The following is a 57,061-nucleotide window of genomic DNA, read 5'->3' on the forward strand; positions in this document are numbered from 1 at the left end:
CACCGAACCCTCACCCGCGCGGCGCAGCCGGCGTCGGCCGCGCCCCGCCTCACGGCAGGGGGCGGGCCCGGCCGAGGCCGAGCGCGAGCACCGTGAACGGGTCGAAGGCGTCCGGGAGGTGGACGGACCGCCGGTCGGCCCCCGGCGACGGCCGGCCGCCCCCCGCGCCGCCCTCGCCCGGCGCGGCCGCGGCCGCGAGCACCGCGCCGACCGCCTCGACGTGGGCCATCACGTCCTGCTCGGCGGTCACTTCGGGCTCCACGGTGTCCGGGTGCCGGGGGATCGGGACGGCTCCGGGCAACGGCGCGGGACCGCTCCCGGACCCGGACCCAGACCCGGGCGCGGGATCGACCACGGGCGCGGGCTCGGCCACGGGCCCGGCGGCAGGCCCGGGCACGGGGTCGGGGGCCGCGACGGTCCCGATCCTGCCCACCGCCGCCCGCAGCCGCGGGCTCGCCGCCAGCACGATCAGCGGCGCCACCATCGGCGCGGCCAGCACCACGGACGCGGTCAACGGCCCCTGCGCGGCGATGAGGAAGCCGGTGAGGCCGGGGCCCGCCCAGGCGATGCTGATGGCGAGCAGGGTGACCGCGCCGCCGACCCGGCCTTGGAGGTGGGCCGGGGCCTCCACGCTGATCGTCAGGCCCACCAGCGAGCCGACCGACGGCAGCGAGAACACCACCAGCCCGACGGCCACCGCGCTGGTCAACTCGTCTCCGGTGGAGGCGCAGGGCATCATCAGCAGCCACGCGACCGACGCCGCCGCCATGATCGTGGTGGGCCTCAGCCGCTTCAGGATCCACCCCGCGCACAGCCCGCCGGCGATGCCGCCGATCCCCGCCGCGGTGAGCACCAGCCCGGCGGAGACGGGGTGGGCACCGTCGTGGGACACGCCGAAGGCGGCGAGCAGTTCGATGGAGCGGCCGAGCAGGTTGACGTACGCGGCGAAGGCGATCAGCACCACCAGGCCGCTGCGGCGGAACACCCAGCCGAAGCCGAGCGTCAGTTCGGTGGCGGTGTTGCGCAGCGGATGCGCTGGCGCGGCCGCCGCGCCGCTGCCGCCTCCGGTGGAGGCGCCCGCCGGGCTGTCCGCCGAGGTGCCTTCCGAGGTGCCCGCCTCCTGCTCCTTGCCGGCGCCCGCGCGCGGCCGCGGGATGTGCGTGTAGGCGACCCGCGCCACCAGCACCAGCGACAGCAGGTAGGAGCAGGCGTCCGCGACGAACGCCATCGGCGCCCCGGCCGCCAGCAGCATGCCGCCCAGCGGCGGGCCGACCGCGATGGCGATGTTGCTGCGGACGATGTTGCGGGTGATCGCCTCGCGCCGCCGCTCCAACGGCACCGCCTGGCGCAGCACTCCGGACTCCGCGGGGCCGAACACCGAGGAGAACAGCGCGATCGTCGCCGCCGAGCCGACCGCCACGATCGTGGTGAGGTTCCCGGTGGCGAGCGCGCAGGCGAGCAGCAGCGCGACCGCCGCCCGCGCGGCGTCGCACAGCAGCATCAGCCGCTTGCGGTTGTAGGTGTCCGCGATCAGCCCGCTCGGCAGCTTCGCCAGCAACTGGGCGATGCCGACGACGGTGGCCACCAGCGCCGCGTCCACGGCGGAGCGGGTCGCCGCCAGCACGGCCAGCGGCAGTGCGAGCGACGTCATCTCGCTGGCCACGTCGGACAGCGCCTGGCTGACCCAGATCAGGGTGAAACTGCGGTTGATCACGTCATGCCCCCGGGGCGCGAGCAGGAACGAGCGAGCGTCGGACAGCAGGTCGGGCGGGATGGTGCAGGCGGGTCGAACGGCGGTGCGCCGCACGGCCGGGGCGGACCCCGTCCGTGCGGCGAGGGGTTCAGCCGTCCGCGCGGCGCCTGGCGACGTACAGGCCCTTGGTGTGCGCCTGGTCGTCCACGTCGTCGGAGAGCGAGCCGTCCCGCTCCAGGCCGTGGGCGGCCACCAGGTCCAGCCCCGCCGCGTCCAACGCGGCGGCGAACTCCTCGCGGCTGTGGTGCCGTTGGAGGTGCTCGACCCGCTCGCGCCGCCACACGTCGGGCTGCTCGGCGGAGTTGCGGAAGGCGTTCATGACCATCCGGAACCGCTTCGGGTCCCCCTCGCGGGCCAGGAAGCGCCCGCTCATGGTCGCGTACAGACCGTCGTACTCGTAGACGTGCGTGGAGGTCATCAGGCCGTACCCGCGGCCGGTGTTGGCGTCGAAGACCAGCACGCCGCCGGGCCGCATCACGCTGCCGATGCTGGCCAGCGCCTCGGTCAGGTGGGCCGGGTCGGCGAGGTAGTTGACGATGTCGCTCATGCACAGCACCACGTCGTAGGTGCCCTCGGCGGTGAACGGCAGCCGCAGGTCGTGGACGTGGAAGCCGATGCCGGTGTCCGCGTACTTGGTGCGGGCGACGTCGATCATCCCGGCGCTGATGTCCACGCCCACCGGGTCGAACCCGCGCTCGGCGAAGGCGACCGTGCTGCGGCCGGTGCCGCAGCCGGCGTCCAGCAGCCTGGTGCCGGGCGGGTCGGCGCGCTTGATCAGCGTCTCCAGGATGTTGCCGAAGACGGTGTAGTCGTCGCCCTGGGACAGCAGGTCGTAGAAGGGCGCGGTGGCGTCGTAGGCGACGGCGGCGTGGTCGGTGGGGACGGCGGGGACGGTGGCGGTCACGTGCGCTCCTCGGTCCGGCGGGACGGGGCGGGTTGCGGGCTACGGCTCTGAAGCCGCGGCTGGGCGCGGCGACGACGATGACGGGCGGGTACGGCCGCCCGCGCGGGTACGGAAGGGGGCGCGGAGGCGGAAGGGGGCGCGGAGGCGGCTGCGGGCCACGGGATGCGGCGCCCCTCGGCCCGCGCGCGCGGGTCGCACGCGTACGGACCGCCGCGCGGGCCCGACGGTCCGTCGCGCGCGGGGAGTTCGGCGCCGTCCGGGATGGGGTTCAGCGGGCTGCCTCCTCGATCACCTGGGCGGCCGCCGTGGCACTCTTCGCCTGGGCCAGCGCGGCACCGAGGGCCCCCGCGGCCGCGCGCAACCGGGAGTCGTCGATCGCCGGCCCCAACGCGTCGCCGTCCGCGCGGGGTTCGGGCAGTTGTGCCGCGACCCCGGCACGTCGGCAGGCGGCGGCGAGCAGCCGCTGCTCCCCACCGTTGGGCCGCAGCAGCAGCGGCAGACCGTGCACCAGCGCGCCGAGCACCGGCGCGCTGGTGCCGTTGCCGGCCACCGCCTCGGCGCGCGCCAGCAGGTCGCCCATCCGCGGCCGGCGGACGGTGACGACGTCGGAGCCCGGCGCGGGGGCGCGGGCGTCGGTGCGGGCCAGCTCGACCACGGCCTGGTGGCCGCTACCGGTGAAGGCGGCGTCGATCCACGGCCACAGGCTCTCCCCGCCGAAGGTGCGCCCCAGGTGGACGTAGACCAGCGGCTTGCCCACCCGGTCGAGGTGGTCGGCGAGCGCGTCGTCCGTGAGGGGCGCGGCATCCCTCCCGGACGCGTCCCGTACGGACCAGTCGCGGACCGGCTCGTCCTGTTCCGCCCCGCCGGGTGCGGGCGCGTCGAACTCGGCGGACGGCTCCCACCACAGCGGGCCCACGTGCCGTACGCCCCGCGGCAGCACCGCGTCCGGCCGTTCGAGGTCGGGGTGCCCGCGCAGCAGGAACGCCTGGCCGAGCAACTGCCGTGCCGGGTCGGCCGGTTCCGGCAGACCCAGGTCCAACCGCGCGCGCAGGGCCCGGTGGTGGCGCAGCGTCTCCGCGAGCCGCCAACCGCGGTCCTCCGCGTCGGACCCGGCGCCGCCCCCGTCACCGCCCGGCCCCGGATCCGCGTACGGCCACAGGTGGCAGGCCAGGCCGAGCACGACCGCGGGCAGGTCCAGGTACTCCGCGGCCAGCAGCGCCCCGGGGCACAGCGCCGAGGTCACCACGACGTCGGGGCGCAGCGCCCGCGCCGCGTCGCACACGGCGCGGAACTGCGACTCACCGTCGCGGAACCACCGGCTCACGTCGAAGGCGTGCGGTGCGGCCGGGGGGTGCGCGGGCAGGACCGCGATTCCGGCGGCGGCCGCCGCCCGTCCCGCCGCGCCCGCGGCGAACAGCGTCACGTCGTGCCCGCGCCGGTGCAGCTCCAGGGCCGCCGCCGTCGCCGGGTAGAGGAAGCCGCCGCTGCTCTGCGGGCACAGCAGGACCTTCACGAGCCGGTCACCGCCAGCGGTCCGGCCGCGGGCGCCGCCGTCCGGTCCGCCTTCTCGGCCCCCGTCCGCTCGGCCGCCTCCACGGCGGCCAGCCGGCGCCGGCGGGTGCGCAGCATCTCCAGCAGCCCGACGGTCAACGCGTCGTCGAACGCCTGGGACTGCGCGGCGGTCGTCGCGCTCACCGCGAACTCGCCGCAGCTCACCCAGCGGTCGGCGGGGTACTCCTGGTAGCCGTCCTCGACGCTGCCGACCTCGTACCCGGGTTTGCCGATCGTCTCCCAGCAGCTGTAGAGGGTGCCGTCGGCGTTGATCACCGCGCCGGTGCCGCCGTCGCGCTCGCCGCAGAACCCGCACGCGCTGCCACCCGGCCAGCCCACGGAGAAGCCGCTTTCGAGGGCGTCGGCGTAGGCGCGCAGCAGCACGTCCACGTCGTCGGCCGAGCGCTTCATCACCGGGTCGAACATGCCGTCGTAGTTGAGCACCGGGGCGATGTCGAGGTTGCAGCGGGAGGCGTCGAGCCGCTCCGCGAGGTCGGCGACGAGGCCGCCGAGCAGCGGCAGCCCCTCGGCGGTGGTGTTCAGCCGCAGCGACAGCCGCAGGCCGGTGGACTCCTGCACGGCGGCGCAGTTGGCCAGAACCTTGTCGAAGGTGCCGCGGCCGGCGCGCGTGAAGCGGGTGCCGTCGTGCAGTTCCTTCGGCCCGTCGAGGGTGATCTGCACCGAACGCAGTCCGACGGCTTCGAGCTTGCCGGCCACCCGGGGCGTCAGCAGCACCCCGTTGCTGACCATGGACGCGGTCAGCGGGGCCAACTGTGAGAGCCGCTTGAGCAGTTCGACGCAGCCCCAGCGGTTGAGCAGCGGCTCGCCGCCGAACAGCAGCACGAACAGCCGGTCGAGTCCGGTGGCGCGCAGGCGGGGTTCGGTGAAGGCGGCGATCTTGTCGATCATGGCGCCGTCGAGCACTTCGCGCGCGATCCGCGGCGGGTCGAAACGGCCCGGCAGCGCCGCCTCGGTGTTCTGGAAGCAGTACGGGCAACCGAGGTTGCAGGCGGTCGAGGTGACCACGGTCAGGCTGTAGCGACTGGCCGGCTTGGGCTGTTCGACGCCCTGCCGCGCCAGTTCGGCGCGCCCTTCGGCGGTCAGCCGCCCGTCTTCGTGGAACCGCTTCGGCATGAGCACGGTCGAGCCGGGACCGAGGTACCAGACACCGGACTTTCCTTCGAGGACTCTCATCGTTCGCCGTGGGCTTCCTGTCGAGGGGCGTGACGGGCGGGACCTTGGGCGTGTCCGCGGGGCGGCCCCGGAGGACGGCCCCGGGCCGGGTGCGCGGCCTCGCGGCGGCACACCCGGCCCGGGCCTGACGGGACCGGTACGTCAACGGCGGTGCGTCGACGGCGGTACGGGCGCGAAGGCGCCCGCTTCCCCTCGGCTCAGGAGGCGTTCTCCTTGTCGAACACGCCACAGATGACGCCGTCCGACGGCAGCTTCTCGGCCGAGTGCGCCTCGACGTCGTCGCCCGAGAACGCCGGAGCGAAGTCCTTGTCGTACACGCCGCAGATGACCTCGACGCCCTCGAATTTCTCGGCCCCACTAGGCATGAATTCCTCCAGGGAAGTTAAGGTTTTTCGGGGTGCTGAGCGCCCCCGATTTCGAGATTAGGACGACACCCCCGGGGTGTCAATATCCCGTTTCCACTCGCCCGCGCCGCGCTTTGCCGGAGCGTTCCCGGAAAAGGGCATGCCGAAAGAAGACTCCGTACCGGCGCGCGAAAAAGGCGGCGTGAAGCGTGCACAGCAATGCAAAGAGTCAGGTCAGAGCGGCCTCAGGGGCCGGACCTCGGATTTCTCCGCCGTCAGTCGGAGTCTTCGGAATGCCCCTCGCCGTCGTCCCGCGCGGCGGTCTCGACGTCCGCCGAATGCGCCTGGACGTCCAACAGGTCGGTTTCCATGTAAAGCGGGCACAGTGCGGACGACATACTGATGAACTGCTCCGGTTCATCCTGCATGGATTCCTCCTCGTAAATGTGGGGTGCGTGGAGGTGCGGGTGCGTGCGGTACGCGGTGCGGTGCCGTGCGGGTCGACGTGCGGGTTCAGGTCACGGGGCCCGGCCGGCGTCCGGCGCCGGGTCCGGGTCCGGGTCCGGGTCGAGCAGGTCGGCGAGCGCTTCGAGCAGGGCCCGGCCGGCGTCGGCCCGGCGGCCGGTGGCCGTGGCGAGGACCGAGGCGATCCGGTCCAGGGGTCCGGCCGCGGCGGGGGCGGCGGGCGCGCGGGCGGCGCGCCGGTGGTCCCGCAGCAGCGCCAGCGCCGCCGTGCTCTGGCGGGCGAGTTCGGAGAGCAGGTCCATGGCGTCCAGGTCCCCGACCCCGTCGGTCTTCGGGTCGAGCACCTCGAGCACGCCGATGATCTCGCCCGCGTGCTCCATCGGGACCGCCATCAGGACGTCCGGCACCAGGCCCGTTCCGAGCGCGAAGTCGCGGTCGAACCGGACGTCGTCGGCGACGCCCCGGACGATCACGGTCTCGCCGGTGGCCGCGACCCAGCCCGCGATCCCGCGCCCCGCGGGGATCGCCGTGCCCACCAGCCGGTCCTCGCCCACGCCCGAGGACGCCTCGAAGACCAGGGCGCCCCGCTCCTCGTCGTGCAGGCACACCGACGCCGCGGCGGCGGAGAAGGACAGCCGGGCCAGCCGGGCGGTCGACCGCAGGATCTCGTCGGACGGCTGCGCCGCCTCCGGTCGCGGGGCGGCGCTCATCCCTGGCTCCTCCTCAGGTTTCCGGCGGTCGCGGTCAGGACGTGGCGCAACTCGGGCGTGCGGAAACGGGGATGGCGCTCCAGGATGCGCGCGCACAGGCCGGTCACGTGCGGGGCGGCGAAGCTGTTGCCGGACACCACCCGCTTGCCGCCGCCGGGCCAGGGCGCCTCGACGCCCACGCCCCGTGCGAAGAGGTCGACCGGCGGATCCGGGTTGGCCTCCACGTACTCCGGGTCCGGCTCGCCGTGCGCGCCCACGGACAGCACCGACGGGAAGCGCCACGGGTAGCTGTCCACGGGGCTGTTGTGCGCGGCCGACACCAGCGTGACGCCGGCGAAGTACGCGGCGTCCGCGAGGTCGTGCAGCCGCTCCTTGTGCTGCTCGCGCCGGGTGGACAGGCTGACGTTGACGACGGCGAACCGCCGCTCCAGCGCCCACTCCAGCGCCCGCACCAGCGCCTCCCCGCTCCCCCTCAGGCGCGGCCCCAGGATGCGCACACTGGTGAGCTCGCACTCCGGCGCGAGGGAGCGGATGATGCCGGCGCAGGCCGTGCCGTGGCCGGCGAGGTCGCCTTCCGTGTCCGGGACCACGTTCCAGCGCGCCCCCGGCTCGGCCGAGTCGGGCTCGGCGGCGTACGCCTCGGCGCTGCCGCCGATCGCCGGGTGCGCGCCGTCCACGCCGCTGTCGATCACGCACACCCGCACGCCGCGGCCGGTCGTGCCGCCCCACGCCCAGTCGCGCTCCACGGGGTGGGCCGCGGCGACCCGGCCGGGGTCCAGCGAGCCGCCCCGCGAGGCGTGCGCGAAGCGGATCGTCCGCCGGGCCGCCGGTGCTGCGCCGTCCGGCGCCACGCCCTCCGCAGGCTCGTAGGGGGGCTCTGGCAAGGCGTCCGGTGAGGCTTCGGATAACGCTACCCGCCCCGCCTGCGGCGGGCCCGCCTCGCACGGCTGGGATGCCATGGGCCGCCCCTTCCACAGCGCCTCGGTGGTACTCCTGCGAATCCAGTGGACACGTGCGCGTCGTGCGTGCGGTGCGCGTCGTACGGACGGTTCGGACCGTGCGGGCCATGCGGAGACCAAGTCTCGGCGCACCTGGTTGGGCAACGGCTGGTATTCGGTTCACAACCGGTAAATCCGCAGCTCGTAGCGGGTCTCACAGGTGCCGGTCGATGCTGCCGACCACGTCCGCGAGGTTCTTCGCGCACGCGACCGCGATCACGGCCAGCCGCCCCGCGGTCCGCAGCCGCGCCCCGATCCGCCCCCGCCCTCCGGGCTTCGCCCGGCTCTCCGCGCTCGGACCGACGCCCGGATGCCCACCCCGGACCGCATCGGAAACACCATCCGCCACAGAGCCCTCCCTGATCCCACCTCGAACGGAACCCGCCTCCGCGGAAGCCCTGGAGCACTCTCACTCTCAAGCTCACTCTTCGGCTCACATTCCGCGAACTAAGAGCACTCTAGACCCTTTCCGAGCCCGGCCGTCCCCGAATACGCGTAGTCCCCTCCTTCCGACCACCTCCGCCCTGACCCCGTGCAGCCCGGCACCGCCCCGCGAGGGCACTACGCGCAACTCCGCCGTCCGCCCGCGGGGTTCGGCCGCGTGCGCGCGGCGGCGGGGGGCGGTACGGGCGCCGGGCGTGCGCTGCGGGGTGCGCGGGTGCGTCCGAGCGCCGTGGCGGGTCGGGTCGGGGGCCGGGCACCGGGGCGGGGGCCCGGGCAGACTGGTGGGCCGGATCGTGGGGGGAGGGGACCCGATGACCGACCAGTTGCCCGCCGCTCCGGCGCCGACGCCCGCCCGGCACCCCGCCGGGTCAGCACCACAGCCCGGCCCCGTAGCCGCACCCGTGCCCGCACCACCACCCGCGGCCGTGGCCGCACCGGCGACGGCACCCGGACCCGGACCCGGACCCGCGACGGCTACCGCACCCGCACCCGCACCCGCACCCGCACCCGACACGGCATCCCCACCCGGACCCGCGGCCGGAACCGCGCCCGCGCCCGCCTCCGAGCAGATGCGCCTGGAGATCCCCGGGGACCGCCGGCTGGAGGCCGGCCACGCCATCACCCTGCGCGCCATGGCCCGCCGCCTGCCCCAACTCATCGGCCGCGCCCTGCGGATGGCGTGGCAGGTGGACCGCCGGGCGGTGGCCGCGCTGCTGGTCTGCCAGGTGCTCTCCGGTGTCCTGGAGGCCCTCGGCCTGCTCGCGGTGACCGGCACCATCACCGCGGTGATCGCCTCGGGCCACATCGCGGGCCGCCTGCGCGAGGCGGCGCCGTCGATCGCGCTGCTCGCCGCGGCGGCCGGTGTCCGGGCGGTGCTGGGGATCACGATCGGCGCCCTGTCCACGCGCCTGGCGCCGCGGATCTCCCGGGAGGCCGAGCTGCGGCTGCTGGACGCGGCGACCCACGCGGAGCTGACGGCGTACGACCATCCCGGCTACAACGACCGGTGGGACGCGGCCGATCGCGGGGTCGAGGTCTCGCAGGACCTGCTCAACCAGTCCCAGAACATCCTGGCCGCGACCGCGTCGCTGGTCGCCGCGGCCGCCGTGCTGACGGCCGTGCACCCACTGCTGCTGCCCCTGCTGGTGCTCGCGGCCCTGCCCCAGGCCGTCGCCGGGGTGCGGGCCGGCCGGCTGAACTACCTCGCCTCCCTGGACACGATGAGCGACCGGCGGCTGCTCGGGCTGCTGCGCTGGCACCTGGTCGACAAGGACAACGCCGACCAGATCCGTTCCGGCACCATGGCGGACTTCCTGCTCGGCAAGTACCGCGCCGCCGGCGCCCGGGTGGACGCCGCCACCGACCGCGCGGCCTGGCGGGCCGCCAGGACCTCGCTGCTCGGCAGCCTCGCCGGGGGCCTCGCGTCCGGCCTGGTCTGGGCGGCGCTGATCGCGCTGATCGGCACCGGGCGGATCTCCGTCGCCTCGGCCGGCACCGCCACCTTCGCGCTGCGCTCGGTCGCGTCGGGGCTGCACGGCATCGTCGGCTACGGCGCGATCATCTTCCGCACCGGCATGTACCTCGACGACTGGTCCGACTTCCTCGACGAGGCCGGCGGCCACCGCGTCCGGCGCGGCGCCGTCGTGCCCGCCGGCCCCGCGGTGGTGCGCGCCGAGCACCTCGGCTACGCCTACCCCGACGCCGACCGGCCGTCCCTGAGCGACGTGACCCTCGACGTGCGCAAGGGCGAGGTCCTCGCGCTGGTCGGCGAGAACGGCTCCGGGAAGACGACGCTCAGCAAGCTGCTCTGCGCGCTCTACCTGCCCACGACCGGCGCCGTCACCTGGGACGGCACCGACACCGTCGCCCTGGACGCGCAGGCGGCCTGGCAGCGGGTCGCGGTCGTGCCGCAGGACTACGCCCAGTGGCCGCTGACCGCCCGCGAGAACATCACCCTGGGCCAGCCGGTCCGCGGGCCCGGCGGGTCGGACGCCGACGACGCGGTGCGCACCGCCGCCCGCGCCTCGGGCGCCGACGACGTGGTGGCCGCCCTGCGCTCCGGTCTGGACACGCTGCTCGCCCGCGAGTGGTGGGGCGGCCAGGAACTCTCCGGCGGGCAGTGGCAACGCGTCGCCCTGGCCCGCGCGTTCCACCGCGAGGCCGGCCTGCTCGTGCTGGACGAGCCGACCGCGGCCCTCGACCCGCGGGCGGAGCACCGGATCTTCACCGGGTTGCGCGCGCTCGCCGCCGACCGCGCCGTCGTCCTGGTCACCCACCGCCTGACCAACGTCACCGTCGCCGACAAGATCGCCGTGCTCGACCGGGGCCGGCTCGTCCAGTACGGCACCTTCACCGAACTCCGCGACGCCCCGGGCCTGTTCCACGACCTGTGGACGCTCCAGAACGACCGGCCGGCCAGTCGGCCCTGAGACGCCGGTCAGTTGGGCGCGAGCCGGTACAACGCCGCCGCCCCCGAAAGGAGTTGTAGGGCGATCGCGCCCGAGGCGTCCGGCGTGCCGTACGCGGCGTCCGCCGGTGAGAAGGCGGCTGCGGAAGCGACGTGGGCCGGGTCCAGCCGGATCCGGACGGAGGCGGGCGCGTCGGGATCGCGGTTGACCACCAGGAGGTGGCGGGTGCCGTCGTCGTCGGCGGCCCGGAAGAGGCCGAGGATCGCGGCGTCGCCGGTGACCGCGGTGATCTGGTCGCCCGGGGTGAAGGGTGTGGTGCCGGTCGGCGCCGGGGTGTCGTTGGCGTGCTGGACGGATTCGGAGACGAGGGGCTTGAGTTGGCGGCCGACGGGTTGCAGCCAGCCGGTGTTGAGGGTGGTGGCGGCGTCGTAGAGGGGGGTGCGCCTGCCGTCGGTGGTGATGAGGGCCTGGGTGTAGCCCTCGCCGCGGGCGGGGTCGGGGGTCCAGTAGGTGAAGTACTGGATGCCCTTGCAGCCGTACGCCAGGCTCACGTTGACCTGCCAGGCCAACTGCGAGGCGGTGGGCACCCGGTGGCTGTTGTAGCCGGTGGACTGGATGTACGTCCAAGCCGGCACCCCGGCCTTGAGGGCGGCCGCGCGCACGATCGCCCAGGTGTCGAAGTAGTCGGTGTCGATCCCGTCGGTCAGGATCGGGTACCGGTCGAAGGAGATCAGCGCCGGCCCCGCGGTGTCGACGTAGGTCTGCACGAAGTCCGCGTAGGTCGCGCCGTTGCCGCGGTTGATGTTGGCGTACGGCAGCAGGGCCGGGGCGACGGAGCGGACGATGCCGGTCAGCGCGCCGACGGTGGGGAAGCGGACACGGGAGGGCTCGTCGTAGACGCTCACGCCCGCCAGGGAGGGGTGGCTGGTGTAACCGCCCAGCGAGGTGCGCACCCAGGACGTGGCGTCGGCGGTGGTGATCGAGGACGGGACGGTGCGGTCGTCGGTGACGGTCATGTACTGGGCGATCGCCTGGATCCGCGGGTCGCCGGCGACCAGCACCTTCAGCCCCACCTGGTCGGCCAGGCCCAGCGCGTACGCGGCGCTGCGCGCGTCGAACTGGTAGTTGCCGGTGATCAGGAAGGTGAAGCCCGCGTCCGCGATCTCCTGGTAGCGGGCGAGCGTGGTCTCGTACGGGTGCGGCGGCCAGAACAGGCCGACGGGGAAGTCCGGGCCGCCGATCAGCGGCAGCTCCGCGCTCGCGGCGGCCGCCGGCGCGTCGACCGCCACCGCGGCGGGTCCGCTCCGCGGGTCCGCGCCCGCCGGCGTCGCCGCCTGGGCCCGGCCGGCCGCCGCACCGCCGGCCGCGAGCGCTCCGGCGCCCAGCCCGGCCGCCTGGAGCAGTGCCCGGCGGTTCATCCCGCGAGCCGAGCCGTACGACGAGAGCTCCTGATCCGGCATGCGCCACCCACTTCCCTCGCGGCCCGCGGACGACGACGGGCACCCGTCCCGCCATCATGCAGACCGCGGGGCCCGATACCCGCGCCGCCACGCCCCATTCGTCCCCTGTGTCCCCGAGCGGGCGCCCGTCCACGGCGCGGTCCGCACGCGCGCCGCACACGCGCGCGGACCGCGCCCGGGGCGGTGGCCCGGGCGCGGTCCGCGCGATCGGCGCCGCCGCCGGAGGGCGGCGCCGGTGTGTCCGGCACCGCGATCCGGCGGCGGGGTGGTGCTCAGGCGAGGTCGAACCGGTCGAGCTCCGTCACCTTGGTCCACGCCGCGACGAAGTCCGTGACGAACTTCTGCCGCGCGTCGTCGCTCGCGTACACCTCGGCCAGCGCGCGCAGCTCGGAGTTCGAGCCGAAGACGAGGTCGGCGCGGGTGCCGGTCCAGCGCACCGCGCCGGTGGCGTCGTCGCGGGCCTCGAAGGTGCTCGAGTCCTCGGAGGTCGGCGTCCACGTCACGCCCAGGTCGAGCAGGTTGACGAAGAAGTCGTTCGTCAGGGTGCCCGGGGCGTCGGTGAGGACGCCGAGCTTCGAGCCGTCGTAGTTGGCGCCCAGCACCCGCAGGCCGCCGACCAGCACGGTCGTCTCGGGGGCGCTGAGGGTGAGCAGGTTGGCCCGGTCGATCAGCAGGTACTCGGCGCCGAGCCGGTTGCCCTTGCCGACGTAGTTGCGGAAGCCGTCGGCCCCCGGCTCCAGCGCGGCGAACGACTCCGCGTCGGTGTGCTCGTCGGTCGCGTCCACACGGCCGGGGGTGAAGGGCACCTCGACGTCCACCCCGCCGTCCTTGGCGGCCTTCTCGATCGCCGCGGCGCCGCCGAGCACGATCAGGTCGGCCAGCGACACCTTCTTCGCGCCGGCGGAGGCGTTGAACTCCTGCTGGACGCCTTCCAGCGCGGCCAGCACGGTGCCCAGCCGGTCGGGGTTGTTGACCTCCCAGTCGCGCTGCGGCTGGAGGCGGATCCGGGCGCCGTTGGCGCCGCCGCGCTTGTCGCTGCCGCGGTAGGTGGAGGCCGACGCCCACGCGGTGGAGACCAGTTCGGAGACGGTCAGGCCGGTGGCGAGGATCTTCGCCTTGAGGGCGGTGACGTCCGCGGCGTCGATCGCCTCGTGGTCCGCCTCGGGCAGCGGGTCCTGCCACAGCAGCGTCTCGGCGGGCACCTCGGGGCCGAGCAGCAGGGACTTCGGGCCCATGTCGCGGTGGGTCAGCTTGTACCAGGCGCGTGCGAACGCGTCCGCGAACTCCGCCGGGTTCTCGTGGAAGCGGCGCGAGATCGGCTCGTAGATCGGGTCGAAGCGCAGCGCCAGGTCGGTGGTGAGCATGCCGGGCGCGATCTTCCTCGCGGCGTCGTGGGCGTGCGGCACGGTGCCCTCGCCGGCGCCGTCCTTCGGCTTCCACTGGTTGGCGCCGGCCGGGCTCCGGTCGAGCTCCCACTCGTAGCCGAAGAGGTTGTCGAAGAAGCCGTTGCCCCACTGGGTGGGGGTGCTGGTCCAGGTCACCTCCAGGCCGGAGGTGATGGCGTCCGCGCCCTTGCCGGTGCCGTGGCTGCTCTTCCAGCCCAGGCCCTGGGCCTCGATCGGCGCGGCCTCGGGGTCGTCGCCGACCGCGTCGGCCGGGCCGGCGCCGTGGGTCTTGCCGAAGGTGTGGCCGCCGGCGATCAGTGCCACGGTCTCCTCGTCGTTCATCGCCATCCGGCGGAACGTCTCGCGGATGTCGCGGGCCGCGGCGATCGGGTCCGGGTTGCCGTTGGGGCCCTCGGGGTTGACGTAGATCAGGCCCATCTGCACCGCGCCGAGCGGGCTTTCCAGCTCCCGGTCACCGGTGTAGCGGCGGTCGTCGAGCCAGGTGGTCTCCGGGCCCCAGTAGACGTCCTCCTCCGGCTCCCAGACGTCCTCGCGGCCGCCGGCGAACCCGAAGGTCTGAAGGCCCATGGTCTCCAGGGCCACGTTGCCGGTGAGGATCAGCAGGTCGGCCCAGGACAGGCTGCGGCCGTACTTCTTCTTCACCGGCCACAGCAGGCGGCGGGCCTTGTCGAGGTTGCCGTTGTCCGGCCAGCTGTTGAGCGGGGCGAAGCGCTGCTGCCCGGCGCCGGCGCCGCCGCGGCCGTCGCTGATCCGGTAGGTGCCGGCGCTGTGCCAGGCCATCCGGATCATGAACGGGCCGTAGTTGCCGAAGTCGGCCGGCCACCACTCCTGCGAGGTGCCGAGCACCTCGGCGATGTCCTGCTTGACGGCCGCGAGGTCGAGGGTGCCGAACGCCGCCGCGTAGTCGAAGTCGTCGCCGAGCGGGTTGGCCACCGCGGGGTTCTTGGCGAGGATCTTCAGGTTGAGCCGGTCCGGCCACCAGCCGCGGTTCCCGCCGCCCTGGGTCGGGTGCGGGGCGCGCTCGTGGGCGACCGGGCAGCCGCCCGCGCCCTCCGTCTTGGCGTCCACGACGATCGCGTCGTTGTTGGTGTTGTCAGACATGGAAATCCTTCCGGACCGGGCGGATCACGGTGCTCAGGCACTGCGGGTGGTGGAGGTGCCGTGGCGGGCGGGGCAGGGGCGGGGACGCGGCCGGCGAGGCCGGAAGCGGCCCGCGGGGGGCCGCGGTCGCCGGCCGGGAGCGCGGCGAAGGTCCGTGCGGGCTCTCGACGTCCGTGTCTCCTGCTCCTGCTCGCGCCGGGTCGGCGCCTCGTGCCGTACAGGGCTCTTCCTGCCCCTTGGCTGTCGCCGGAACCGATCCTACGATGGACACCGTCCAAGTCAAGAAGCGGGCCAAGCGCATATCCGGTCAAATTCCGGACGCCCCCTGGTAAACTGCGGGCATCCCGCGAACCCGAATAGGTGAACCGACATGAGCGACCTGGTGGAGCGGCTGCGGGGCCGTGGCTGGCGGATGACCTCCCAGCGGCGCGTCGTCGCGCAGGTCCTCGACGGCGACCACGTCCATCTGACCGCCGACGAGGTGCACGCGCGCGCCATCGAGCGGCTGCCCGAGATCTCCCGGGCGACGGTCTACAACACCCTCGGCGAACTGGTCAGCCTGGGCGAGGTGACGGAAGTCACCACCGACGGCCGCGCGAAGCGGTACGACCCGAACGCGCACCACCCGCACCAGCACCTGGTGTGCGCCGGGTGCGGCACCGTCCGCGACGTCCACCCCACCGGCGACCCGCTCGCCGCCCTGCCGGCCGGCGAGCGCTTCGGCTTCACCGTCTCCTCCGCCGAGGTCACCTACCGCGGGCTCTGCCCGGACTGCGCGTAGCGGTCACGCCGCCGCGGGGCGGGGACGGCGATCCGTCCCCGCCCCGCGGCGGCGTGCGTGTGCGGCGGCGGCGCGCCGCACGGTCCGCTCAGAGGGTGTGGGAGGTCAGGGTGTGGTGGCCGGGGCCCACGCCGGAGACGCGGACGGTGGTGCCGTCGGCGGTGACCTTCGCACCGCCCACCGCCCGGGTGCCGTCCCAGACCGTGCGGCCGTCGAGCGAGACGCGGACCTTGTGGCCGCCGGTGGGGACGGCGAGTTCGCCGCGGGTGCCGCGCGGGGCGGTGGCGGTGAGGGTGAAGCCGTGCGCGGAGGACCGCCAGGAGGCGCTGATGGCGCCGTGCGGGGTCGGCACGCTGCCCTGCGCCCAGGTCAGCCCGCCGGGGGTCGGCACGATCGAGTAGCCGGAGAAGCCCGCCGCGGTGGGCTGGACGCCCAGGACCTGGGTGGTCAGCGAGATCGTCGGGCCGGCCGCCCAGCCGTGGGCGAGGCTGGTGAACTGCGCGATGCCGGGGTCGCCGTCGAGGTTCGCCTTCTCCCACAGGGTGCTGCCGGGGTCCTCGCTGAGCTGGTGCCCCCAGAAGGTCCGCATCAACTGGAGCGCCTGCTGCTGCTCGGTGCCGCTCGGGTCGGGCACGGCCAGCCGGGCGCTGGCCTCGAAGCCGCTGGGCAGCGGCTCGTAGAAGGGCTGGATGGAGGCGTTGGGGGTGCTCGGCGAGACGGTCAGGGAGCCGTAGGTGCTCCAGTTGTTCTTCCGCAGGTAGGTCAGCGCCTGCGACGAGCGGTCGCCGTCGGCGACGCCGGTGAGCACGGCGGCGGCGTTGGCGTCCTGCGGGTACGCGTCCGGGATCTCGGTGGACAGCCGGTAGGCACCCGTCGAGGCGTCCCACAGTCGGGAGTTGATCGCGTCCTTCACCGCGGTGGCGCGGGCGGCGTAGGTCCGGGCGCCGGCGGTGTCGCCGCGCGCGCCGGCCAGTTCGGCCATCTCGTCGAGGTTCCGCTTGTACAGCGCGTTGACGTACGTCTCGTGGCCGCAGTCGCTGTAGCCGTAGTGGCCGCAGGAGTTGGCGCCCGCGAAGGAGATCAGCCCGCTGCCGTCCTGGTCGCGGACCGACTCCAGCCAGGCCATCGCCTTGGTCAACTGGGGCCACCACTGGGCGAGGTAGGACCGGTCGCCGGTGTAGAGCCAGTGCTCGTAGTGGTTGTAGACGAACCACGTGACGTACTCGCCGTAGGTGCGGATCTCGTCCTGGTTGTGCGGGCCGACCAGGCTCTCGGCGGGGACGAAGCCGTCGGAGAGCTGTTGGGAGGCCAGCGAGGACAGCGAGTTGTCGACGGCCGGCACGTCGTCGGTGCTGAGGTAGGTGACCGGCGCCTGGATGGCGAGGTCTCCCTCCCAGACCACCCGGTCGCGCTTGGCGCCGTCGAAGATGACCTCCTGGTCCGGGTCGGCCCCGGGCACCTGCGCGTCGGAGTGGTCGGCCTCGCCGGTCTGGTAGGGCCAGCTCTTGGCGGTGTCGGACATCCAGGTGTCAAGCTGGACGGTGTAGGCGCCGCTGTACCAGATCTTGTTCAGCTCGTTGTCGCTGGACAGGAACCAGCCCTGGTAGTCCGCCGGGTCGGACTGCCGCGGCGCCGCCGTGTAGTCGAGGGAGACCGCGCCGAGGTCCACCCAGCCGGGCCCGTCGAGGAAGACGGTGGCGTAGCGGAAGCCGCCGCGCAGTTGGCTGTCGGTGAGGGTCGCCGGGAGCTTCGCGGTGTCGAGGGTGAAGGTGTGGCTGTCCGCGTCGTAGGTGTACGGCTGGCCGGGGTAGCCGTTCCAGATGTTGGCGGTGTCGCAGCCGGGGGCGACCGCGTCCTCGCCGTTGTTGGTCTGGGTGGCGGAGGCGGCGTACTGCTGCGACTCGCTGAAGCACACGTGCAGTTGCGGCGGTGTCTTCGACGCGCCCGCCACCCGTATCCGGATCTTGCCGCCGACGTCCTTGCCGAAGTCCAGCGTCACCAGCGGCGATTGGGTGCGGTCACCCGAACTGGTGAGCCGCAGGGGCTTCTTGGCCGTGCCCAGCAGTGCCTTCGGGTCGCCCTGGACCGCGCCGCCGCGGGCGGCGACCGAGGACACCGCGACCGGGTCGACGCTGTGGCCCGGCGGAGCCAGGACGTAGGGCCGCCAGTCCCCCTGGCGGGGCTGGTAGCCGGCGTCGGTCCACGGGTCGCCCGCCGCGTGGCCGGCACCGGTCGCGGACTGCGCCACCGCCGCGTTCACCGTGAGCATGCTCATCAGGGTGACGCCCGCGGACAGCGCCGCCAGCGTTCCCCTGCCCCTCGACAGATGGATCATGACCCCTCTTCCCGTTCCACACGCGTGAGGGGGCCGCGGCGCCCGATCGTACGGCCCCGCCACCCGCGACTTCGGACTGAGACGATTCAATTCGCCAGCGCACGCTAGCCTCGGCGCCGTGTTCAATCAACAGTTCAACCAGGATTGATCTGCGGTGACGGGGCGTGACGGGCACATCCGGGAGTGTCGGCCCCGGTTGAAAGCTTCAAGCGCGTACGCGCCGGGACCGGGTGGACGGGCCGTGCAGGGGCGGTCGGCGGAGCGCCCTGGGGCAGGCGCGCCGCCGGGGATCAGGCACCCTGGGGGGCGGTGCCGCGGGGGTCGGTGCCCGCGGCGGCCGCACCCGGGGGAGTCAGGCGTGCCGGCCCCACCGGCCGCGGTGGACGACCTCCGCCGGGTCGCGCCGGCGCCCGCTGGTGCGGGGGTTCTGCGGGGGCGCGTCCTTCGCCCGGTAGCCGACCGTGATCCCGCCGATCGGGGCGTACTCCTCGGGCACCCCGAACTCCTCGCGGAACGGCCGCAGATGCTCGGGCATGATGCCGAAGAAGCAGGCGTCCAGGCCCTCGTCGACCGCGGTCAGCAGCATCAGCAGCGCGGCCATGCCGGTGTCGATGAACCAGTACGGCGCGGGCCAGCGCGCCTCCGCGCGGTCCTCCCACCCCTTGTCCGGCTCGGCGTACCGCGCCAGGTAGGCGGCCTTGTGGGCGAGGGGCACCACGACCAGCGGCGCGTCCTGCATGGTCGGCGTCTGCTCCACCCGGGTCGGCACGAACGGCCAGAAGCGGGCCCGGTCCGCCGGGTCGGTCAGGGCGAGGAACGCCCACCCTTGCGAGAACCCCGCCGACGGCGCCCGCAGCGCGGACGCGAGCACCCGCTCGACCACGTCCGGGGCCAGCGGGCGGTCGGAGTAGTGCCGGATCATCCGTCGCCGTCGAACCACCTCGGAGAATTCCATGGCGCCAGATCCTCCCACTCCCCCGGGCCCGCCCACACCCCCTCGCGCCCCTCGCGCCTCCCGCGTTCCCGTCAGGCGTGCTCGCGGGGCGGGGAGGCGGGTGCGGCGGGGTGCGCCGGAGGAGTCGCGGAACGGCCGGACAGCGAACGGATACTGAGGGCGTGGACGACCTCGGCCACGCCGAGGACGAGCAGCCAGATGCCGGACACGATCGTGAGCGCGGCGAGCGAGCCGAAGGGGGAGACGATCAGGACGATGCCCGCGATGAGGGTGATCGCGCCGAAGAACACCTGCCAGCCCCGGGCCGGCAGGCCCTCGGTGGACACCGCGACCGACAGCATCATGACCCCGCGCAGCAGCCACCCGAAGCCGATCCACAGCGCCAGCAGCAGCAACGACTCCGCGGCGCCGCGGAAGCAGATCAGCCCGAGCAGCACGCACAGCGCGCCGGTGACGAAGGACAGTGCCCGCATGGCGCCGGGGACGTGCGGCCCGAAGGCGCCGGCGAGTTGGAGGACGCCGCTGGCCACCAGGTAGACACCGAACAGGATCCCCACGACGAGCAGCGTCTCGCCGGGCCAGGCGAGCACGATGACGCCCAGCACGGTCGCCGCGATCCCCGCGACGAGCAACACCTGCCAGGCGGCCCGGGCGAGCGCGGCGAGCGCGCCTCCTGGAACCGGGGCCCCTGGTACATCTCCGGAGAGGTGGGTCATCGCACTCCGCCTTTCGCGCGCCGGCCCCGACCTGCGGGCCGAGGCCGTTTCCACCGTCGCACGACCGCGGCGGGTCCGCAGTCCGAGCGGCGGTGTGCGCGACCGTCCGACCGGACTGCGCGGCGGTGTGCGCAGCCGCCGCGCTCAGACGGCGAAGAGCAGGCCCGCGGCGACGAGCAGCAGCACCGCCGTGGCGAAGTGGACGCCGAACGCGACCGCCCGGGTGCCGCCGTGCCGCAGCACTATGAGCGTGTCGCCGAACGGCATCACCGCCGCCACCAGCAGGAACCACGCCTCGGCATGGGCGCCGACCAGAATCAGCAGCACCAGCCCGAGCACCCCGTAGGTGCCGTCCCGCAGGCCCTTGATCGTGAGGTAGGCCGGGTCGCCGTCGGGCCTGGCGGGCACTCCGTACCCCGCTGCGGCGGCCTGGGGCTGGAGCAGGAAACGGCCTCCGATGAAGAGCACGAAGACGTCGATGACGACGGCGAGCGTGTACGCGGTGACGGTCATGCCGGGACTCCTTTTCTAGCAACGCTAGGGTCGGGAGCGAAGCTAACAGATCGCCGACATGTTTTCTAGCGATGCTAGAATCCGGCTATGTCGATCCAGACGCGCCGGGAGCGCGAACGAGCCGAACGCGAGCAGTTGATCGTCACCACCGCACGGGAACTCGCGGAGGCGGAGGGCTGGGACGCCGTCACCACCCGGCGGCTCGCCGCCGAGATCGAGTACAGCCAGCCCGTCCTGTACGGCCACTTCAAGGGCAAGAACGCGATCATGACCGCCGTCGCGGTGCAGGGCTGCGCCGAACTGGCCGTCGCCCTGCGGGCGGCGCGCACCCGGGCCGGGTCCGGGTCCAAGTCAGGGGCCGGGTCCAAGTCAGGGTCCGGGTCCGGAGACGCCCGTGCCGCCCTCGCCGCGGTGGCGGCGGCGTACACCGCCTTCTCCCGGGACCACCCGGCGCTCTACGACGCGATGTTCACCCACGCCGTCGAACTGCCCTTCGCCACCCCCGAGGCCCCGGCCCCCCTCCAGGACGCCTTCGCCGAGATCCTGGCGGCCGTCGCGCCGCTGGCCGCGCCCGACGACGTGCCGGGCATCCTCACCGAGACCTTCTGGGCCGCCCTGCACGGCCTGGTCACCCTCATGCGCAGCGGCCGCCTGCCCGCGCCCGGGCACGAGTACCGGCTGGCCCTGCTGATCGCCCGATTCGCCCCGGACGCCGGACCCGCGGCGCGCCCCGCGACGGCCGGCTGAGTCCCCGCGGCGGCCCGAAGATCCCCACGAACGGCCCTGGGGCCTGCCCGCCGGACAGGCCCTCAGCCCTCGCGCGGGCCCTTCGACTTCCTGTCGGACCTGGCCGCCTTGGCCGCCTTGGTCGCCCCGGTCGCCTTGGCGGCCGCCTTCTTCGCCTTCGACGCACCCGACTTCGCGGACTTGGCCGTCCCGGCCGTCTTCGCCGCCTTGGCCGTCTTCGCCGCCGCGGGCTTCCCGGCGGCGTCCTGGGCGTGGGGCGCCTGCCACTGGGCGCTGCGGGTGAGGAGGCCGTCGACGCGGTCGCGCAGGTCGTCCCGCTCGTCGTCGTCGAGGCCGACCGGAGCCTGGCGCAGCAGCGGCTCCAGCATCAGCCAGCGCTCCTCGACCCGCGCCGGGTTGCCCGAGGCGCGGCGCGCGGCATCGACGTCGCGGCGCTCCTTCTCCTCCTTGGCGACCTCGGCCGCGATCGTCCGGAGCAGTTGCGCGGCGTCGGCGCGGCCCGCGGTCGTCAACTGCTCGGCGGTCACGCCCAACGCGTGGGCGTACCGGGCCACTCCCCGGGCGCTGGGACGGGCCGGCACCTTCTTCCGGCCCACCCACTGGTAACCGCCCGCGACGCTGCGCCAGTACGACTCGCTCAGCGTCGACTTCCGCGGGGAGGAGCCCAGTTTCCGCAGGATCGCCGCGCTGAGCGCCGTGCGCTGCGCGACGTCGCGCCCGGAGCATCCCTGACGTGCCCTCGCCGCGATGAGCAACAGCCCCTCCGGGGGCGGCCGCAGGCCCTCAGTCATACGGCGAGCTTCGCACTACTACGCGCCCGGCGTCCAATTCCCCGCACCACCCGGGTCGTGCAACCGTCCCTGGCCTGCGCGAGCTCCTCCGACTGCGCAGTTCTGCTGCGCAGTGCGCGCGTAGTTGCTTGATCCACGCCCTACTACGCGCTAGTTTGTCCCCCATGACATCCCGCGGCCGTTCCCGCCCGAGGCGGCTCTACCAGGAACCCGAAGCGGTCACCTGGGCACGGGAGAAGTCCGGGCTGACCAAGCGGGCACTGGCCGATCTCGTCGGCATCTCCGAGCAGTTGATGGGCGAGATCGAGTCGGGCTGGCGCAGCGCCACCCCGGCGAACCTGCTGAAGATCGCCGAGGCGCTGAACTGCCCGATCGTCGTCCTGGAGCGCAAGCGCCTGTCGGGGGGCGGCGCTCCGCCCGGCGGCACGCCCGCACGGTAAGGCGCGCGCAGGACCGCGCGCAGTCCGCGCAGTCGGGGATCCGCCACCCGGTCCGGCCGGGGTCGGGTCACGAGCGCGGTCGGGGTCGCGCGCGCGGTCGGGTCACGAGCGCGGTCGGGTCACGAGCGGTCAGAGTCGCGCGCGGTCAGAGTCGTGGGAGCGGTCAGGGTCGTGGGAGCGATCACCGTCCCGGTCGCGGGAGGAGGGGTGCTCCCCCGTGCCTGCGGGAGCCGCCGGGCTCAGCCGGTGGTGACCACCCGCGCGGACAGGTTCACCAACCGGGCCACTCCGAACTCCAGCATCAGCGGCAGCGTGTGCTGCGCGGTGACCCCGTGCACCGCGGTGAAGGTGACGGTCGGGCCGGTGCCGCCGAAGGTCACCGTGGTGCCGTCCGGCAGGTAGATCCCCGCGTCCATCAGCGAACCCGGGTCCCCCGTCTTGCCGGTGCTGCGGCCGGCGATCACACCGCGGCCCGCGTCCGGGGCCCCGACCATGTCGAGGTGCTCGGGCACTCCGCTGTCGTTGCGGATCGCCATCGTCAGGGTGCCGTTGCCCGCGCTGTCGAGGTGGGCGACGGCGTCGGTGATGGTGAGGTCGACGTCGGCCTCGTGCACGTCGGCCCGGCCGGGCGTGCCCGTCGTCGGGACCTGCGACGGGGCCGCCTGGGAGGAGCCGGAGTGCGTGCAGCCGGTGGCCAGCGCGACGAGTGCCGCCGCCCCCGCGAGTGCCCGCAGGGCGCGCGGGACCCGGGTCGAGCGGAGTGCGGAACGGCGGTTTCGGCTCATCCCGGCATCATGTCAAGCCGCCCGCCGGGCCCCGCACCCGCCCCCGCGCCTCACACCGCCCGGCGGTAGAGCCAGACCCCGAGCGGCGCGAAGACCGCCACGATGCCCGCGTCCCAGGCGAGTGCCTGCCACACGTCGGTGGCGGTCGGCCCGCCCAGTACCAGGGCGCGCACCGCCTCGGCGGTGCAGGACACCGGCTGGTGCCGCGCGAACGCCTGGAGCCAGCCGGGCATGGTGTCGACGGGGATGAAGGCCGCGGAGGCGAAGACCAGCGGGGCCAGGACGGGGAAGGCCGCGGCCTGCGCGGTCTCCGGGTCGCCGACGGCCATGCCGACCACCGCGAAGATCCACGACATCGCGAAACCGAAGGCCAGCACGAGCAGGATGCCGCAGAGGAAGGCCGGCACGCCGGCGTGGATGCGGAAGCCGATCGCGAAGCCCACCGCCGCCATCAGCGCGACCACGAAGACGTTCCGCACCAGGTCCGCCATGGTCCGGCCGACCAGCACCGCCGACCTGGCCATCGGCAGCGACCTGAACCGCTCCATCAGCCCGGTCTGCATGTCGGTGGCCAGCCCGATCGCGGTGTTCATGGCCCCGAAGACGGCGGTCTGCACGAAGATGCCGGGGATCAGGAAGTCGGAGTACGACACCCCGTGCAGCGCCGGCTCGACCACCCCGCCGAAGACGTAGCGGAACATCAGCACGAACACCAGCGGCTGGATGGTGGAGAAGATCAGCAGCCGGGGCACCCGGCGCAACCCGATCAGGTTCCGCCAGGCGACCGCCGCGCCGTCCCCGGCGGTCCGGGCCAGGCGGGCGAGCGGCCCGACCGGCGCCCGCGACGCCGGGGCGCCGCCGGTCACGGCTCCGCGTCCTCGTCCGGCCCGCTGCGGTGCCCGGTCAGCCGCAGGAAGACGTCGTCGAGGCTGGACTCCCGGACCGCCACCGCCTCGGGCACCAGGCCCCGCTCGTCCAGCGCGCGCAGCAACCCGAGCAGCGGCCGGGACCCGTCGTGCGAGACCGCCCGGAGCCGGCCGCCCTCCGTGCCCGGCGGCTCGGGCAGCCGGCCGCCGAGCGCCTCGGCCGCCCGCGCCGCCCGGCCGGGGTCGCCCATGTCGAGCTCGATGACGGTGTTGCCCAGGTCGGCCTTGAGCAGCGCGGGGGTCCCGTCGGCGATGGCCCGGCCGTGGTCGATGACGACGACCCGGTCGGCGAGCCGGTCGGCCTCCTCCAGGTACTGCGTGGTGAGCAGCACCGTGGTGCCGTCGGCCACGAGCCGGCGGATCATCTCCCACAGCGCGATCCTGCTCTGCGGGTCGAGGCCCGTGGTCGGCTCGTCGAGGAAGAGCACCGGGGGGTCGGGGACCAGCGCGGCGGCCACGTCCAGCCGCCGGCGCATACCGCCGGAGTACGTGCGGGCGGGGCGGTCGCCGGCGTCCGTCAGGTCGAAGCGCTCCAGCAGCTCGCCCGCCCGCCGCCGGGTCCCGGAGCGCCGTACGTGGGTGAGCCGGCCGATCAGCCGCAGGTTCTCCCGGCCGGTGAGGTTCTTGTCCACCGCCGCGTACTGCCCGGCCAGGCCAATCAGGCTCCGCACGGTGCCGGCCTCGCGCACCACGTCGTGGCCCAGCACCGCCGCGCGCCCTCCGCTGGGGCGCACGATCGTGGTCAGGATGCGGATCGCGGTGCTCTTGCCCGCGCCGTTGGGCCCCAGCAGGCCGAAGACCGTACCGGGCTCGACGTCGAAGTCGACGGAGTCGAGCGCCGTCACGGAGCCGAACCGCTTGCTGAGGCCGGAGACGCTGATGGCTGCCTGGTCCACGGGACCACCTCGCTCGGCGTGGCGGATCTGCCTCGCCCACCATTCTCGCCCGGGGGGAGCGGGAGCGCAGAGGGGGACGATCCGGGCCGGCGGCCCACGGCGGACCCCGGCCCACGGCGGACCCCGGTCCGGGCGAGGCGCGGATCGGGCCGAGCGTCCGGGACGGCCACCCGGCCCGGACGGTCACGCGGACGGGACGGTCACGCGGACGCGGCGCCCGACGCGGCGGCGTAGCGGTTGCTGACGTCGGTCCAGTTGACGAGGTCCCACAGCTTGGTGACGTAGTCGGGCCGCACGTTCTTGTACTGGAGGTAGTACGCGTGCTCCCAGGCGTCGAAGACCAGCAGCGGGGTGGTGCCCTGGCCGACGTTGCCGTGGTGGTCGTAGACCTGCTCGACGATCAGGCGCCTGCCGACCGGCTCCCAGGCCAGCACGCCCCAGCCGGAGCCCTGCACCGAGGCGGTGGCCACGGTGAGCTGCTTCCTGAACGCCTCGAAGCCGCCGAGGTGTTCGTCGATCGCGGTGGCCAGCGCGCCGTCGGGGCGGTCGCCGCCGTCGGGCGAGAGGTTCTGCCAGAAGATCGAGTGCAGCACGTGGCCGGAGAGGTTGAACGCGAAGGTCTTCTCCAGTCCGACCAGCCCGGTCGGGGTGATCGCGTCCTTCTCGCGGGCCTCGGCGATCTGCTCCAGCGTGTCGTTGGCGCCCTTGACGTAGGCGGCGTGGTGCTTGGCGTGGTGCAGCTCCAGGATCTCGCCGGTGATCGCCGGCGCGAGCGCGGAGTAGTCGTACGGCAGGTCGGGAAGCGCGTAGGTGTCCATCAGGCACGGCCCCTTTCGGCGGGCGGGAACGAGTGGCCGCGACCCACCCTAGACCTTTATTGCGAATAGCTTGCAACAACACATGATGTGCATCAGCATGATGGCGGGGCGGGACCGGCCCGACAGCCCACGGAAGCCCGCTTCCTCGCTGATCGTCTTTCACCCGGCACCCGCCGGCCGTCCGGTTCCGCCCCCTCGCGCGCCCCCCGCGCCCCCGCTCGCTCCCGCGCGCCCGGCCCGCCGCGCCGGCCCGGCGCCGCCCCGCCCGCGCGTTCCCGCGCCGATCGGACGGGGCGTCAGAAAATGTCCTCCACCGGGACGCACCGTTGTGCCACGCCCGACGTCTCACCGGTGAGCGGCACTTCCGCATGCCGCCGCACGGACATCTGGAGCAGTCGTGAGTACCCACACCAGCAGCATCCGCCGGGCCCCGGCGGCGGCGGTCACCGCCGCCGCCCTCGTCGCGGCGGGCGCGCTCGCCGCCCCCGCGGCGCAGGCCGCGGCCCCTCGGGTGGCGCCCGCCGCCGCCCCGTCCGCTGCCACCGCCGGGACCACGGCCAAGGCCGCCCCCAAGGCGCCGTCGATCACCGCCAAGGGCGGCTTCGTGATGAACGACGGCACCGGCGGCACCCTGTTCACCAAGGCCGCCGACACCCGCCGCTCCACCGGCTCGACCACCAAGATCATGACCGCCCGGGTGGTCCTGGCCAGCAAGCACCTGAACCTGAACACCAAGGTCACCGTGCAGAAGGCGTACAGCGACTACATCGTCGCCAAGGGCGCGTCCTCCGCGCACCTGATCGTCGGGGACAAGCTCACCGTCCGGCAGCTGCTGTACGGCCTGATGCTCCCCTCCGGCTGCGACGCCGCCTACGCGCTCGCCGACACGTTCGGCAGCGGTTCCACCCGCGCCGCCCGGGTGAAGTCCTTCATCGGCACCATGAACTCCACCGCCCGCTCGCTCGGCCTGAAGAACACCCACTTCGACTCGTTCGACGGAATAGGGAACGGGAAGAACTACTCGACACCGCGCGACCTCACCGAGCTCGCGAGCAACGCGATGAGGAACGCCACCTTCCGCTCGGTCGTGAAGACCCGGTCGACCAAGCAGAAGGTCACCACGAAGTCCGGCGGCTACCGCTACATGACCTGGACCAACACCAACCCCCTGCTGGGCACCTACTCCGGCACCATCGGCGTCAAGACCGGTTCGGGTCCGGAGTCCGGCTACTGCCTGGTCTTCGCCGCCACCCGCGGCAAGAAGACCGTGATCGGCACGGTGCTCGCCTCCTCCTCGGTGGCCGCGCGCACCTCGGACGCCAGGAAGCTGCTGGACTACGGCTTCAAGAAGTGACGTGGGGCCCGACGCCCCGCCAGCTCCCCCGGGGCCTCCGCGGACCATGGCCCCCGGAGGCCCCGGGGAGCACCTCGACGGCGACGCCGCGGCGGTCGGAGCGGCCGCCACCGCGGGGGTGGGCGCGGGCCGCCTCCGGCTTCGCCGCTTCGCCCTCCGGTGGAGGTGTGCTAGCCTGTGGATTGTTGCGGTTGTGGTACCCATGAACTCTGTGTGCGCCTGACGGGATGTGACCCTCGGGCGCATTTTGTTTTCCGGCCTCCAGGATGGGGTCATTGCAGCGACGCCTGGCCCGTGAAGTGCGGGTTCAGGAACTGCACCATCAGAGGAAGTCAGACATGGCAACCGGTACCGTCAAGTGGTTCAACTCCGAAAAGGGCTTCGGCTTCATCGAGCAGGACGGCGGCGGCGCCGACGTCTTCGCCCACTACTCGAACATCGCCACCCAGGGCTTCCGTGAGCTCCAGGAAGGCCAGAAGGTCACCTTCGACGTCACGCAGGGCCAGAAGGGCCCGCAGGCGGAGAACATCGTCCCGGCCTGACCGGACGAGCAGTACCCGAGCAGTACCCGAGCCGGGTCCCGCCGCTTCATCCGCGGGGCCCGGCTTTTCGGGCCCGGGCGGGACCGGCTTCTTCCGCACCGGGGTGCGGACACCGGAGGTACGGCCTCCGTCCCTTCCGCAGTCCACCTCCTCCGCAGTTCCACTCCCGGCTCGTTTCGCGGGTCTCCGCCCGGTGTCACTCTTCGCGGAGTCTTTTTCGGCACGCGCCGCCTTCGAGGAAGGCTCCACGCATGCCCGAAAGCACCCGACAGTCCAATACGGGCGGCCCGGCCCGCGCCCGGCGCAGGCCCCGCGGCCCCCAGCAGGGTGCCGGCCGCGCCGGCGCGTCGCGCGGCTCCGGCCGCACCGGCGGCCGCCCCGCCGACACCGGCTCCGAGGAGTCCGCGTACGCCTCCGCGTACACGACCCTCACCCCGGCGCCGCCGGCCGCGGCCACCTTCGCCGAGCTGGACCTGCCCGCCGCGCTGACGGAGGAGCTGGACCGGCAGGGCGTCACCGTGCCGTTCCCGATCCAGGGCGCCACCCTGCCCAGCTCGCTGGCCGGCCGCGACGTCCTCGGCCGGGGCCGCACCGGCTCGGGCAAGACCCTCGCCTTCGGGCTCGCCCTGCTGGCCCGCACCGCCGGACAGCGCGCCGAGCCGCACCAGCCGCTCTCGCTGGTGCTGGTGCCCACCCGCGAGCTGGCCCAGCAGGTCACCGACGCCCTCACGCCGTACGCCCGGGCGCTGCGCCTGCGGCTGGCCACGGTGGTGGGCGGGCTGTCGATCGGCCGCCAGGCCTCGGCGCTGCGCGGCGGCGCGGAGATCGTCGTCGCCACCCCGGGCCGGCTGCGCGACCTGGTCGAGCGGGGAGACTGCCGGCTCGACAAGGTCGTGATCACCGTGCTCGACGAGGCCGACCAGATGGCCGACATGGGCTTCCTGCCCCAGGTCACGGCCCTGCTGAACCAGGTCGTGCCGGGCAGCCAGCGGATGCTGTTCTCCGCGACCCTCGACCGCAACGTGGACACGCTGGTCCGGCGGTTCCTCTCCGACCCGGTGGTCCACGCGGTGGACCCGTCGGCCGGTGCCGTGGTGACCATGGAGCACCACGTGCTGCACGTCACCAGCGAGGACAAGCGCGCCGCCACGGTGCGGATCGCGGCCCGCGACGGCCGGGTGCTGCTCTTCCTCGACAGCAAGCGCGCCGTGGACCGGCTCGCCAAAACACTGCTGGCCAACGGCGTGCGCGCCGCCGCGCTGCACGGCGGCAAGTCCCAGCCGCAGCGCACCCGCACCCTCGCGCAGTTCAAGACCGGCGAGGTGACCGCGCTGGTGGCGACCAACGTCGCGGCGCGCGGCATCCACATCGACGACCTGGACCTGGTGGTCAACGTGGACCCGCCGGCCGACCACAAGGACTACCTGCACCGCGGCGGCCGCACCGCCCGCGCGGGCGCGTCCGGCAGCGTGGTGACGCTGGTGCTGTCCGAGCAGCGCCGCGACATGGAGCGGCTGATGGCCAAGGCCAGGATCACGCCGCAGACGGCGAAGGTGCACTCCGCGGACGAGGAGCTGGCCCGGATCACCGGTGCCCGGGTGCCCTCCGGCGTCCCGGTCACCATCCCGGTCCCCGCCCCGGCCACGCCGGCCGCGGGCACCTCCGCCCGGCGCGGGGGCGGCCGCCGCCGGCCGCGGTCGGGCGGCGGCACCGCCACCGCGGGCTCCGGCCGGAGCGGCGCGGGCCGTACCGGGACGGGCGGCGCCGGACGCACGGGCGGCGGCGCGGGCCGTACCGGCGGAGGCAGCGGCCGCGGCGGCTCGGGCGGCTCGGCGGGCGGCTCCGCCGGCCGCTCCGGGGGCGCCCGCGCGTCGCAGACCCGCCGGCGTGCGGCGTGAAACCCGCCGCGGCGGTCGCGATCGCCCCCGCCGCCGGGCCGGACGACGGATCGGACACCGCCGGCACGCTCTGTGAGGGCAGCGACTTCTCCGTGCTGGCCCGGCGGATCACCGACTCGGGGCTGATGGAGCGGCGCCCCGGCTACTACGTGGCCAGGATCGGCGGGGTCGCCGCCCTGTACGCCGGCGCGTGGACCGCGTTCGCGCTGATCGGCCCCACCTGGTGGCAACTGGCCGTCGGCGGGGTGCTCGGCGTGCTCTTCTCCCAGATCGCGCTGGTCGCCCACGACATAGCCCACCGCCAGGTGTTCCGGCTGCGCCGGCCCAGCGAGGCCGCCGGACGGATCGCGGGCAACCTCTGCGTCGGCATGAGCTACGGCTGGTGGCAGGACAAGCACACCCGCCACCACGCCAACCCCAACCACGAGGAGCTGGACCCGGACGTCAGCCCGGACGTCCTGGTCTGGTCGCAGGGCCAGGCCCGCAGCGCGCGCGGCGTGGCCCGCTGGATCGGCGGCCGGCAGGCGTACTGGTTCTTCCCGCTGCTCACCCTCGAAGGCATGAACCTGCACGTGGCCGGAGTGCGGGCGCTGTTCCGGCCCGCGTACAAGCAGCGCACGCTGGAGGCCGTACTGCTCGGCGCGCACGTCGTCGCGTACGTCACGGCGCTGCTGCTGGTCCTCACCCCGCTCCAGGCACTGGCGTTCGCCGCCGTCCACCAAGCGGTGTTCGGCGTCTACATGGGCTGCACCTTCGCGCCGAACCACAAGGGCATGCCGACGCTGACCGGCAAGGACCGGCCGGACTTCCTGCGCCGCCAGGTGCTCACCTCGCGCAACGTGCGCGGCGGGCGGCTGACCGACCTCGTGCTCGGCGGGCTGAACTACCAGATCGAGCACCACCTGTTCCCGAGCATGCCCACGCCCCACCTGCGGCGCGCCCAGCCGATGGTGAAGGCGTACTGCGCGGAGCTGGGCATCGCGTACGCGGAGAGCGGGCTGGCCTCCTCCTACGCCCAGGCTCTGCGCCACCTGCACCACGCCGGCGCGCCGCTGAGGGCGGGCGCCACCGCCTGACCAAGCCGCGGACCCGGTCCGGAGTCGCGGACCGGAGCCGCCGACCCAGGCGAAGCCGTACGGCGGCGGGTACGCCGCCGCCGAAAGCATGAGACGGTGAGTCCGTTCCCCCGTTCCCTCACCCCTGTCGAGGCATGATGCGCGTGACCATCGCCCGCCACCACTTCTACTTCCACCCGTCCGAGGTCGAGCAGGCGATGAGCGGGGTCGCTCCCGAGCCCGTCACCGGCAGTTCCGTCGACATCGGCGGAGTCCGCTACCCGGTGATGCAGGTCGGCGCGACCCTCACCCGCCAGGACCGGCGTGACTTCAACGCGGGCGAGGTGGAACGGGCGATGCAGGCGCTCGGCTTCCCGCTGCACAGCACCACGGCCGGCTGAGGCCGGTTCCTCCGCCACGGGGCGGCGCCGGGCCTCACCACCGCCCGCCGCCGCCCCGTGGCGGTCGCGGTGCCGGTCGGGGCCGGTAGCCGCCGGCCGACGGGGCACGGGCGCCGCCCGGCCCGTCGTGCGGCGGGGCCTGTCGCGCGACGGGGCCCGCAGCGGGGAGAATGCGAGGTCCCTCCCATACGCAGGGACGCAGAGAGGCGGATGACGTGGCGCAGCAGGTGCGGGGTGTGGTGGCGCGGGGCAAGGGCGCGGCGGTGGGGATCGAGACGATCGTGGTGCCGGACCCCGGTCCGGGCGAGGCGGTGGTCGCGGTGCAGGCGTGCGGCGTGTGCCACACCGACCTGCACTACCGCGAGGGCGGTATCGGCGAGGACTTCCCGTACCTGCTCGGCCATGAGGCCGCCGGCGTGGTGGAGTCGGTCGGCGAGGGGGTGACCGAGGTCGGGCCCGGGGACTTCGTGGTGCTCAACTGGCGTGCGGTGTGCGGCGACTGCCGGGCCTGCCGGCGCGGCCGGCCGTGGTACTGCTTCGCCACGCACAACGCCGCGCAGAAGATGACGCTGCTCGACGGCACCGAGCTGTCCCCCGCGCTGGGCATCGGCGCGTTCGCCGACAAGACGCTGGTGGCGGCCGGGCAGTGCACCAAGGTCGATCCGGCGGCCTCGCCCGCCGCCGCGGGCCTGCTGGGCTGCGGGGTGATGGCCGGGCTCGGCGCGGCCATCAACACCGGCAACGTGGGCCGGGGCGACTCGGTCGCGGTGATCGGCTGCGGCGGGGTCGGCAACGCCGCGGTGGTCGGCGCCCGGCTGGCCGGCGCCGCGCGGATCATCGCGGTGGACGTCGACGACCGCAAGCTCGCCACCGCCCGGAAGCTCGGCGCCACCCACACCGTCAACTCCCGCGGCAGCGAGCCGGTCGAGGCGATCCGCGAGCTGACCGGCGGCTTCGGCGCCGACGTGGTGATCGAGGCGGTGGGCCGCCCCGAGACCTACCAGCAGGCGTTCTACGCCCGCGATCTGGCCGGGACCGTGGTGCTGGTGGGGGTGCCGACCCCGGAGATGAAGCTCGAACTGCCCCTGCTCGACGTGTTCGGGCGGGGCGGTGCGCTCAAGTCCTCCTGGTACGGCGACTGCCTTCCCTCGCGCGACTTCCCGATGCTGATCGACCTCTACCTCCAGGGCCGCCTCGACCTCGACGCCTTCGTCACCGAGACGATCGAACTGGCCGACGTGGAGCAGGCGTTCGCCCGGATGCGGGACGGCGACGTGCTCCGCTCGGTGGTCGTGCTCTGATCGCGCCGGCCGCCTGAGGGGCCCGGTCCGTCCGACCGGCCGGACCGGCCCGCTCGACCCGGCGGCCCGGCCCGCTCGACGCGACGGACCGGCCGTCCCCGGGTGTCCGGGGCGGCCGGTCGGCGGAACGCGGCCGGGGCGGAGCGGTTCACGCGGCGAGTGCCGGGTGCAGCACCACCTTCGTGTAGCCCTCCACCCGCTGGTCGAACTTCTCGTACGCCATCGGCGCCTGGTCCAGCGGGAGTTCGTGGCTGACCACGAAGCTGGGCCGGGCCCGCCCCGCGGTGATCAGGTCGCGCAACTGGCGGTTGTACCGCTTGACGTTGCACTGCCCGGTGCCCATCCGCTGGCCCTTCTCGAACATCTTGCCGATCGAGACCAGCAGTTGGCCGTGGCGCGCGTGCTCGTCGGGACCGCCGGGGTCGGACGGCACGTAGAGGCCGGGAATGCCGAGCCGCCCGGTCGGACGGACCGTCTCGACCAGGGAGTTGAGCACGGTCGCGGGCTCCTCGTGGCCGGCGTCGTGGGCCTGCGCCTGGTAGCCGACCGCGTCGACACCCTTGTCGGTGCCCTCGCCGCCGGTACGGTCCCGGATCTGCTCGGCCGGGTCGCCCTGCGTGAAGTCGATCGGGATCGCGCCGATCTCCTCGGCCTTCGCCAGTCGCTCGGGCACCCGGTCGACCACGAAGACCTTCGCCGCCCCGCGCAGCAGCGCGGAGTACGCGGCCATCAGTCCGACCGGCCCGGCGCCGTAGACGGCGACGGACTCGCCGGGGGCTACCTCGGCCAGCTCGCAGCCGTGGTACCCGGTGGGGAAGATGTCGGCGAGCAGCACGAAGTCGGTCTCGAACTGCTCGCCCGGCGGGAGTTTCAGGCAGTTGAAGTCGGCGAACGGCACCCGCAGGTGCTCGGCCTGGCCGCCGACGTACGGGCCCATCGCCACGTAGCCGTACGCGCCGCCGGCGAACCCCGGGTTCACCGTGAGGCAGAAGCCGGTGTTGCCGGCCAGGCAGTTCTTGCAGAAGCCGCAGGCGACGTTGAACGGCATGACCACGCGGTCCCCGACCTTCAGGGACGTGATGCCGGCGCCGGTCTCCTCGATGATGCCCAGGTTCTCGTGGCCGAAGACGATGCCGGCCTCGGCCGCGGTGCGGCCTTCGTACATGTGCAGGTCCGAGCCGCAGATCGCGGAGGACGTGATGCGGACGACCACGTCGTTGGGGTGCTGGATGCCCGGGGTGTCGACATCCGCGACCGCGACGGAGAAAGGTTCCTGATAGACGACAGCCTTCATGTTCACCACCTCCGTGGTCCTTCCAGCCAACACCCGGGGAGGACACATCTCAAACGCAGCCGCGGACGCGCACGGGCCGCGGTCCGGAAACGGCCCCCGGGCGGGACCCGGGCGGGCCGCGGACAGGATCCCGGGCAGGCCGCGGACGGGCCGCAGACGGGCCGCGGACAGGACCCGCGCGGGCCGCGGGCAGGCCGCGGGCGGAACCCGCGCGAGACCCGGTTCCGTAAACGTTGCCGTTCTCCTTGACACCCCCGCGGGCAGGCACGATCCTCCTGGAGGTGCTTGAGAGAGCGCTCTCAGACAGCAGGCACCGGCCGCCGGGTCCTCTCCGGCCGGCGGCGCGCGAGAAGGGCTCCACCCCCACGGCAGCACCGGAGCGATCCCCCACGACAGAAGGAGAGGCAGGACGCATGTCCACCCCACAGACGCGCGTACCACCGCCACCGCGCCGCCGAGGCGCCGGCGCACCGCACGGAAACGGTTCCGGCATCCGCCACGGCGTCCGTCACGGTATCCGGCGGCGCCTGCGCGGCGGCCGGGCCCTCGTCGGGCTGGTCGCCGCGGTCGCGGCGTTCACCGGCCTCGCCCTGGCCGGATCGCCGACCGCCCTGGCCGTCACCGGCGCGCAGACGGCCGGGGGCGCGGCGCCGGCGGCGGCCGCCCGGCCGGCCGCGGCGCCCTCCGAGGTGCCGGCCGCGCCGGCCGGCTTCAGCACCACCTGGAGCGACGACTTCGACGGCGCCGCCGGCACCGGCCTGGACACCGGCACCTGGCGCTACGACGCCGGCGCCGGCTGGACCTTCGGCACCGGCGAGATCGAGACCATGACCGACAGCACCGCCAACGTCTACCAGGACGGCAGCGGCCACCTGGTGCTCAAGGCGCTGCACAGCGGCACCGACCCGGCCTCCGGCTGGACGTCGGGCCGGGTGGAGACGCAGGCCGACGGGTTCGGCGCGCGGCCGGGCGGCGTGGTCCGCGTGCAGGCGTCGATCCAGCAGCCGAACCTCGACACGACCAACGGCGCGGGCTACTGGCCGGCGTTCTGGATGCTGGGCTCACCGCTGCGGGTCGGGGTCGGCTGGCCCGGCTCCGGCGAGGTCGACATCATGGAGGACATCAACGCCCGCAGCTCGGTCTTCGGCACGCTGCACTGCGGGGTCAGCCCGGGCGGCCCGTGCAACGAGTCGACCGGCATCGGCTCCGGCGAGCGCGCCTGCTCGGGGTGCCAGACCGGCTACCACACCTACGCGGTGGAGATCGACCGCTCGACCTCGCCCGAGCAGATCCGCTACTACCTCGACGGGCAGAACTACTTCACCGTCAACTCCGGCCAGGTGGACGCCGCCACGTGGGCCAACGCCGTGGACCACAGCTTTTACGTGATCTTCGACCTGGCGATCGGCGGGGCCTTCCCGGGCGCCTTCGGCGGGGGACCGACGGCCGCGACCGCCTCCGGCGGCCAGATGAACGTCGACTACGTGGCCGTCTACAACAAGCCCGCCGCCGGCGACCTGGGCCCGGACATCGCGCTGGGCAGGCCGACCACGTCCTCGTCGAACGAGAGCGCGGACTTCCCCGCGTCCAACGCGACCGACGGCGACATCTCCACCCGCTGGTCGAGCGGCTTCGCCGACCCGCAGTGGCTCCAGGTGGACCTCGGCCGTTCCTACGACCTCACCCACGCCGGCCTGACCTGGGAGGCGGCCGCGGCGGCGGCCTACCAGCTACAGGTGTCGTCCGACGGCCAGAACTGGACCACCGTCGCCACGAACGCCAACAGCCCGCAGGACCTCCAGGACATCGCGCTGCACACCACCGGCCGCTACGTGCGGGTCTACGCGACCGCGCGGGCCAGCCAGTACGGCGACTCGCTCTACGAACTCGCGCTGTACGGCACGCCGTCCGACGGGAGCGGGCCGGGCGGCCAGGCGACCCTGCTCTCCCAGGGCAGGGCGGCCACCGCCTCCTCGGCGGAGAGCGCGGCCTTCCCCGCCTCCGCGGCGGTCGACGGCGACGCCGGCACCCGCTGGTCCAGCGGCTTCGCCGACCCGCAGTGGCTCCAGGTGGACCTCGGCGCCACGCACACGATCAGCCAGGTGAAGCTGGACTGGGAGACGGCGTACGGCACGGCCTTCCAGCTCCAGACCTCGCCCGACGGCCGCACCTGGACGTCCGTCTACTCCACCACGAGCGGGACCGGCGGCGACCAGACGCTGTCGGTGGCCGGATCGGGCCGCTACGTACGCCTGTACGGCACGCAGCGGGCCACGCAGTACGGGTACTCCCTGTGGGAGTTCCAGGTCTACGGCACCTGATCCGGACGCGCCCTGGTGACCACTCCCCGCCGCACCAGGGCGCCCCTCCCACCGGGGCGCGCGGGCCGGGCTGTCAGGACCGGCCCGCGCGGCTCCCGCGCCGCCCCGGCCCCCGCGGCGGCCACTGGCACGTAAAGGGGGTGCCAGGAACAGCGCGCCGGGCGTCAGGGGCGCGTCAAGGAACGGCTCACCGGCCCGCCGCCGACCTAGCGTTTCCGGACATGGGAAGCGGTGAGCACTACGGCGCGGCACCCCGGGCGCGGATCCGGGTCGAGGACGGTCCCGCGGTCGCGCACGACCGCGCGTGGGCCGGGCGGTTGTGGAGCGCCTACGGCGCGGCCGCGACGGTACTGGCCGTGGCGCTGGTGACGGACGGGTGGGACGGCACGCTGGACGTCCCGCGGCTCGCGGCGTGCGGGGCGCTCGCGCTCGCGCTGTTCGCGATCCTGCTGCCGGCGCGGACCTCGGCGGGCGACGGCTGGCTGGACGTGCGCGGGCTGCTGCGCGGTCGGCGCGTGCACACCGGGTACCTGGTCTCGGCGCGGTTCCTGGGCGAGATCGACCGGCGGGTGGTGCTGCGCGACGCGTTCGGCGGACGGGTGTCGGTGGAGGTGCGGGTGCTCGTGGCGAACCCGTTCCTGTGGCACGAACTCGACCGCGGCGCCCGGCGCTCGCACGCCGCCGGGCTGCTCCAGGACCGGGACGCGCTGCGCGAGCTGGCGGAGGCGATCGACGCGGCCGGCGCCCGGGACCTGCTGACGTCCGCGGGCATGCGCTGAGGCGCCCGTGGTCACAGGGTGCGTACCGGGGCCCCCGCGCGCCACGCGGCGATGTCCTCCACCGCGTCGGTGAAGAAGATCCGGTAGGTCCGGTCGGTGACGTAGCCCATGTGCGGGGAGAGCAGGGTGCGGGGCGCGGAGCGCAGCCAGTGGCCGTCGGGCAGCGGCTCGGTGTCGAACACGTCGAGGCCGACCCCGGCCGGGCGGCCGGCCTCCAGCGCGCGGCGCAGCGCGCCCTCGTCGACCAGCCCGAACCGCGAGGTGTTGACGAGGTAGGCGTCCGGGCGCATGGCACCCAGTTCGGCGTCGCCGACGATGCCGCGGGTGTCGTCGGCGAGCACCATGTGCACGGTGGCGACCTTCGCGGTGGCGAACAGCTCGTCCTTGGTGACCGCCCGGGCGCCGCCCCGCGCCGCGCGCTCCGCGGTGAGGTGCGGGCTCCAGGCGACCACGTCCATGCCGAACGCGGCGCCGACCGCAGCCACCTGGGCGCCCAGCCGGCCGAGGCCCACGACGCCCAGCACCTCGCCCGCCAGGTCCGGCGCGATCCGCTGCTGCCAGCCGCCGGCCCGGACCGCGGCGTCGTCGTCGGCGACCCGCCGGACCAGGCCGAGGATCATCGCCCAGGTCAGCTCGGCGGTGCCGGTCGGGTGCGAGCGGGTGCCGCAGACCAGCACGCCGAACTCGGCGGCCGCGGCCAGGTCCAGGGACGCGTTGCGCATCCCGGTGGTGACCAGCAGCCGCAGCCGGGGCAGCCGCTGGAGCACCTCGCGCGGGAAGGCGGTGCGCTCGCGCATCGCCACCACCACGTCGAACGGCTCCAGGGCGGCCACGAGTTCGTCGCGGTCGGCCAGGTGGCGGGGGAAGAAGACCGTCTCGGCCCCGGGCAGCCGCCCGGACCAGTCGGCCAGTTCCCCGGCGACCTGCTGGTAGTCGTCCAGTACGGCGACGCGCATCGGCACGGCGGTTCTCCTCCTGGTCGTCGGTCGTCCCTTCCGGCCCCGCGATCCTACGACCGCGCTCCGGGAGTCCTTCCCCCGCCGTCACCGTCGACGCCGCCGTCACCGTCGACACGGTCGTCGCCGCCTTCGAGGTCGCCCTCGGTGTCCAGGTAGACCTGGCGCAGCTCGGCGAGCACCGCGGGGTCCGGCTCGGCCCACATGCCGCGCGACTCCGCCTCCAGCAGGCGTTCGGCGATGCCGTGCAGCGCCCAGGGGTTGGCGTCCTGGAGGAAGGCCCGGTTGGCGGGGTCGAGGACGTACGCCTCGGTGATCCTGTCGTACATCCAGTCGGCGACGACGCCGGTGGTCGCGTCGTAGCCGAAGAGGTAGTCGACGGTGGCGGCGAGTTCGAAGGCGCCCTTGTAGCCGTGCCGGCGCATCGCCTCGATCCAGCGCGGGTTGACCACCCGGGCGCGGAAGACCCGGGAGGTCTCCTCGACCAGGGTGCGGGTGCGCACGGTCTCGGGGCGGGTGGAGTCGCCGATGTACGCCTCGGGGGCGGTGCCCCGCAGCGCCCGCACCGCGGCGACCATGCCGCCGTGGTATTGGAAGTAGTCGTCGGAGTCGGCGATGTCGTGCTCGCGGGTGTCGGTGTTCTTCGCGGCGACCGCGATCCGGCGGTAGGCGGTCTCCATCTCGCCGCGCGCGGGGCGCCCGTCCAGCCCGCGGCCGTAGGCGTAGCCGCCCCACACCGTGTAGACCTCGGCGAGGTCGGCGTCGGTGCGCCAGTCGCGGGAGTCGATGAGCTGGAGCAGCCCGGCGCCGTACGTGCCCGGTCGGGAGCCGAAGATGCGGGTGGTGGCGCGGCGCTCGTCGCCGTGCTCGGCGAGGTCGGCGCGGGTGTGGGCGCGCACGTGGTTGCGGTCGTCGGGCTCGTCGAGCGAGGCGGCCAGCCGCACCGCGTCGTCGAGCAGGCCGACGGTGTGCGGGAACGCGTCGCGGAAGAAGCCCGAGATGCGCAGCGTGACGTCGATCCGGGGGCGGCCCAGCTCGTCCGACGGCACCGGCTCCAGGCCGGTGACCCGGCGGGAGGCGTCGTCCCACACGGGGCGGACGCCGAGCAGCGCCAGCGCCTCGGCGATGTCGTCGCCGGCGGTGCGCATCGCGGAGGTGCCCCACAGCGACAGGCCCACCGACGCCGGCCAGTCGCCGTTGTCGGCGCGGTAGCGGGCCAGCAGCGAGTCGGCGAGGGCCTGCCCGGTCTCCCAGGCCAGCCGGGAGGGCACCGCCTTGGGGTCCACGGAGTAGAAGTTGCGGCCGGTGGGCAGCACGTTGACCAGGCCGCGCAGCGGCGAGCCGGACGGTCCCGCGGGCACGAAGCCGCCGGCCAGCGCGTGCACGGTGCGGTCGATCTCGGCGGTGGTCGCCCCGAGCCGGGGTACCACCTCGCGGGCGGCGAAATCCAGGACGGCGGCGGCCTGCTCGCCGTGGTCCGCGGTGGCGGCGGGCACGGCGGCCGGGTCCCAACCGGCGTCCTCCATCGCCTGCACCAGGGCGCGGGCGCGCTCCTCGACGGCGTCGGCTGCGGTGCGGGTGGCGGCGGACTCGTCCAGGCCGAGGGCCTCGCGCAGGCCGGGCAGGGCCGCGGTGCCGCCCCAGATCTGCCGGGCCCGCAGGATCGCCAGCACCAGGTTGACCCGGTCGGTGCCGGCCGGCGCCCGGCCGAGGACGTGCAGTCCGTCGCGGATCTGGGCGTCCTTGATCTCGCAGAGCCAGCCGTCGACGTGGAGCAGGAAGTCGTCGAAGCCCTCGTCGTCGGGGCGGTCGTCCAGGCCCAGGTCGTGGTCGAGGCGGGCGGCCTGGATCAGGGTCCAGATCTGCGCGCGGATCGCCGGCAGCTTCGCCGGGTCCATGGCCGCGATCTGGGCGTGCTCGTCCATCAGCTGTTCGAGGCGGGCGATGTCGCCGTAGGAGTCGGCGCGGGCCATCGGCGGCACGAGGTGGTCGATCAGGGTGGCGTGCGCGCGGCGCTTGGCCTGGGTGCCCTCGCCGGGGTCGTTGACCAGGAACGGGTAGACCAGCGGGAGGTCGCCGAGCACCGCGTCCGGGCCGCAGGCGGCCGACAGGCCGGCGTTCTTGCCGGGCAGCCACTCCAGGTTGCCGTGCTTGCCGAGGTGGATCATCGCGTCGGCGCCGAAGCCGCCCTCCGCGGCCGGGGCGGCGATCCAGTGGTAGGCCGCCAGGTAGTGGTGCGAGGGCGGCAGGTCGGGGTCGTGGTAGATCGCGATCGGGTTCTCGCCGAAACCGCGCGGCGGCTGGATGAGGACCAGCAGGTTGCCGTGCCGGAGGGCGGCGAGCACGATGTCGCCCTCCGGGTTGCGGCTGCGGTCCACGAACAGTTCGCCCGGCGGCGGGCCCCAGTGCCGCTCGACCGCGTCGCGCAGTTCCCGCGGCAGGGTGCCGTACCAGCGGCGGTAGTCCGCGGCGGGGACCCGGACCGGGTTGCGGGCCAACTGCTCCTCGGTCAGCCAGTCCTGGTCGTGGCCGCCGGCGTCGATGAGGGCGCGGATGAGGGCGTCGCCGGGGTGGGGGGCGGCGGGTCCGGCGGGGGAGGTCTCGGAGGAGGTGTCGGTGCCGGCGCCGGAGGCGTCGCCGTCAGGAGCATTGCCGTCAGGGGCGTCGCTGCCCGGCGCCGGGTCGGGGGTGTCGAGGCCGGGGACCGGGTCGGGGCCGAAGTCGTACCCCTCCTCGCGCAGGCGGCGCAGCAGGGCCATGGCGCTGGCCGGGGTGTCGAGGCCCACCGCGTTGCCGATGCGGGAGTGCTTGGTCGGGTAGGCGGACAGCACCAGGGCGAGGCGCTTGTCCGCGGCGGGTATGTGCCGCAGCCGGGCGTGCCGCACCGCGATGCCGGCCACCCGGGCGGCGCGTTCGGGGTCGGCGACGTAGGCGGGCAGGCCGTCGGCGTCGACCTCCTTGAACGAGAACGGGACGGTGATCAGCCGCCCGTCGAACTCGGGAACCGCGATCTGGGTGGCGGCGTCCAGCGGCGAGACGCCCTCGTCGCTGGCCAGCCAGGCGGCGCGCGAGCCGGTCAGGCAGAGCGCCTGGAGCACCGGCACGTCCAGGCCGGTGAGCGCGCCCGCGTCCCATGCCTCGTCGTCGCCTCCCGCGGACGCCTCGGCGGGCCGGGTGCCGCCGGCCGCGAGCACGGTGGTGACGATGGCGTCGGCGGCGGCCAGTTCGGCGACGAGCCCGGGCTCGGGGGTGCGCAGGGAGGCGACGAAGTACGGCAGCGCGCGGGCGCCGGCCGCTTCGATCGCGTCGCACAGGGCGGCCACGAAGGCGGTGTTCCCGCTCATGTGGTGGGCGCGGTAGTAGAGCACGGCGACGGTGGGGGCGTCCGCGGGCGTTTGGGCCGACGCGCGCTCCAGCGGGCCCCAGGAGGGCGCGGGAGCGGGCGGGTCGAAGCCGTGGCCGGTGAGCAGCACCGTGTCGGACAGGAAGCGGGCGAGCTGCTCCAGGTTGCCGGGGCCGCCGTGCGCGAGGTACGCGTGGGCCTCGGCGGCGATGCCGACCGGCACGGTCGAGGCCGCCATCAGCTGGGCGTCCGGCGCCTGTTCGCCGCTCAGCACGACCACGGGAAGGGCGGTGGCCAGCAGCGCGTCCAGCCCGTCCTGCCAGGCCCGCAGGCCGCCGAGCAGGCGGACGACGACCAGGCCGACGCCGTCCAGCAGTTCCGGCAGACCCGCCACGTCCAGCCGCGCGGGGTTCCCGAACCGGTACGCCACCGGCCCGCCGGCCGCCCGCGCGCTGAGCAGGTCCGTGTCGGAGGTGCTCAGCAGCAGCACGCGCTCAAGGTGCCCCGGTCCCTCCGGGGTGCCGGCCTCCGCGGGTTCCGGGACCGCCTGCCCGGTGGCGGGGGCGCCGGCGGGCGAGGCCGCGTCGGCTCCGGGCGGTTCCTCGGTGTCCCTCGCCGGAGCGGCGGTCCCGGACACCGGAGAGGTGGTCTCGGAACCGGCGGAACGGGGCAACTCGGGTGATCCGGTCACGGTGTGGCCTTCCTCGGGGTGTCCGCGCCCCGGGCGGTGTCGGACGGCGGGAGTTCCTGGCTTGCTCGGCCGCCGGAGGCACCGGTGGCCAAGTTCACAGTGGCGGGACCGCGCCGGATTCTCACCGGGCTTCCTCCCCTGTCGCCGTCTGCGGCGATGCGCGAACCGGAAGGTCCGCACGGCGAGCATAGTAAGTGTCGCGGCCGTTCGGCAGATGACCCGATTTGTGGCACGGTCGGTATGCTCGCCGCCATGTCCACCGCCCCCGACCTGCCCGTCCGGCCGCCCCGGCCGGACGCCGACGCCTGTTCCACGGGCGGCGGCGCGCAACCGGCGGGCACCGGCGCACCGGTGCCGGACGGCGCCGGCCTGCTGCGGGACCGGGGGGACGCCTGCCCGGGCGCCCTGCGCCTGCACCCCGCCGACGACGGCGCGTTGGCCCGCGTCCGGATTCCCGGCGGCGTGCTGGACGCGGCGCAGGCCGAGCGGTTGGGCGAGGCGGCCCGGCGGTTCGGCGACGGTGACGTCCATCTCACTTCGCGCGGCAACGTCCAACTGCGCGGCCTGGACGCGGGTTGCGGAGCGGAGCTGGCCCAACTGCTGGGCGCCGCCGGGCTGCTGCCCTCGGCCACCCACGAGCGCGTACGGAACGTCGTGGCCTCGCCGCTGTCCGGCCTCGACGGGCGGGGGCACCTGGACGTCGGGGACTGGCTGCGGGAGCTGGACGGGCTGCTGTGCGGCAGCCCGGCCGCCGCGGCGCTGTCCGGGCGGTTCCTCTTCGCGCTGGACGACGGGCGCGGCGACGTCGCGGCCCTGGCGCCCGACGTGACGCTGCGCGCGGCGCCCGACGGGACCGCGCTGCTGGCGGTCGGCCGCAACGCGGCCCTGCGCGTGACCGCCGCCGACGCGCCCCGGGCCGCCCTGCTCGCCGCGGAGCTCTTCCTCGCCGAGGCCGCGTCCGAGGGCGGCGAGCCCAGCGCGTGGCGGGTGGCCGACCTGCCCGACCGCGGCGCGGCCCTCACCGCCGAACTCGCCGGCCGCCTCCCCGCGCCGCCCGCGCCCGGACCCGAGCCGGCGCCCGCGGCCGACCCCGCGCCCGCTCCCGTGGCCGTGGCCGCCCGGGGGAAGGCCGCCTCCCCGGCCGCCCCCGACGGCACCCGGTCCGGAGCCGTCCCCGCCGCCCCCGACGGCACCCGGGCGAAGTCCGCACCCACCACCACCGACGGCACCCGGGCGAAGTCCGCCCCCACCACCACCGACCACGGCACCGGGGAGAAGGCCGGCCCTACCCCCACCGCCGACCACGGCACCCGGGCGGAGCCAGCACCCACCGCCACCGACCACGGCACCGAGGAGCGGTCCGCACCCACCGCCCCACCCTCCGCCGCCTCCGCCGACGCCTTCCCCGCGCTCGGCCCCGTCGCGCACCCGGCCGCCCCCGGCGGCCCCCTCGCGCTCTCCGTCCTCGCGCCCCTCGGCCGCCTGACCGCCGACCAGTGGCGCGCCCTGTGCGCGCTCGCCGCCCGCACCCCGGCCGCGCACCTGCGGCTCACCCCGTGGCGGGGCGCCGTCGTCCCGGGCGTGCCCGCCGACCGGGCCCGGGAGGAGCTGGCCGCGCTGGCGGCGGCCGGGCTGGTGACGGACGCGGCCTCCCCGTGGGTCGGCGTGAGCGCGTGCGCCGGGCGGCCCGGATGCGCGAAGTCGCTCGCCGACGTCCGCGCGGACGCGGCCGCCCTCGTCCGCTCCGCCCCCGGGGACGCCGAGCCCTCCCGCCCCGCCCCCGGGAGCGCGGAACCCGGGGGCGGCGGCGCACCGGCGGACGGCGCCCCCCGCCCCGGCGGCCCCGCGGCCCCCCGCCTCCTGCCCGTCCACTGGTCCGGCTGCCCCCGCCGCTGCGGCCGCCCCCGCACCGCCGACCGCGTCGAGGTCGTCGCGACCCCCGACGGCTACCGTGTGGACCTCTTCCACCGGGCGGCCGCGACCCCCGGCACCCCGTCCCGTAGCGTCCATCCCGGCCCCCCTGACCTCGCCGCCACCGTGGCGGCCGCGCGCCGCGGCGCGCCGACCGAATGAGCGAGACCACCGTGCCCCCTGTGTCCCCGGTCCCCCCGGGCTCCGCGTACCCGTACGCGTACGAGAAGGACGGCGCGGCCATCTACCGCCGGTCCTTCGCCACGATCCGCGCCGAGGCGGACCTCGGCGGCCTGCCCGCGGACGTCTCCCAGGTCGCGGTGCGGATGATCCACGCCTGCGGGATGGTCGACCTGGTGGCCGACCTCGCGTACTCGCCCGGCGTGGTGGCGCGGGCCCGCGCGGCGCTGCGGGCGGGGGCACCCATCCTGTGCGACGCGGCGATGGTCGCCAGCGGGGTGACCCGCAGACGGCTGCCCGCGGACAACGAGGTCGTCTGCACGCTCGGCGACCCCTCGGTGCCCGCGCTGGCCGCCGAACTCGGCACCACCCGCACCGCGGCGGCCCTGGAGCTGTGGCGCGAGCGGCTCGACGGGGCCGTCGTCGCCGTCGGCAACGCGCCCACCGCGCTGTTCCGGCTGCTGGAACTCGTGGCCGAGGGCGCGCCGCGGCCGGCCGCGGTGATCGGCGTCCCGGTCGGCTTCGTCGGCGCGGCCGAGTCGAAGCAGGCGCTGGCCACCGACCCGTCGGGCCTCGACCACCTGGTCGTCCACGGCAGGCGCGGCGGCAGCGCCATCGCGGCGGCCGCACTCAACGCGATCGCGAGCGAGGAAGAATGAGCAGCGGCCTTTCCGCGGCGCACGAGGCGACCGCTCCCGACGGCTCCGGCGTGGGGCGGCTCTACGGGGTCGGCCTCGGTCCGGGCGACCCGAAACTGCTGACGGTGCGGGCCGTGGAGGTGATCTCGGCGGCCGACGTCGTGGCGTACCACAGCGCGCGGCACGGCCGGTCGATCGCCCGGGGGATCGCGGCGGGGTACCTGCGCGAGGGCCAGGTCGAGGAGAAGCTGGTCTATCCGGTCACCACGGAGACCACCGACCACCCCGGCGGCTACCAGGGCGCGATGGAGGAGTTCTACGAGCGGGCCGCGGCGCGGCTGGCCGCGCACCTGGACGCGGGGCGGAGCGTGGCGGTGCTGGCCGAGGGCGACCCGCTCTTCTACGGGTCGTACATGCACATGCACAAGCGGCTGGCCGACCGGTACCCGACGGAGGTCGTGCCCGGGGTGACGTCGATGGCGGGCGCGGCCGCGCGGCTGGGGACGCCGCTGGTGGAGGGCGAGGAGTCGCTGACGGTGCTGCCCGGCACGCTGCCGGAGGAGGAGCTCGCGGCGCGGCTGGCGGCGGCGGACACCGCGGTGGTGCTGAAGCTGGGCCGGACGTTCCCGGCGGTGCGGCGGGCGCTGGAGCGGTCCGGGCGGTTGGCCGAGGCGCGGTACGTCGAGCGGGCCACCATGGCGGGTGAGCGGACCGCGGAACTCGCCGGGGTGGACCCGGAGTCGGTGCCGTACTTCGCCATGGCGGTGCTGCCGAGCCGGGGCGGCGCGACGGAGCCGGCGGCGGTACCGGCGGCACTGCCCGCGCAGGAGCGGGCCGAGGAGGCGGCGGACGGCCGCGGCGGGCCGGGGAACGTCGTGGTGGTGGGCACCGGTCCGGCCGGCCCGCTGTGGCTGACCCCCGAGACGCGCGGCGCGCTGGCCTCGGCGGACGACCTGGTCGGCTACACCACGTACCTGGACCGGGTGCCGGTCAGGGCCGGCCAGCGGCGGCACGGCAGCGACAACAAGGTGGAGGCCGAGCGGGCCGAGTTCGCGCTCGACCTCGCCCGCAGGGGGCGGCGGGTGGCCGTGGTCTCCGGCGGCGACCCGGGGGTGTTCGCGATGGCCACCGCCGTGGTGGAGGCCGCCTCCCGGCCGCCGTACCGGGACGTGCCGATACGGGTGCTGCCCGGCGTGACCGCGGCGAACGCGGCGGCCGCGCGGGCCGGTGCTCCGCTCGGCCACGACTACGCGGCCGTCTCCCTGTCGGACCGGCTCAAGCCGTGGGAGGTCATCGCCGAGCGGCTGCGCGCGGCCGCCTCCGCGGACCTGGTGCTGGCGCTGTACAACCCGGGGTCGAAGAGCCGCACGTGGCAGGTGGCCGAGGCGCGCAAGCTGCTGCTGGAGCACCGCGCCCCCGACACCCCCGTGGTGGTCGCCCGCGACGTCGGCGGCCCGGGCGAGCGGGTGCGGATCGTCCGCCTCGACGATCTGGACCCGGAGGAGGTCGACATGCGCACCCTGCTGATCGTCGGCTCCTCGCAGACCAGGACCGTGGTGCGCGGGGACGGCGAGCAGATCGTCTGGACGCCGCGGACCTACCCCCGGTCCTGAGACCCGCCCCGCCCCGGGCCGACCGCGGCCCGGGGCGAACGCACCGCCCCTCGGCCCGGGGGCGAGGGCACCGCGCGCCCGCCGCCGTGTGCTCAGCCCGTCCGTTCCCGCACCCACCGCGCCGCCCGCTCCACGTCCTCCGCGACCTCCACCCCCTCCACCGCCGGCGGCCGGCGCACCACGACCACCGGCAGGCCCGCCTCCCGCGCCGCCACCAGCTTCGCGGCCGTGGCCGCGCCCCCGCTGTCCTTCGTCACCAGCACCCCGATCCGGTGCTCCCGCAGCACCTCCCGCTCCCCCTGGAGCGTGTACGGACCCCGGTCGAGCAGCACCTCCGTCCGGCGCGGCAGCACCCCCTCCGGGGGGTCCACCGACCGCACCAGGAACCACAGGTCGTCCAGTCCGGCGAACGCGGCGAGCCCGCTGCGGCCGGTGGTCAGGAACACCCGGTCGGCGAGGGCGGGCAGCAGGTGCGCGGCGTGCGCGAGGGAGTCCGCCGGGTGCCAGCGGTCGCCCGGGGCCGGGGTCCAGCCCGGGCGGCGCAGCGCGAGCAGCGGCACCCCCGTCCGCGCGGCGGCCTCCGCGGCGTTCGCGCTGATCCTCGCGGCGAAGGGGTGGGTGGCGTCGACCAGTGCGGTCACGTGGTGGTCGCGGAGCCATTCGGCCAGTCCCCGTGGGCCGCCGAAGCCGCCGATCCGCACGGTGCCCCGCGGGAGGCGGGGGGCGGAGACGCGGCCGGCGAGCGACGACGTCACGGTGCGCCCGCGCTCGGCGAGGAGCCCCGCGAGTTCCCTCGCCTCGGTGGTGCCGCCGAGGATCAGCACGTGCACGTCGGTGCCCTTCCTGAATGTTCCACGTGAAACAAGCCCAGGGTGCCTCATCCGCCCCTCGCTTCCCGGCGTTCCGGGCCCCGCTCCTTGCCGTCCGCGCCCACTCGCGGGTGCACCGTGGCTGCCCGTGCCCCCACACGGTCGGCCGGTTCCGCTGTCCGGGTACGGCGCCGGGTGCGCTGCGGAGCAGCCGCACCCACCCGGGGCGCGGGGAACCGCGCGACCGCCCACAGCGCACCCGGGGACGCCGACGCACCGCAAGACCCCCTCGCGCGCCTCCGTCACCGCCACCACCGGCAGGTGGTCCCTCGACCGACAGGACGGAGCCGGCCGGGGGTCAGGGGCGCCCCCGGAGGGGCGAGTACAGGTGGCTGTCGGGAAAGGACGAAGCCCCCAGGGTGCGCCCGACCATGATGACGGCGGTGCGGCGGATTCCCGCCGCCGCCACCTGCGCGGCCACCGTCGCGAGCGTCCCCCGCAGGACGACCTCGTCCGCCCTGCTGGCGTAGGCGACGACGGCGGCCGGGCAGTCCGCCCCGTAGTGCGGCGTCAACTCGGCGACGACGCGCTCGGCGTACCCCGCCGCGAGGTGCAGCACCAGCAGCGCCCCGCTGGCCGCGAGCGTCGGCAGGTCCTCCCCCGGCGGCATGGGCGTGGCCCGCTGCGCGACCCTCGTGAGGATCACCGTCTGCCCGACCGCCGGCACCGTCAACTCCCGCTTGAGCGCGGCCGCGGCCGCCGCGAAGGCGGGCACCCCGGGCACCACCTCGTACGGCACCCCGGCCGCGTCGAGCCGGCGCATCTGCTCGGCCACCGCGCTGAACACCGAAGGATCCCCGGAGTGCAGCCGCGCCACGTCGTGGCCGTCGCGGTGCGCCCGTACCAGCGCGTCGGTGATCTCGTCCAGGTCCATCCGCGCGGTGTCCACGAGTTCCGCCCCCGGCGGGCAGTCAGCGAGCAGTTCGCGCGGCACCAGGCTCCCGGCGTACAGGCAGACCCGGCAGGAGGCCAGCAGCCGCGCGCCGCGCACTGTGATGAGGTCGGCGGCGCCGGGCCCGGCGCCGATGAAGTGCACGGTCATAGGTCTTCCGCTCCTGCCGGATCGGCCGGCTTGACCACCGACCACTGGGTGACCGGCATCGCCTGACGCCAGCCGGTGAACGTCCCCACGGGTGCCGCGTGCGCGACGGCCAGCCGGACGAGGTCGCCGCCGCGTCGGCGGTAGTGCGCGGCGAGCAGCGCCTCGGACTCCAGGGTGACGGTGTTCGCGACGAGCCGGCCGCCGGCCGCGAGCGCGTCCCAGCAGGCGTCGAGCAGGCCGGGCGCGGTGAGCCCGCCGCCGACGAACACGGCGTCGGGGGCCGGGAGTCCGGCCAGCGCGGCGGGCGCGGCGCCGGTGGCGACCCGCAGCGCGGGCACGCCGAGCCGGTCGGCGTTGGCGGTGATGCGGGCGGCCCGGACCGGGTCGCGCTCGACGGCCACCGCGCGGCAGGACGGGTGCGCGCGCATCCACTCGATCGCGATCGATCCGGAGCCGCCTCCGACGTCCCAGAGCAGTTCGCCGGGCGCGGGGGCGAGCGCGGCGAGGGTGGCGGCGCGCACATGGCGCTTGGTGAGCTGCCCGTCGTGGTCGTACGCCTCGTCCGGGAGCCCGGGCACCGCGCCGAGCCGCGGGGCGCCGGCGCCGCGGCGGCAGTCGACGGCGACGACGTTGAGCGGGTCGCCGGGCGGGTGCGCCCAGCCGTCGGCGGTGCCGTCGGCCGCCACCCGCTCACGGGGGCCGCCGAGTTGCTCCAGCACCCGCAGGCGGCTCGGCCCGAAGCCGCGGTCGCGCAGCAGCGCGGCGACCTCGGCAGGGGTGGCCGCGCCGGCGCTGAGCACGACCAGGCGGCGGCGGTGGTGCAGGGCGGCGGCCAGCGTCGCCGCGGGGCGCCCGACGAGAGTGACGACCGCGGTGTCCTCGACCGGCCAACCGAGCCGGGCACAGGCGTAGGAGACCGACGAGGGGTGCGGCAGTACCCGCAGCGCCTCCGGGCCGGCCTCCTCCGCCAGGGCCCGGCCGATGCCGTGGAAGAACGGGTCCCCGCTGGCCAGCACAGCGAGCCGGCGGCCGGCGTGGGCCGCGAGCAGCCCGGGCACCGCGGGCCGCAGCGGCGAGGGCCACGGCACCCGCTGCCCGGCGCACTCCGGTGGCAGCAGGTCGAGTTGGCGCGGGCCGCCGATCACCGCGTCCGCGGCGCGCAACGCGGCCCGGGACGCCTCGGGCAGCCCGTCCCAGCCGTCGGCGCCGATGCCGACGACGGTCACCGGCGCGGGGGCGGAGCTCACGCGGACACCTCGGATCGGGGAAGCGGCAGGTCAGCAGGACCCTACCGACCGACCGCGGGCTCCCGCCCGGCGGGTTCGCCGAGGGCGCGCCCCGGACCGCCCGCGGCGGCGCCTGTCCGGCGGCCGCGCCGGGGTCCACCGACCGGGCGCGGTCCGCTGACCGGGCCGGGTCCACCGACCGGGCCCGGGCATGGCGACGGGCCGCCGGCGAGGGGGGAAGGCCGGCGGCCCGTACGGGTGGAGCGGGCCGGTGGGGCGCGAGGGGGCGCGCCTCACCGGCCGGCGGCCGCAGGGCGGCCGCGGGTGGTTCAGTGGTTGGCCACGCCGTTGCCGGACAGCACCGGGATGTTGCTGAGCACGTGCGACAGCGGCTCGTCGCCCTGGGCCTGGGTGGAGTTCTCGGTGCACTGCTGGTTCTGCGGCGAGGTCAGCACGTTGACGTCCTGGACGGTGATCGGCACCAGGCCGATCAGCGAGCCGACGTTGGCCTTCACCGGCACGCCGAGGCAGGGCTTGTTCAGGGTGCCCTGGACCAGGCCGATCTGCGGGCTCTGGGTGCCACCGGTGTGGGTGTTGCCGTACGCCTGCTCGGCGCCGTTGCCGTTCACCGTGGTGGTGCCACCGTCGTTGCCGATCGCCATGGCCTGCGGAGCGGCGGCGGCACCGACAGCGGCGACCGACGCGGCGAGAGCAGCACCGGCAAGCATCTTCTTGATCATTGTTGTCCCTTTTTTTGGTGCTTGGCGCACTGGTCTGGAAAGTCTGGAACGATCTGATCAACCGCTCCAGCGGGGTTTGGTTCCGGCCTTTCACTCCGACGGGGTAACAGCCGGGTGGGAGGGGCCGGGAGAGCCGGGAAAGCGGCGGGCGGGCGTCAGCCGAGCGGGAGGCCGCCGAGCGGCAGACCGCCGAGCAGCGAGCCGCCGGGCAGGGCTCCGGTGACACCGGACAGCGCGGAGCCCGCGTGGCCGGCGGCACCCTGCACCGAGTCGGCGGCGCCCTGGAGGGTCTCCAGAGTGGACTGGACCTGCGTGGCGTCCGCGACCTTCTGGAGCGGCTGCTCGTTGAGCGCCTGGTCCACCCCGCCGTTGATGCTCGTGGGCATCGTCGACATGTTGTCGACCGAGACGGGGGCACTGGCGGTGTCGTCCGCAAAGGCGGGTGCGGCCACCCCGGCCGCCATGACCGAACCGGCCAGTACCGCCGCGACCTTCGAGTACTTCACTTGCCACCCTTTCCTAAGCCGAGAGCCGGCCGCCCGACGCTTTGACGTCGGGCGCCGTGGAACGCCGTCGGAGCGCCGAAGTCCGGCACGCTGAACAACGACCGCGCCGATCCACAGGAAACGGAAAACGGGCCGCGTCCGCGACAATCACCCGTACGTGGGGAACTTCGGCGCATTTCCCGTACCGGCGGCTTTTCCCGGCGGAGAGCGGCGCGGCCCACCGGGGCGGTCAGCGCGTGCGGGCGGTGGCGCGGGCGGACCTGGCGGCGGTGTGGGAGCGCCGGTAGAGCAGTGCACCGCCGAGCAGCAGGGCCGCACCCGCGGCGCCCGCGAAACCCGCCTCGTGCCGGGCGATACCGGTCTCGGCAAGCTGGTGGTGCTCGACGACCGGCTGGGCCGGCGGCGTCGTCGGGGCGGGCGGGGCCTCGGTGCGCGGCGGCGCCTGCCGGGGCGGCGTGGTCGGCGCGGGGGACGACTCGTTGCTGCACGAGTTGCCGAACGAGGGGTTCAACAGCCCGGCGGCGTCGACCGTGTTGCCGCACGCGTTGACCGGCACTTCCACCGGGACCTGCACGGAGTTGCCCGACAGGAGGCCGGGCGAACCGCTGGCGGTGCTGTCGCCGCCGGAATCCGCCTGTGCGTACCCCCCGGTCGCGGCCAGGACGCTGCTCGCGGCAGCGACGGTGAGCAGACTCCGGCTCAGGATCTGTCGCATCGACTCTTCTTTCGACTTCGCTACTCAGGGGCGCCCGGCTGCTCCGTGGGCCCCCGCCAGACGCACCGCCCCGGGGCGCGAAGAGGTTCGGCGCTCCGGGGCGGTACCTGTTCAGGACGCTGTCACGACCCGACAGGCAGACGTCAGTTGTCCGCGTTGACGCAGGTGTTGCCGAACGCGGGGTTCAGCAGGGCGATCACGTTGACGGTGTTGCCGCACAGGTTGACCGGGACGTGCACCGGGACCTGGATGACGTTGCCCGACAGCACGCCCGGCGAACCGGCGGCGACCGCACCGGCGCCGGAGCTGGCGAACGCGGGGACAGCGGCACCGGCTGCCATCAGGGTGCCGGCGGCGACCGCTGCGACCTTCGAGTACTTCACGGTGAACTCCTTTTCCGGAAACGGCGTCGTGCACCGCCACGGCCTTCGTGACGGTTCGCCGGGCAATTCCACGCCCGAGCACACCGCTGCCGACCGGATCAACGACCACCCCGGTACCGAGGAAACTGGCAGACGGCCGTCGGAAAACACTATTCACCCGAATGGCCGGTAGAACTCCCCCGCCGTGCGGAAATCCCGCGCCCCGCGACGGCCGAGCCGGCGGAGGAACCGCGCACCCGCGGGCGGGTCGGCCGGGAATGCGGCCGCCCGGCCGGCCCGGAAATCGGCCGTCCGCCGAATTCCCGGGCCGCGCCGGGAGGGTACGGCGACGGCCCCGGTCCGCCCGACGGGGACGTCGGGGGCCGGGGCCGTGCGCAGCGGACAGGGCCGGGCGGTGCCGGCCGACTGCCGGCCTGGTCAGTGGTTGGCCGTGCCGTTGCCGGAAAGGATCGGCAGGTCCTCGAGGATGTGCGAGAGCGGCTCGTCGCCCTGGGACTGGGTCGAGTTCTCGGTGCACTGCTGGTTCTGCGGCGACGTCAGGACGTTGAGGTCCTGGATGCTGATCGGCACGACGCCGACGAGCGAGCCGAGGTTCGCCTTGGCCGGCAGGGCGATGCAGGGCTTGTTGAGCGAACCCTGGATCAGCGCGAACGACGGGCTCATCACACCGCTGGTGTAGGTGTTGCCGTAGTTCTGCTCGGAGCCGTTGCCGTTGGCGGTGGTGGTGCCCTGGTCGTCGCCGATGGCCATCGCGCCGGGGGCGACCGTCGCGGAGACACCCGCGAGCGAGGCCGCGACGGCGGCCGTGGCGAGGATCTTCTTGATCACGATAGGTCCTTCTGGGAAGAGAGGGTGGCCCCGGTACCAGGGCCGGTCTGATCAACAGCGCGACAGCCGGTTGGTAATGAACGTTCACCCGAACGGATAGCCCCGCGCCCCCGTGAGGGACGCATTCCCCCACACGAGTGATTGACGAACCGCGCCTCCGATGCGTCGTCGCACGGGCGAAATCCGATGGTCATAAGAAACGGCCAGCTCAGAGGGACTCCCGGCGCCGCCGCGCGTCCTGCGCGGGTTACCCGGGGTCGTCTGCCACCGTGCTGGGGGAATTCATAGGGATTACCTGACAGGCACGGTATTCGTTGAGTGCACGCGGTCGGTTGATCAAGGTCGGTCGACCACGGTCGATCCAGCGTTCCGGACGATCCGCCGGAGCAGGTCGCCGGGCCGCGGGCACCGACCGGACTCCGGACTTCTCCGGGTCCCGGAGAGAGGGAACGGCGCGCGATGCCGCAAGACCATGAGGACGAGGTCCCGCCGACGACCGGAGCCGCGGCGACCGCGGCCGCCGGGGGCGTCCGGCTCGACGGGCTGACGGTGCTGCACGTCGCGCAGCCGGTGGACGGCGGGGTGGCCCGCGTCGTCGCCGACCTGGCGCGTGCCCAGACGGCGTGCGGCGCGCGGGTCGTGGTGGCCTGCCCGCCCGGAGGCGACCTCGGTCCGGCCGCGGTTGCCGCCGGCGCCGAGGTGGCGGCCTGGCCGGCCCGCCGCTCGCCCGGGCCCTCGCTGCCCGCCGAGGTGCGGTCGCTGGCCCGGGTGCTGCGCGAGGTCGGCCCCGGTCTGCTGCACCTGCACAGTTCCAAGGCCGGCCTGGCCGGCCGGCTGGCCGCCCGGGGCCGCGTCCCCACCGTCTTCCAGCCGCACGCCTGGTCCTACGACGCGGTGTCCGGCCCGACCGCGTGGGCGGTGCTGCGCTGGGAACGCGCCGCCGCGCGCTGGGCGCACCGCGTGCTGTGCGTCAGCGCCGCCGAACGGGAGTCCGGGGTGCGGCACGGCGTGCGCGCCCGCTGGGCCGTGGTGCCCAACGGCATCGACACCGACCGCTTCCGGCCGCCGCTGCGCCGCGCCTCCGCGCGCGAGACGCTGCCGGCGCTCGCCGGACTCGACGCCGACGCGCCCGTGGTGGTCTGCGTCGGGCGGCTGTGCCCGCAGAAGGGGCAGGACGTCCTGCTGCGGGCGTGGCCCGAGGTGAGCGCGCGGCTGCCCGCCGCCCGGCTGGTGCTGGTCGGCGACGGGCCGGACCGGTCGCGCCTTGCGGCCGGCGCGCCCCCCGGCGTCCTGTTCGCCGGAGCGGCCGCCGACCCGCTGCCCTGGTACCAGGCGGCCGACGTGGTGGTGCAGCCCTCCCGCTGGGAGGGGATGGCGCTCGCGCCCCTGGAGGCGATGGCGTGCGCGCGTCCGGTGGTGCTCGGCGACGTCGGCGGCGCCCGGGAATGCGTGCCGGACGCCGACACGGAGCTGTGCGTGGTGCCGCCCGACGCGCCGGAGGCTCTGGCGGCCGCGCTGCTGCGGCTGCTCTGCGACCCTGCGGCGCGGACCGCCGCGGGCCTGCGCGCGCTGTCCCACGTGCGCGCGCGGCACGACGTGCGCGCCGCCGCCGCGGCCGTCGGCGCGCTCTACGGCACCCTCGTGCCGCACCTGGCACCGCGGCCCCCGGCCCGGCCCGAGCACGAGGTCGAGGTGCCCGCCCGGTGAACCGCGTGAACCGCTCCTCGCTCCCCGGCCGCCCCGCCGCCCGCGACGCCGCCGCCCCGCCGCCCTGGCCCGAGACCGGCCTGCCGCCGTACGGTGACGCGGCCTACGGCGACGCCGCGTACGGCGAGACGGCCTACGACGACGCGACCCGCCTGGGCCCCCGCGGCGACACCGCCCGCACCGGACCGGCCCGCGGCACCCCGACGTACGGCGGGCCCGCCTACGACCACACCGACGACGACAGACCGAGACGCGGCGGCCCCTCCCGCGCCACCACCGCACCGGACACCACCGGGCAGGGCGCCGCCACCCACCCCGACCCGTACACCGACACCCGCCACACCACACCCACCCGCAGCGCCCCCTCCCGTACCGCCACCGCACCGGACACCGCCGGGCAGAGCGCCGCCACCCACCCCGACCCGTACACCGACACCCGCCGCACCACACCCACCCGCAGCGCCCCCTCCCACGCCACCACCGCACCGGACACCGATGGGTACGGCACGGGGCGCGGCCTGGCGGCGGGCCGGACGGCGACGGACCCGGGACCGCGGCAGGCCGCGGCGGCGCAGGGGCCCGCCGCGGACGCCGGTCTGCGGGTCGTGGTGCCGCAGCCCCAGGCACGACCGGCGAGTGCCGGGTCCCCGCGGAAGGCGGTGCCCGGACGGCACCCCGTCCCCGGCCGCCGCGGGGACCGGCAGGAGGCGGCGCCCCGCGCGTCCGGGGCCGGCCGGCGGCTGTCCCCCGGCGGCGTGCTCGTCGCGGCGGACTGCCTGGCCGGTCTGGTCGGACTGTGCGCGGTCGGCCCCGCCGGGGCGCCCGTGCTGCCCGCGGTGCTGCTGTGCGTGCTGCTCGCCGCCCACCGAAGAGCCGGCCTGTACCGGCCCGGGCTCGCGCCGGCCGCGCTGGAGGAGGTCCCCGCCATCGCGCTGGGCACGGTGCTCGCCTGGGGACTGGCCGCCGCCGCGGGCGCGGCCACCGAGCGGCACGGCGCGCTCGGCTGGTCCGAACTCCTCGACGCCACCGCGCTCACCGGCGCCACCGCCCTCGCCCTGCGCGCGTTCGCGCACCGCCTGCACCGCTCCCGCGCCCGCCGCGCCCCGGCCCGGACCCTCGTGGTCGGCGCCGCCCCCGGCGCCGACCACCTGGCGGCCGCGCTGCGCGAGCACCCCGAGTACGGCCTCGCCCCGGTGGCCGTCGCCACCGCACCCCACCCCCACGGCCCGGCCGGACCCGACCCGGTCGGCACGGCGTTCGCCGCTCCCGCCCCCGCACTCCCCCTGGACCAGGGCGCGTGCACGCCGTCCGCCGACGCCGCCGCCCCGGACCGGCTCCCCGCGCCGCCCTCCCAGGGCCGCGCCCCCGTCCACGGCGCGCTCGACGCGGCCGGCCCCGCCTCCCGCCCGCCCGCACCGCAGGCGCCCGGCGCCGCTCCCGCGCCGGTCCCCCGTCTCACCGTGACCGCCGCCGCGGACATCGCCCGGGCCGCGGTGCGCGACGCGGTACGCCACGTGGTGGTCGTCGGACCGGCCGGACCCGCCGCGTCGGCGGCCGCGGAGCTGCTGGCCGCGCGGGGCTGCCGGATCTGGCAGGTGGACCCGGAAGGGCAGCGGCCCGGCGGCGGCCCGGACGGCACCGGGCGGCCCGGCCGGCTCGGGCCCGGGCACCTGTGGGGCCACCCCTACCGGCCGTTCACCGACCTGCCGCACAGGTCACCGCACGGCAAGCGGCTGCTGGACGTGGTGCTCGCCGGTCTGGCGCTGGCCGCCGCCGCCCCGGTGCTGGCCGGCTGCGCGCTGGCCGTACGCCTCGCGGACGGGCCGGGCGTGCTGTTCCGGCAGGAGCGGATCGGCCTGGGCGGGCGGCCGTTCACCCTGCTGAAGTTCCGCACGATGCGCCCCGCCGACGACCACGAGTCCGCGACCTTGTGGAGCATCGCCCACGACGACCGCACCAGCGCGGTCGGCCGGCTGCTGCGCCGCACCTCGCTCGACGAGCTCCCGCAGCTCTGGAACGTGCTGCGCGGCGACATGAGCATGGTCGGCCCGCGCCCCGAACGCCCCTTCTACGTCCAGAAGTTCAGCGCCGAGCTGCCCGGCTACCGGGACCGGCACCGGATGCCCGCGGGCATCACCGGCCTCGCCCAGGTCAGCGGCCTGCGCGGCGACACCTCCATCCCGGACCGGGCCAGGTTCGACAACCACTACATCGAGAGCTGGTCGCTGTGGCAGGACGTGGCGATCATCGTCCGCACCGCGACCTCGTTCTTCCGGTTCGGCGGTAGCTGATGACCCTGACCCTCGCCCCGCCCGGCCGCACCGGCCGGGACCGGGCCGCCGCGCCGGAGCCGGCGCTCCGCCGCCTCGCCCGGTACGCGCACCTGCTGCCCGCGCTCGCCACCATCGCGCTGCTGGCCGCGCCCGTCGCCCCGGGCGACGTCAGCGCCTCGGGCAAGGTCACCCCGGCCGACGCGGCCAGCGCCGTACTCGTGCTCGCCTGCGCCGTACGCCTGGTGCGCGAGCGGCGGCGGCCGCTCAGCGCGGCCGCCGCCCTCGTCCTGGGCGCGCCCCTCGTCGGCTTCGCGCTCGCCGCGGTCACCTCGCCCGACCCGGGCGCGTCGGCCACCGGGTTCGTGCGCTACGCCCAGGTGTTCGTGCTCGTGCCCGCCGCCCTGGTCCTCCTGCTGCGCGACCGGCGGGACTTCGCGGTCGTCGCGGGCGCGGTGGTGGCCCTCGCGCTGGTCCAGGGCGGGGTCGGGGTGTGGCAGTACGCCACCGCGACCGGCGCCTCGTACCAGGGCGAGGACGTCCGGGCGGTCGGCACCTTCGGGCCCTCGGACATCATGGGCATGGCCACGGTCGTCGCCTACGGCCTGGTCATCGCGGCCGGGTACGCGCTCGCGCCCGGCCGCCGCGCGGTCCGCACCGGGGCCGCGGTGTGCGCGGTGCTGCTGCTGGTGCCGCTCACCGTCTCCTTCAGCCGCGGCACCTGGATCGCCACCGCGCTCGCGCTCGCCGTGGTGGCGCTGCTCGCCGGGTGGCGCCAGGCGCTCCGGATCCTCGCGGTGCTCGCCGCGTGCGCGGTGCTGCTGGTCGGCGGGGTCGGCGCCGGCTCCCAGATGATCACCCAGCGGCTGGCGAGCATCACCCAGGTCACCGACGCGCCCGACCAGTCCGTGACGGACCGCTACACCCTCTGGTCGGCGGCGCTGTCCATGTGGCGCGAGCATCCCGCCACCGGTGTCGGGCTCAAGCGCTTCCCCGACGAGCGGGACTCCCACGCCTCCCTCGCCCTCGACTCCGGCAGCGACACCGCGGGGGCCGG

Annotated in this window: 48 protein-coding genes, 1 pseudogene and 1 riboswitch (1 of these 50 running past the window's edge); of the genes and pseudogenes, 18 read left to right on the forward strand and 31 right to left on the reverse strand. The window is 75.1% G+C overall.

Going from position 1 to position 57,061, the window contains the following annotated elements; genetic code table 11:
* Positions 1 to 49 precede the first annotated feature (49 nt).
* From RVR_RS16920 to RVR_RS16960, 9 genes are all read right to left on the reverse strand, one after another.
* A complete protein-coding gene (locus tag RVR_RS16920) occupies positions 50 to 1,807 on the reverse strand; it encodes an MFS transporter (RefSeq protein WP_202234656.1) in 1,758 nt (585 codons plus the stop codon).
* A gap of 34 nt (positions 1,808 to 1,841) precedes the next feature.
* Positions 1,842 to 2,657 carry a class I SAM-dependent methyltransferase gene (locus RVR_RS16925; protein ID WP_202234657.1) on the reverse strand — a complete coding sequence of 272 codons (816 nt, stop codon included), beginning with the start codon at positions 2,655 to 2,657 and terminating at the stop codon, positions 1,842 to 1,844.
* A 268-nt stretch (positions 2,658 to 2,925) separates the two neighbouring features.
* Positions 2,926 to 4,170, reverse strand: coding sequence for a glycosyltransferase (locus RVR_RS16930; RefSeq protein WP_202234658.1), 1,245 nt, complete (start codon positions 4,168 to 4,170; stop codon positions 2,926 to 2,928).
* Positions 4,167 to 5,402 carry a radical SAM protein gene (locus RVR_RS16935; RefSeq protein ID WP_202234659.1) on the reverse strand — a complete coding sequence of 412 codons (1,236 nt, stop codon included), beginning with the start codon at positions 5,400 to 5,402 and terminating at the stop codon, positions 4,167 to 4,169. The genes RVR_RS16930 and RVR_RS16935 overlap by 4 nt, the downstream gene beginning before the upstream one ends.
* A 197-nt stretch (positions 5,403 to 5,599) precedes the next feature.
* Positions 5,600 to 5,767, reverse strand: a complete 168-nt coding sequence (locus RVR_RS16940) for a hypothetical protein (RefSeq protein ID WP_202234660.1) — start codon at positions 5,765 to 5,767, stop codon at positions 5,600 to 5,602.
* 254 nt (positions 5,768 to 6,021) lie between these two features.
* On the reverse strand, positions 6,022 to 6,174 hold the full coding sequence (locus tag RVR_RS16945; protein WP_202234661.1) for a hypothetical protein: 153 nt from the start codon (positions 6,172 to 6,174) through the stop codon (positions 6,022 to 6,024).
* A 90-nt stretch (positions 6,175 to 6,264) separates the two neighbouring features.
* The gene (locus tag RVR_RS16950) at positions 6,265 to 6,921 is read right to left on the reverse strand and encodes a GAF domain-containing protein (RefSeq protein ID WP_202234662.1); all 657 of its coding nucleotides are present in this window, start codon (positions 6,919 to 6,921) and stop codon (positions 6,265 to 6,267) included.
* Complete coding sequence (locus RVR_RS16955; protein WP_237404796.1) at positions 6,918 to 7,805, reverse strand: S8 family peptidase; 888 nt, start codon at positions 7,803 to 7,805, stop codon at positions 6,918 to 6,920. The genes RVR_RS16950 and RVR_RS16955 overlap by 4 nt, the downstream gene beginning before the upstream one ends.
* A 268-nt stretch (positions 7,806 to 8,073) precedes the next feature.
* Positions 8,074 to 8,268 (reverse strand): hypothetical protein, encoded by a 195-nt coding sequence (locus RVR_RS16960; RefSeq protein WP_202234664.1) that lies wholly within the window; start codon positions 8,266 to 8,268, stop codon positions 8,074 to 8,076.
* 664 nt (positions 8,269 to 8,932) lie between these two features.
* On the opposite strand from RVR_RS16960, the gene RVR_RS16965 reads away from it, so the two are divergent.
* The gene (locus tag RVR_RS16965) at positions 8,933 to 10,792 is read left to right on the forward strand and encodes an ABC transporter ATP-binding protein (protein WP_202234665.1); all 1,860 of its coding nucleotides are present in this window, start codon (positions 8,933 to 8,935) and stop codon (positions 10,790 to 10,792) included.
* Positions 10,793 to 10,800: 8 nt separating this feature from the next.
* On the opposite strand, the gene RVR_RS16970 is transcribed toward RVR_RS16965, so the two are convergent.
* Both RVR_RS16970 and katG read right to left on the reverse strand, forming a co-directional pair.
* Positions 10,801 to 12,231, reverse strand: a complete 1,431-nt coding sequence (locus RVR_RS16970; protein ID WP_202234666.1) for a hypothetical protein — start codon at positions 12,229 to 12,231, stop codon at positions 10,801 to 10,803.
* A gap of 272 nt (positions 12,232 to 12,503) precedes the next feature.
* Positions 12,504 to 14,738 (reverse strand): catalase/peroxidase HPI, encoded by a 2,235-nt coding sequence (gene katG / locus RVR_RS16975; protein ID WP_202234667.1) that lies wholly within the window; start codon positions 14,736 to 14,738, stop codon positions 12,504 to 12,506.
* A 370-nt stretch (positions 14,739 to 15,108) separates the two neighbouring features.
* On the opposite strand from katG, the gene RVR_RS16980 reads away from it, so the two are divergent.
* On the forward strand, positions 15,109 to 15,519 hold the full coding sequence (locus RVR_RS16980; RefSeq protein ID WP_202234668.1) for a Fur family transcriptional regulator: 411 nt from the start codon (positions 15,109 to 15,111) through the stop codon (positions 15,517 to 15,519).
* Between the two features lie 88 nt (positions 15,520 to 15,607).
* Here RVR_RS16980 and RVR_RS16985 read toward each other — a convergent pair whose 3' ends face one another.
* The 4 genes from RVR_RS16985 to RVR_RS17000 form a co-directional block, all read right to left on the reverse strand.
* Positions 15,608 to 17,854, reverse strand: coding sequence for an alpha-L-rhamnosidase-related protein (locus RVR_RS16985; protein ID WP_202234669.1), 2,247 nt, complete (start codon positions 17,852 to 17,854; stop codon positions 15,608 to 15,610).
* 352 nt (positions 17,855 to 18,206) lie between these two features.
* Positions 18,207 to 18,809 carry a nitroreductase family protein gene (locus RVR_RS16990; protein WP_202234670.1) on the reverse strand — a complete coding sequence of 201 codons (603 nt, stop codon included), beginning with the start codon at positions 18,807 to 18,809 and terminating at the stop codon, positions 18,207 to 18,209.
* A 71-nt stretch (positions 18,810 to 18,880) separates the two neighbouring features.
* The gene (locus RVR_RS16995) at positions 18,881 to 19,525 is read right to left on the reverse strand and encodes an HdeD family acid-resistance protein (RefSeq protein ID WP_202234671.1); all 645 of its coding nucleotides are present in this window, start codon (positions 19,523 to 19,525) and stop codon (positions 18,881 to 18,883) included.
* A 144-nt stretch (positions 19,526 to 19,669) separates the two neighbouring features.
* Positions 19,670 to 20,038, reverse strand: coding sequence for a DUF4267 domain-containing protein (locus RVR_RS17000; protein ID WP_202234672.1), 369 nt, complete (start codon positions 20,036 to 20,038; stop codon positions 19,670 to 19,672).
* 87 nt (positions 20,039 to 20,125) lie between these two features.
* Here RVR_RS17000 and RVR_RS17005 point away from each other — a divergent pair, with 87 nt between their 5' ends.
* Positions 20,126 to 20,785, forward strand: a complete 660-nt coding sequence (locus RVR_RS17005; RefSeq protein WP_202234673.1) for a TetR/AcrR family transcriptional regulator — start codon at positions 20,126 to 20,128, stop codon at positions 20,783 to 20,785.
* Positions 20,786 to 20,847: 62 nt separating this feature from the next.
* Here RVR_RS17005 and RVR_RS17010 read toward each other — a convergent pair whose 3' ends face one another.
* Complete coding sequence (locus RVR_RS17010) at positions 20,848 to 21,576, reverse strand: hypothetical protein (protein ID WP_202234674.1); 729 nt, start codon at positions 21,574 to 21,576, stop codon at positions 20,848 to 20,850.
* Between the two features lie 164 nt (positions 21,577 to 21,740).
* On the opposite strand from RVR_RS17010, the gene RVR_RS17015 reads away from it, so the two are divergent.
* Positions 21,741 to 22,016: a helix-turn-helix domain-containing protein gene (locus RVR_RS17015; protein ID WP_202234675.1), complete on the forward strand. Its 276-nt coding sequence runs from the start codon at positions 21,741 to 21,743 to the stop codon at positions 22,014 to 22,016.
* Between the two features lie 239 nt (positions 22,017 to 22,255).
* On the opposite strand, the gene RVR_RS17020 is transcribed toward RVR_RS17015, so the two are convergent.
* From RVR_RS17020 to RVR_RS17035, 4 genes are all read right to left on the reverse strand, one after another.
* Positions 22,256 to 22,801, reverse strand: a complete 546-nt coding sequence (locus RVR_RS17020; protein ID WP_202234676.1) for a hypothetical protein — start codon at positions 22,799 to 22,801, stop codon at positions 22,256 to 22,258.
* 50 nt (positions 22,802 to 22,851) lie between these two features.
* On the reverse strand, positions 22,852 to 23,667 hold the full coding sequence (locus RVR_RS17025; protein WP_202234677.1) for an ABC transporter permease: 816 nt from the start codon (positions 23,665 to 23,667) through the stop codon (positions 22,852 to 22,854).
* Positions 23,664 to 24,623, reverse strand: coding sequence for an ATP-binding cassette domain-containing protein (locus tag RVR_RS17030; protein WP_202234678.1), 960 nt, complete (start codon positions 24,621 to 24,623; stop codon positions 23,664 to 23,666). The genes RVR_RS17025 and RVR_RS17030 overlap by 4 nt, the downstream gene beginning before the upstream one ends.
* A 200-nt stretch (positions 24,624 to 24,823) precedes the next feature.
* Positions 24,824 to 25,441: a superoxide dismutase gene (locus RVR_RS17035; protein ID WP_202234679.1), complete on the reverse strand. Its 618-nt coding sequence runs from the start codon at positions 25,439 to 25,441 to the stop codon at positions 24,824 to 24,826.
* Positions 25,442 to 25,859: 418 nt separating this feature from the next.
* Here RVR_RS17035 and RVR_RS17040 point away from each other — a divergent pair, with 418 nt between their 5' ends.
* The 6 genes from RVR_RS17040 (at position 25,860) to RVR_RS17065 (ending at position 31,992) form a co-directional block, all read left to right on the forward strand.
* A complete protein-coding gene (locus RVR_RS17040; protein WP_202238716.1) occupies positions 25,860 to 26,795 on the forward strand; it encodes a D-alanyl-D-alanine carboxypeptidase family protein in 936 nt (311 codons plus the stop codon).
* A 338-nt stretch (positions 26,796 to 27,133) separates the two neighbouring features.
* Positions 27,134 to 27,337, forward strand: a complete 204-nt coding sequence (locus RVR_RS17045; RefSeq protein WP_009715709.1) for a cold-shock protein — start codon at positions 27,134 to 27,136, stop codon at positions 27,335 to 27,337.
* Positions 27,338 to 27,588: 251 nt separating this feature from the next.
* The gene (locus tag RVR_RS17050) at positions 27,589 to 29,235 is read left to right on the forward strand and encodes a DEAD/DEAH box helicase (RefSeq protein ID WP_202234680.1); all 1,647 of its coding nucleotides are present in this window, start codon (positions 27,589 to 27,591) and stop codon (positions 29,233 to 29,235) included.
* Positions 29,236 to 29,255: 20 nt separating this feature from the next.
* Positions 29,256 to 30,311, forward strand: a complete 1,056-nt coding sequence (locus tag RVR_RS17055) for a fatty acid desaturase family protein (protein WP_237405327.1) — start codon at positions 29,256 to 29,258, stop codon at positions 30,309 to 30,311.
* 143 nt (positions 30,312 to 30,454) lie between these two features.
* A complete protein-coding gene (locus tag RVR_RS17060; RefSeq protein WP_430393142.1) occupies positions 30,455 to 30,691 on the forward strand; it encodes an SCO5918 family protein in 237 nt (78 codons plus the stop codon).
* Between the two features lie 215 nt (positions 30,692 to 30,906).
* Positions 30,907 to 31,992 carry an S-(hydroxymethyl)mycothiol dehydrogenase gene (locus RVR_RS17065; RefSeq protein ID WP_202234681.1) on the forward strand — a complete coding sequence of 362 codons (1,086 nt, stop codon included), beginning with the start codon at positions 30,907 to 30,909 and terminating at the stop codon, positions 31,990 to 31,992.
* A gap of 148 nt (positions 31,993 to 32,140) precedes the next feature.
* Here the strand turns inward: RVR_RS17065 and RVR_RS17070 are convergent, their stop codons facing one another.
* Positions 32,141 to 33,286, reverse strand: a complete 1,146-nt coding sequence (locus RVR_RS17070; RefSeq protein ID WP_202234682.1) for a glutathione-independent formaldehyde dehydrogenase — start codon at positions 33,284 to 33,286, stop codon at positions 32,141 to 32,143.
* A 413-nt stretch (positions 33,287 to 33,699) separates the two neighbouring features.
* On the opposite strand from RVR_RS17070, the gene RVR_RS17075 reads away from it, so the two are divergent.
* Together RVR_RS17075 and RVR_RS17080 are read left to right on the forward strand one after the other, a co-directional pair.
* On the forward strand, positions 33,700 to 35,607 hold the full coding sequence (locus RVR_RS17075) for a discoidin domain-containing protein (protein WP_202234683.1): 1,908 nt from the start codon (positions 33,700 to 33,702) through the stop codon (positions 35,605 to 35,607).
* Positions 35,608 to 35,828: 221 nt separating this feature from the next.
* Complete coding sequence (locus tag RVR_RS17080) at positions 35,829 to 36,386, forward strand: hypothetical protein (protein WP_237404798.1); 558 nt, start codon at positions 35,829 to 35,831, stop codon at positions 36,384 to 36,386.
* Between the two features lie 11 nt (positions 36,387 to 36,397).
* Here RVR_RS17080 and RVR_RS17085 read toward each other — a convergent pair whose 3' ends face one another.
* Positions 36,398 to 37,342 carry a D-2-hydroxyacid dehydrogenase family protein gene (locus RVR_RS17085; protein WP_202238720.1) on the reverse strand — a complete coding sequence of 315 codons (945 nt, stop codon included), beginning with the start codon at positions 37,340 to 37,342 and terminating at the stop codon, positions 36,398 to 36,400.
* A gap of 122 nt (positions 37,343 to 37,464) precedes the next feature.
* Positions 37,465 to 41,175, reverse strand: a pseudogene (gene cobN / locus RVR_RS17090) (cobaltochelatase subunit CobN); the annotation flags it as partial.
* Between the two features lie 251 nt (positions 41,176 to 41,426).
* A riboswitch (cobalamin riboswitch) is annotated at positions 41,427 to 41,533 on the reverse strand.
* A 95-nt stretch (positions 41,534 to 41,628) separates the two neighbouring features.
* On the opposite strand from cobN, the gene RVR_RS17095 reads away from it, so the two are divergent.
* The 3 genes from RVR_RS17095 to RVR_RS17105 are packed head-to-tail and all read left to right on the forward strand — an operon-like array spanning position 41,629 to position 45,718.
* A complete protein-coding gene (locus RVR_RS17095) occupies positions 41,629 to 43,449 on the forward strand; it encodes a precorrin-3B synthase (protein ID WP_202234684.1) in 1,821 nt (606 codons plus the stop codon).
* A 20-nt stretch (positions 43,450 to 43,469) separates the two neighbouring features.
* Positions 43,470 to 44,126 (forward strand): precorrin-8X methylmutase, encoded by a 657-nt coding sequence (locus RVR_RS17100; RefSeq protein ID WP_237404799.1) that lies wholly within the window; start codon positions 43,470 to 43,472, stop codon positions 44,124 to 44,126.
* Positions 44,123 to 45,718 carry a precorrin-2 C(20)-methyltransferase gene (locus RVR_RS17105; protein ID WP_202234686.1) on the forward strand — a complete coding sequence of 532 codons (1,596 nt, stop codon included), beginning with the start codon at positions 44,123 to 44,125 and terminating at the stop codon, positions 45,716 to 45,718. Before RVR_RS17100 ends, RVR_RS17105 begins: the two co-directional genes overlap by 4 nt.
* A 92-nt stretch (positions 45,719 to 45,810) precedes the next feature.
* Here RVR_RS17105 and RVR_RS17110 read toward each other — a convergent pair whose 3' ends face one another.
* The 8 genes from RVR_RS17110 to RVR_RS17145 form a co-directional block, all read right to left on the reverse strand.
* Positions 45,811 to 46,548, reverse strand: coding sequence for a cobalt-precorrin-6A reductase (locus tag RVR_RS17110; protein ID WP_202234687.1), 738 nt, complete (start codon positions 46,546 to 46,548; stop codon positions 45,811 to 45,813).
* Between the two features lie 337 nt (positions 46,549 to 46,885).
* Entirely contained in the window at positions 46,886 to 47,629 is a 744-nt protein-coding gene (gene cobM / locus RVR_RS17115; protein WP_202234688.1) for a precorrin-4 C(11)-methyltransferase, read from the reverse strand.
* On the reverse strand, positions 47,626 to 48,855 hold the full coding sequence (gene cbiE / locus RVR_RS17120; RefSeq protein WP_202238722.1) for a precorrin-6y C5,15-methyltransferase (decarboxylating) subunit CbiE: 1,230 nt from the start codon (positions 48,853 to 48,855) through the stop codon (positions 47,626 to 47,628). Before cbiE ends, cobM begins: the two co-directional genes overlap by 4 nt.
* Positions 48,856 to 49,184: 329 nt before the next feature.
* A complete protein-coding gene (locus RVR_RS17125; protein ID WP_202234689.1) occupies positions 49,185 to 49,595 on the reverse strand; it encodes a rodlin in 411 nt (136 codons plus the stop codon).
* Between the two features lie 155 nt (positions 49,596 to 49,750).
* The gene (locus tag RVR_RS17130; RefSeq protein ID WP_202234690.1) at positions 49,751 to 50,101 is read right to left on the reverse strand and encodes a hypothetical protein; all 351 of its coding nucleotides are present in this window, start codon (positions 50,099 to 50,101) and stop codon (positions 49,751 to 49,753) included.
* 229 nt (positions 50,102 to 50,330) lie between these two features.
* Positions 50,331 to 50,816 (reverse strand): chaplin, encoded by a 486-nt coding sequence (locus RVR_RS17135; RefSeq protein WP_202234691.1) that lies wholly within the window; start codon positions 50,814 to 50,816, stop codon positions 50,331 to 50,333.
* A 143-nt stretch (positions 50,817 to 50,959) separates the two neighbouring features.
* Entirely contained in the window at positions 50,960 to 51,199 is a 240-nt protein-coding gene (locus RVR_RS17140) for a chaplin (RefSeq protein WP_202234692.1), read from the reverse strand.
* A gap of 417 nt (positions 51,200 to 51,616) precedes the next feature.
* The gene (locus tag RVR_RS17145; protein WP_202234693.1) at positions 51,617 to 52,027 is read right to left on the reverse strand and encodes a rodlin; all 411 of its coding nucleotides are present in this window, start codon (positions 52,025 to 52,027) and stop codon (positions 51,617 to 51,619) included.
* 459 nt (positions 52,028 to 52,486) lie between these two features.
* Between RVR_RS17145 and RVR_RS17150 the strand changes: the two genes are divergently transcribed.
* The 3 genes in view from RVR_RS17150 to RVR_RS17160 are tightly spaced (each overlapping or abutting the next) and all read left to right on the forward strand, a layout consistent with a single transcriptional unit that may run on beyond the window.
* Positions 52,487 to 53,734, forward strand: a complete 1,248-nt coding sequence (locus RVR_RS17150; protein WP_202234694.1) for a glycosyltransferase — start codon at positions 52,487 to 52,489, stop codon at positions 53,732 to 53,734.
* Positions 53,731 to 56,025 (forward strand): sugar transferase, encoded by a 2,295-nt coding sequence (locus tag RVR_RS38905; RefSeq protein WP_346731458.1) that lies wholly within the window; start codon positions 53,731 to 53,733, stop codon positions 56,023 to 56,025. The genes RVR_RS17150 and RVR_RS38905 overlap by 4 nt, the downstream gene beginning before the upstream one ends.
* Positions 56,025 to 57,061: the 5' portion of an O-antigen ligase family protein gene (locus RVR_RS17160; RefSeq protein ID WP_202234695.1), read on the forward strand. It continues 553 nt past the right edge of the window; only the first 1,037 of its 1,590 coding nucleotides appear in the window; the start codon lies at positions 56,025 to 56,027; the stop codon falls past the right edge of the window. The genes RVR_RS38905 and RVR_RS17160 overlap by 1 nt, the downstream gene beginning before the upstream one ends.

Origin of the sequence: Streptomyces sp. SN-593 (assembly GCF_016756395.1) — a bacterium.
Lineage (GTDB): Bacteria > Actinomycetota > Actinomycetes > Streptomycetales > Streptomycetaceae > Actinacidiphila > Actinacidiphila reveromycinica.

Bases quoted from the DNA above. Each gene is read 5' to 3' on its own strand.
- RVR_RS16935 (WP_202234659.1), bottom strand. From the start codon at position 5,402: ATGAGAGTCCTCGAAGGAAAGTCCGGTGTCTGGTACCTCGGTCCCGGC.
- RVR_RS16940 (WP_202234660.1), bottom strand. From the start codon at position 5,767: ATGCCTAGTGGGGCCGAGAAATTCGAGGGCGTCGAGGTCATCTGCGGC.
- RVR_RS16945 (WP_202234661.1), bottom strand. From the start codon at position 6,174: ATGCAGGATGAACCGGAGCAGTTCATCAGTATGTCGTCCGCACTGTGC.
- RVR_RS16950 (WP_202234662.1), bottom strand. From the start codon at position 6,921: ATGAGCGCCGCCCCGCGACCGGAGGCGGCGCAGCCGTCCGACGAGATC.
- RVR_RS16965 (WP_202234665.1), top strand. From the start codon at position 8,933: ATGCGCCTGGAGATCCCCGGGGACCGCCGGCTGGAGGCCGGCCACGCC.
- RVR_RS16970 (WP_202234666.1), bottom strand. From the start codon at position 12,231: ATGCCGGATCAGGAGCTCTCGTCGTACGGCTCGGCTCGCGGGATGAAC.
- katG (WP_202234667.1), bottom strand. From the start codon at position 14,738: ATGTCTGACAACACCAACAACGACGCGATCGTCGTGGACGCCAAGACG.
- RVR_RS16980 (WP_202234668.1), top strand. From the start codon at position 15,109: ATGAGCGACCTGGTGGAGCGGCTGCGGGGCCGTGGCTGGCGGATGACC.
- RVR_RS16985 (WP_202234669.1), bottom strand. From the start codon at position 17,854: ATGATCCATCTGTCGAGGGGCAGGGGAACGCTGGCGGCGCTGTCCGCG.
- RVR_RS16990 (WP_202234670.1), bottom strand. From the start codon at position 18,809: ATGGAATTCTCCGAGGTGGTTCGACGGCGACGGATGATCCGGCACTAC.
- RVR_RS16995 (WP_202234671.1), bottom strand. From the start codon at position 19,525: ATGACCCACCTCTCCGGAGATGTACCAGGGGCCCCGGTTCCAGGAGGC.
- RVR_RS17000 (WP_202234672.1), bottom strand. From the start codon at position 20,038: ATGACCGTCACCGCGTACACGCTCGCCGTCGTCATCGACGTCTTCGTG.
- RVR_RS17005 (WP_202234673.1), top strand. From the start codon at position 20,126: ATGTCGATCCAGACGCGCCGGGAGCGCGAACGAGCCGAACGCGAGCAG.
- RVR_RS17010 (WP_202234674.1), bottom strand. From the start codon at position 21,576: ATGACTGAGGGCCTGCGGCCGCCCCCGGAGGGGCTGTTGCTCATCGCG.
- RVR_RS17015 (WP_202234675.1), top strand. From the start codon at position 21,741: ATGACATCCCGCGGCCGTTCCCGCCCGAGGCGGCTCTACCAGGAACCC.
- RVR_RS17020 (WP_202234676.1), bottom strand. From the start codon at position 22,801: ATGAGCCGAAACCGCCGTTCCGCACTCCGCTCGACCCGGGTCCCGCGC.
- RVR_RS17035 (WP_202234679.1), bottom strand. From the start codon at position 25,441: ATGGACACCTACGCGCTTCCCGACCTGCCGTACGACTACTCCGCGCTC.
- RVR_RS17045 (WP_009715709.1), top strand. From the start codon at position 27,134: ATGGCAACCGGTACCGTCAAGTGGTTCAACTCCGAAAAGGGCTTCGGC.
- RVR_RS17050 (WP_202234680.1), top strand. From the start codon at position 27,589: ATGCCCGAAAGCACCCGACAGTCCAATACGGGCGGCCCGGCCCGCGCC.
- RVR_RS17070 (WP_202234682.1), bottom strand. From the start codon at position 33,286: ATGAAGGCTGTCGTCTATCAGGAACCTTTCTCCGTCGCGGTCGCGGAT.
- RVR_RS17075 (WP_202234683.1), top strand. From the start codon at position 33,700: ATGTCCACCCCACAGACGCGCGTACCACCGCCACCGCGCCGCCGAGGC.
- RVR_RS17080 (WP_237404798.1), top strand. From the start codon at position 35,829: ATGGGAAGCGGTGAGCACTACGGCGCGGCACCCCGGGCGCGGATCCGG.
- RVR_RS17085 (WP_202238720.1), bottom strand. From the start codon at position 37,342: ATGCGCGTCGCCGTACTGGACGACTACCAGCAGGTCGCCGGGGAACTG.
- RVR_RS17095 (WP_202234684.1), top strand. From the start codon at position 41,629: ATGTCCACCGCCCCCGACCTGCCCGTCCGGCCGCCCCGGCCGGACGCC.
- RVR_RS17105 (WP_202234686.1), top strand. From the start codon at position 44,123: ATGAGCAGCGGCCTTTCCGCGGCGCACGAGGCGACCGCTCCCGACGGC.
- cobM (WP_202234688.1), bottom strand. From the start codon at position 47,629: ATGACCGTGCACTTCATCGGCGCCGGGCCCGGCGCCGCCGACCTCATC.
- RVR_RS17125 (WP_202234689.1), bottom strand. From the start codon at position 49,595: ATGATCAAGAAGATGCTTGCCGGTGCTGCTCTCGCCGCGTCGGTCGCC.
- RVR_RS17135 (WP_202234691.1), bottom strand. From the start codon at position 50,816: ATGCGACAGATCCTGAGCCGGAGTCTGCTCACCGTCGCTGCCGCGAGC.
- RVR_RS17150 (WP_202234694.1), top strand. From the start codon at position 52,487: ATGCCGCAAGACCATGAGGACGAGGTCCCGCCGACGACCGGAGCCGCG.